At 70.4% G+C, this 57,671-nt stretch carries 49 protein-coding genes (2 of these 49 only partly in view); 32 read left to right on the top strand and 17 right to left on the bottom strand.

All coding sequences use genetic code 11. The annotated features are described in order from the left end of the window. Positions 1-583, top strand: the 3' portion of a protein-coding gene (gene gap, locus PV396_RS28765) for a type I glyceraldehyde-3-phosphate dehydrogenase (RefSeq protein ID WP_319209483.1). It extends 428 nt beyond the left edge of the window; the window shows 583 of its 1,011 coding nt (coding positions 429-1,011); the start codon falls outside the window, past its left edge; its stop codon occupies positions 581-583. Between the two features lie 103 nt (positions 584-686). Here gap and PV396_RS28770 read toward each other — a convergent pair whose 3' ends face one another. Then, positions 687-1,469 (bottom strand): IclR family transcriptional regulator, encoded by a 783-nt coding sequence (locus PV396_RS28770; RefSeq protein ID WP_319209486.1) that lies wholly within the window; start codon positions 1,467-1,469, stop codon positions 687-689. A gap of 354 nt (positions 1,470-1,823) precedes the next feature. Here PV396_RS28770 and PV396_RS28775 point away from each other — a divergent pair, with 354 nt between their 5' ends. Beyond that, the gene (locus PV396_RS28775) at positions 1,824-2,987 is read left to right on the top strand and encodes a cysteine desulfurase family protein (RefSeq protein WP_319209487.1); all 1,164 of its coding nucleotides are present in this window, start codon (positions 1,824-1,826) and stop codon (positions 2,985-2,987) included. A gap of 67 nt (positions 2,988-3,054) precedes the next feature. Here the strand turns inward: PV396_RS28775 and PV396_RS28780 are convergent, their stop codons facing one another. Then, positions 3,055-4,572: a multicopper oxidase family protein gene (locus tag PV396_RS28780; RefSeq protein WP_319209490.1), complete on the bottom strand. Its 1,518-nt coding sequence runs from the start codon at positions 4,570-4,572 to the stop codon at positions 3,055-3,057. 238 nt (positions 4,573-4,810) lie between these two features. Next, positions 4,811-5,548 (bottom strand): N-acetylmuramoyl-L-alanine amidase, encoded by a 738-nt coding sequence (locus tag PV396_RS28785; protein ID WP_319209491.1) that lies wholly within the window; start codon positions 5,546-5,548, stop codon positions 4,811-4,813. A gap of 60 nt (positions 5,549-5,608) precedes the next feature. On the opposite strand from PV396_RS28785, the gene mnmA reads away from it, so the two are divergent. After that, the gene (gene mnmA, locus PV396_RS28790; protein WP_319209494.1) at positions 5,609-6,733 is read left to right on the top strand and encodes a tRNA 2-thiouridine(34) synthase MnmA; all 1,125 of its coding nucleotides are present in this window, start codon (positions 5,609-5,611) and stop codon (positions 6,731-6,733) included. A gap of 31 nt (positions 6,734-6,764) precedes the next feature. Here mnmA and PV396_RS28795 read toward each other — a convergent pair whose 3' ends face one another. The 9 genes from PV396_RS28795 to PV396_RS28835 all read right to left on the bottom strand — a co-directional run bounded on the left by PV396_RS28795 (position 6,765) and on the right by PV396_RS28835 (position 16,521). Continuing rightward, positions 6,765-7,619: an FAH family protein gene (locus PV396_RS28795; protein ID WP_319209497.1), complete on the bottom strand. Its 855-nt coding sequence runs from the start codon at positions 7,617-7,619 to the stop codon at positions 6,765-6,767. Continuing rightward, a complete protein-coding gene (locus PV396_RS28800; protein ID WP_319209500.1) occupies positions 7,616-8,854 on the bottom strand; it encodes a mandelate racemase/muconate lactonizing enzyme family protein in 1,239 nt (412 codons plus the stop codon). The genes PV396_RS28795 and PV396_RS28800 overlap by 4 nt, the downstream gene beginning before the upstream one ends. Then, complete coding sequence (locus tag PV396_RS28805; RefSeq protein ID WP_319209501.1) at positions 8,844-9,728, bottom strand: alpha/beta fold hydrolase; 885 nt, start codon at positions 9,726-9,728, stop codon at positions 8,844-8,846. The genes PV396_RS28800 and PV396_RS28805 overlap by 11 nt, the downstream gene beginning before the upstream one ends. Then, positions 9,725-11,404 carry a GH3 family domain-containing protein gene (locus tag PV396_RS28810; protein WP_319209503.1) on the bottom strand — a complete coding sequence of 560 codons (1,680 nt, stop codon included), beginning with the start codon at positions 11,402-11,404 and terminating at the stop codon, positions 9,725-9,727. Before PV396_RS28810 ends, PV396_RS28805 begins: the two co-directional genes overlap by 4 nt. A 103-nt stretch (positions 11,405-11,507) precedes the next feature. Continuing rightward, positions 11,508-12,617 (bottom strand): LLM class flavin-dependent oxidoreductase, encoded by a 1,110-nt coding sequence (locus PV396_RS28815; protein WP_319209506.1) that lies wholly within the window; start codon positions 12,615-12,617, stop codon positions 11,508-11,510. Positions 12,618-12,703: 86 nt separating this feature from the next. Further along, complete coding sequence (locus PV396_RS28820; protein ID WP_319209509.1) at positions 12,704-13,981, bottom strand: ATP-grasp domain-containing protein; 1,278 nt, start codon at positions 13,979-13,981, stop codon at positions 12,704-12,706. Beyond that, positions 13,981-15,342: a PLP-dependent aminotransferase family protein gene (locus PV396_RS28825; RefSeq protein ID WP_319209511.1), complete on the bottom strand. Its 1,362-nt coding sequence runs from the start codon at positions 15,340-15,342 to the stop codon at positions 13,981-13,983. The genes PV396_RS28820 and PV396_RS28825 overlap by 1 nt, the downstream gene beginning before the upstream one ends. Before the next feature lies 1 nt (position 15,343). Then, positions 15,344-15,682, bottom strand: a complete 339-nt coding sequence (locus PV396_RS28830) for a YciI family protein (RefSeq protein WP_319209514.1) — start codon at positions 15,680-15,682, stop codon at positions 15,344-15,346. 80 nt (positions 15,683-15,762) lie between these two features. Then, a complete protein-coding gene (locus PV396_RS28835; RefSeq protein WP_319209517.1) occupies positions 15,763-16,521 on the bottom strand; it encodes an SDR family NAD(P)-dependent oxidoreductase in 759 nt (252 codons plus the stop codon). A 691-nt stretch (positions 16,522-17,212) separates the two neighbouring features. On the opposite strand from PV396_RS28835, the gene PV396_RS28840 reads away from it, so the two are divergent. From PV396_RS28840 to PV396_RS28865, 6 genes are all read left to right on the top strand, one after another. Continuing rightward, on the top strand, positions 17,213-18,499 hold the full coding sequence (locus tag PV396_RS28840; RefSeq protein ID WP_319209521.1) for an MFS transporter: 1,287 nt from the start codon (positions 17,213-17,215) through the stop codon (positions 18,497-18,499). 436 nt (positions 18,500-18,935) lie between these two features. Beyond that, positions 18,936-19,961 (top strand): fatty acid desaturase, encoded by a 1,026-nt coding sequence (locus tag PV396_RS28845; RefSeq protein WP_319209523.1) that lies wholly within the window; start codon positions 18,936-18,938, stop codon positions 19,959-19,961. Between the two features lie 108 nt (positions 19,962-20,069). Beyond that, a complete protein-coding gene (locus tag PV396_RS28850; protein ID WP_319209526.1) occupies positions 20,070-20,501 on the top strand; it encodes a cobalamin-dependent protein in 432 nt (143 codons plus the stop codon). Further along, positions 20,498-21,946, top strand: coding sequence for a methylaspartate mutase (locus tag PV396_RS28855; protein ID WP_319209529.1), 1,449 nt, complete (start codon positions 20,498-20,500; stop codon positions 21,944-21,946). Before PV396_RS28850 ends, PV396_RS28855 begins: the two co-directional genes overlap by 4 nt. A 49-nt stretch (positions 21,947-21,995) precedes the next feature. Then, positions 21,996-22,958: a quinone oxidoreductase gene (locus PV396_RS28860; protein ID WP_319209532.1), complete on the top strand. Its 963-nt coding sequence runs from the start codon at positions 21,996-21,998 to the stop codon at positions 22,956-22,958. Positions 22,959-23,037: 79 nt separating this feature from the next. Continuing rightward, entirely contained in the window at positions 23,038-24,294 is a 1,257-nt protein-coding gene (locus PV396_RS28865) for an ATP-grasp domain-containing protein (protein ID WP_319209533.1), read from the top strand. A gap of 17 nt (positions 24,295-24,311) precedes the next feature. Here the strand turns inward: PV396_RS28865 and PV396_RS28870 are convergent, their stop codons facing one another. After that, positions 24,312-24,635 carry a DUF427 domain-containing protein gene (locus PV396_RS28870; RefSeq protein WP_319209535.1) on the bottom strand — a complete coding sequence of 108 codons (324 nt, stop codon included), beginning with the start codon at positions 24,633-24,635 and terminating at the stop codon, positions 24,312-24,314. 72 nt (positions 24,636-24,707) lie between these two features. Between PV396_RS28870 and PV396_RS28875 the strand changes: the two genes are divergently transcribed. From PV396_RS28875 to gatB, 9 genes are all read left to right on the top strand, one after another. Next, positions 24,708-25,247, top strand: coding sequence for a TIGR00730 family Rossman fold protein (locus tag PV396_RS28875; protein ID WP_319209538.1), 540 nt, complete (start codon positions 24,708-24,710; stop codon positions 25,245-25,247). Between the two features lie 22 nt (positions 25,248-25,269). Continuing rightward, a complete protein-coding gene (locus PV396_RS28880; RefSeq protein WP_319209540.1) occupies positions 25,270-25,968 on the top strand; it encodes an SDR family oxidoreductase in 699 nt (232 codons plus the stop codon). A gap of 215 nt (positions 25,969-26,183) precedes the next feature. Further along, entirely contained in the window at positions 26,184-27,185 is a 1,002-nt protein-coding gene (locus PV396_RS28885) for a methionine synthase (protein WP_319209542.1), read from the top strand. A 15-nt stretch (positions 27,186-27,200) separates the two neighbouring features. Continuing rightward, the gene (gene ligA / locus PV396_RS28890; protein ID WP_319209544.1) at positions 27,201-29,396 is read left to right on the top strand and encodes an NAD-dependent DNA ligase LigA; all 2,196 of its coding nucleotides are present in this window, start codon (positions 27,201-27,203) and stop codon (positions 29,394-29,396) included. Between the two features lie 219 nt (positions 29,397-29,615). Next, positions 29,616-31,985 (top strand): bifunctional diguanylate cyclase/phosphodiesterase, encoded by a 2,370-nt coding sequence (locus PV396_RS28895; RefSeq protein WP_319209547.1) that lies wholly within the window; start codon positions 29,616-29,618, stop codon positions 31,983-31,985. Positions 31,986-32,169: 184 nt separating this feature from the next. Then, positions 32,170-32,466 (top strand): Asp-tRNA(Asn)/Glu-tRNA(Gln) amidotransferase subunit GatC, encoded by a 297-nt coding sequence (gatC, locus tag PV396_RS28900; RefSeq protein ID WP_037622623.1) that lies wholly within the window; start codon positions 32,170-32,172, stop codon positions 32,464-32,466. 5 nt (positions 32,467-32,471) lie between these two features. Further along, on the top strand, positions 32,472-33,977 hold the full coding sequence (gatA, locus tag PV396_RS28905) for an Asp-tRNA(Asn)/Glu-tRNA(Gln) amidotransferase subunit GatA (RefSeq protein ID WP_319209553.1): 1,506 nt from the start codon (positions 32,472-32,474) through the stop codon (positions 33,975-33,977). After that, entirely contained in the window at positions 33,974-34,216 is a 243-nt protein-coding gene (locus PV396_RS28910; protein ID WP_319209556.1) for a hypothetical protein, read from the top strand. Before gatA ends, PV396_RS28910 begins: the two co-directional genes overlap by 4 nt. Before the next feature lie 16 nt (positions 34,217-34,232). After that, on the top strand, positions 34,233-35,753 hold the full coding sequence (gatB, locus tag PV396_RS28915; protein WP_319209559.1) for an Asp-tRNA(Asn)/Glu-tRNA(Gln) amidotransferase subunit GatB: 1,521 nt from the start codon (positions 34,233-34,235) through the stop codon (positions 35,751-35,753). 99 nt (positions 35,754-35,852) lie between these two features. Here the strand turns inward: gatB and PV396_RS28920 are convergent, their stop codons facing one another. Further along, positions 35,853-36,668 (bottom strand): SAM-dependent methyltransferase, encoded by an 816-nt coding sequence (locus tag PV396_RS28920; protein WP_319209561.1) that lies wholly within the window; start codon positions 36,666-36,668, stop codon positions 35,853-35,855. 193 nt (positions 36,669-36,861) lie between these two features. Here PV396_RS28920 and PV396_RS28925 point away from each other — a divergent pair, with 193 nt between their 5' ends. From PV396_RS28925 to PV396_RS28960, 8 genes are all read left to right on the top strand, one after another. Continuing rightward, positions 36,862-37,146: a hypothetical protein gene (locus PV396_RS28925; RefSeq protein ID WP_319209562.1), complete on the top strand. Its 285-nt coding sequence runs from the start codon at positions 36,862-36,864 to the stop codon at positions 37,144-37,146. Positions 37,147-37,344: 198 nt separating this feature from the next. Continuing rightward, a complete protein-coding gene (locus PV396_RS28930) occupies positions 37,345-39,630 on the top strand; it encodes an MMPL family transporter (protein ID WP_319209564.1) in 2,286 nt (761 codons plus the stop codon). Next, positions 39,608-40,183: a GNAT family protein gene (locus tag PV396_RS28935; RefSeq protein WP_319209565.1), complete on the top strand. Its 576-nt coding sequence runs from the start codon at positions 39,608-39,610 to the stop codon at positions 40,181-40,183. The genes PV396_RS28930 and PV396_RS28935 overlap by 23 nt, the downstream gene beginning before the upstream one ends. 35 nt (positions 40,184-40,218) lie before the next feature. Next, positions 40,219-40,839, top strand: coding sequence for a hypothetical protein (locus PV396_RS28940; RefSeq protein ID WP_319209567.1), 621 nt, complete (start codon positions 40,219-40,221; stop codon positions 40,837-40,839). Between the two features lie 215 nt (positions 40,840-41,054). Next, on the top strand, positions 41,055-41,240 hold the full coding sequence (locus tag PV396_RS28945; RefSeq protein WP_319209569.1) for a hypothetical protein: 186 nt from the start codon (positions 41,055-41,057) through the stop codon (positions 41,238-41,240). A 137-nt stretch (positions 41,241-41,377) separates the two neighbouring features. Further along, entirely contained in the window at positions 41,378-44,419 is a 3,042-nt protein-coding gene (locus PV396_RS28950; protein ID WP_319209935.1) for a helix-turn-helix transcriptional regulator, read from the top strand. A gap of 32 nt (positions 44,420-44,451) precedes the next feature. Beyond that, entirely contained in the window at positions 44,452-44,712 is a 261-nt protein-coding gene (locus PV396_RS28955; protein WP_319209572.1) for a type II toxin-antitoxin system RelE family toxin, read from the top strand. A 15-nt stretch (positions 44,713-44,727) separates the two neighbouring features. Further along, entirely contained in the window at positions 44,728-44,943 is a 216-nt protein-coding gene (locus PV396_RS28960; RefSeq protein WP_319209575.1) for a DUF6191 domain-containing protein, read from the top strand. Between the two features lie 26 nt (positions 44,944-44,969). On the opposite strand, the gene PV396_RS28965 is transcribed toward PV396_RS28960, so the two are convergent. Beyond that, complete coding sequence (locus tag PV396_RS28965; protein WP_319209578.1) at positions 44,970-46,148, bottom strand: PQQ-dependent sugar dehydrogenase; 1,179 nt, start codon at positions 46,146-46,148, stop codon at positions 44,970-44,972. Positions 46,149-46,231: 83 nt separating this feature from the next. Beyond that, the gene (locus PV396_RS28970) at positions 46,232-47,242 is read right to left on the bottom strand and encodes an aldo/keto reductase (protein ID WP_319209581.1); all 1,011 of its coding nucleotides are present in this window, start codon (positions 47,240-47,242) and stop codon (positions 46,232-46,234) included. A 76-nt stretch (positions 47,243-47,318) separates the two neighbouring features. On the opposite strand from PV396_RS28970, the gene PV396_RS28975 reads away from it, so the two are divergent. From PV396_RS28975 to serA, 6 genes are all read left to right on the top strand, one after another. Further along, entirely contained in the window at positions 47,319-48,269 is a 951-nt protein-coding gene (locus tag PV396_RS28975) for a 2-hydroxyacid dehydrogenase (protein WP_319209584.1), read from the top strand. Positions 48,270-48,467: 198 nt separating this feature from the next. After that, positions 48,468-51,638: an EAL domain-containing protein gene (locus PV396_RS28980; RefSeq protein ID WP_416071498.1), complete on the top strand. Its 3,171-nt coding sequence runs from the start codon at positions 48,468-48,470 to the stop codon at positions 51,636-51,638. A gap of 255 nt (positions 51,639-51,893) precedes the next feature. Continuing rightward, entirely contained in the window at positions 51,894-53,741 is a 1,848-nt protein-coding gene (locus PV396_RS28985) for an acetolactate synthase large subunit (RefSeq protein ID WP_319209589.1), read from the top strand. A gap of 21 nt (positions 53,742-53,762) precedes the next feature. Next, a complete protein-coding gene (gene ilvN / locus PV396_RS28990; protein WP_053739835.1) occupies positions 53,763-54,290 on the top strand; it encodes an acetolactate synthase small subunit in 528 nt (175 codons plus the stop codon). Positions 54,291-54,408: 118 nt separating this feature from the next. Next, on the top strand, positions 54,409-55,407 hold the full coding sequence (gene ilvC, locus PV396_RS28995; protein ID WP_319209594.1) for a ketol-acid reductoisomerase: 999 nt from the start codon (positions 54,409-54,411) through the stop codon (positions 55,405-55,407). A gap of 250 nt (positions 55,408-55,657) precedes the next feature. After that, the gene (serA, locus tag PV396_RS29000; protein WP_319209597.1) at positions 55,658-57,247 is read left to right on the top strand and encodes a phosphoglycerate dehydrogenase; all 1,590 of its coding nucleotides are present in this window, start codon (positions 55,658-55,660) and stop codon (positions 57,245-57,247) included. Between the two features lie 176 nt (positions 57,248-57,423). Here serA and PV396_RS29005 read toward each other — a convergent pair whose 3' ends face one another. Then, positions 57,424-57,671 carry the 3' end of an MFS transporter gene (locus PV396_RS29005; RefSeq protein WP_319209600.1) on the bottom strand. 1,294 nt of this gene lie beyond the right edge of the window, so the window shows 248 of its 1,542 coding nt (coding positions 1,295-1,542); the start codon falls outside the window, past its right edge — the gene reads right to left on this strand; it ends in the stop codon at positions 57,424-57,426.

Consider the following 57,671-nt stretch of genomic DNA (forward strand, 5'->3'; position numbering starts at 1 on the left):
CGTCCACCACATCGTCTCCAACGCGTCCTGCACGACGAACTGCCTTGCCCCGCTGGCCCAGGTGCTCCATCAGGGCCTCGGCCTCGAGCACGGCCTGATGACCACCGTGCACGCCTACACCCAGGACCAGAATCTCCAGGACGGCCCACACAAGGACCCGCGGCGCGCCCGCTCGGCCGCGCTCAACATCGTGCCCACGTCCACCGGCGCCGCGAAGGCCATCGGACTCGTCCTGCCCGAGCTGAACGGCCGCCTGGCGGGCCTCTCGCTGCGTGTCCCGGTGCCGGTCGGTTCGATGACCGACCTCTCGGCGTACGTGGGGCGCCCGACCACCGTCGAGGAGATCAACGAGCTGTTCGCCGAGGCCGCCGCCGGACCGCTGGCCGGCGTCCTGCGCTACACGGACGCCCCGCTCGTCTCCACCGACATCGTCGGCGACCCGGCGTCCTGCGTCTTCGACTCCCAGCTGACCACGGTCACGGGCGGGGGACGCCATGTAAAGGTCTTCGGCTGGTACGACAACGAGTCGGGCTTCTCGCACCGGGTCGTGGACGTCGTACGACTGCTGGGCATCCAGGCCTGACGTCAATTCCCGCGGACCGGCTCCGGCCACCGGTGACGGGGCCTGCCTCGCGTGAACGCACTGAACCTCGCGCGGGGCGGGCCTGTCGGTGCGAGCGGTCCGGTCAGTCGGAGACGCGCCAGGCCACGCCCCGGCCGGCGCCGAGTTCGCGGGACAGAAGGGTCGCCACCTCGCGTACGGCGAGGGCGTGCCGCTGCTGGTCCGCCTCGGCGAGGAGCCGTTCCACGGGGCCGACGATGCCGATGGCTCCCGTCGGGCTGCCGTGCCGGTCGAACACCGGCGAGGCGATGCCGGCCTCGCCGAGGGCGCTCTCCTGCTCCTCCAGTGCGTAACCGATGCGCTGGATCTGCGTCAGCTGCTCGGCCAGGGCGGGGGGGTCGACCACGGTCTGTCCGGTCAGCCGGGTCAGCTCCCCCTCCAGCAGTTCCTTCTGCCGACTCTGGGGCAGGAATGCGACGAACGCCTTGCCGAGCGCGCAGGTGTTCCACGGAACGCTCGCGCCGAGTTCAAGGATCTGCACCCCGCTCCCGTGCCGGAAGGCGTGGTGTACGACGAGCATGTGGTCGCAGTGGTCGAGCACGGCGACCCAAACCGCCTCGCCGGTGCGCTCGGCCAGGGTGTCCGCCCAGGCGACCGACCGTGACCGCAGCTCCTGGGTCTCCAGATACGAGTTGCCGAGCCGCAACAGAGCCGAGCCGAGGAGGTACTTGCTGGTCTCCTTCTCCTGGCGCACCAGCCCCTCGGCCTCGAGTGTTCGCAGCAGCGCATGTGCAGTGGGCTTCGAGACACCGATCCGGTCAGCGAGTTCGGTGACGCCCAGACGTGGGCCCGCGATCGCCAGCTCCCGCAGGATACGGGCCGCACGCTGAACGGACTGCACCGTCATTCTTGCTCGCATTCAGTATCCCCGAACGATGTTCGGGAAGTATATGCCAGTCAGTCACCTTTGTATACGTCTCTGCAGGAGGCGCGCACGAGATGCCGCCGCATTGGGGGAGTATCACCACGGAGGTGCCGACGGACCACCTGGCGCGACGAGATCGTCGCCACCGATGACTGTATCCGGCGTGCCCGAGACGCGACGCGATGTGGAGTCCTGTCTCGAACGCCTGATCGTCCGGTGGGTGCCGTGAGGTGAGGGGCCGTACCGCGGCACGGGACGCGGAACAGACCCGCGGTATCGCGCCAAGCCCTACGCGCCCCCGGTCCCGTCACCGGGGCGCCGTAGAATCACGGCACCATGGCATACCTCGACCACGCAGCGACCACCCCGATGCTTCCGGAGGCGGTCGAGGCGATGACCGCGCAGCTGGGCGTCACCGGTAACGCCTCCTCACTCCACGCGGCCGGCCGCAGAGCCAGGCGTACGGTCGAGGAGGCCCGCGAGACGCTCGCCGAGTCGCTCGGTGCCCGGCCCAGCGAGGTCGTGTTCACCTCGGGCGGCACCGAGGCCGACAACCTCGCCGTCAAGGGGCTGTACTGGTCCCGCCGGGACGCCGATCCGGCCCGCGTCCGTGTCCTCGCCAGCCCCGTCGAGCACCACGCGGTACTCGACGCCGTGCACTGGCTCGGCGAACACGAGGGCGCCGTCGTCGAGTACCTCCCGGTCGACCGGTACGGCCGCGTCCACCCCGACGCCCTGCGCGAGGCCGTCGCCCGCGACCCCGAAAGCGTCGCCCTGGCCACCGTGATGTGGGCCAACAACGAGCTCGGCACGATCATGCCGGTGCGTGAACTCGCCGACGTGGCAAGCGAGTTCGGGGTCCCGCTGCACGCCGACGCCGTGCAGGCCTTCGGCCAGGTGCCCGTCTCCTTCGCGGACTCCGGGCTCGCCGCGATGACCGTCTCCGGCCACAAGGTCGGCGGCCCGTACGGCATCGGCGCGCTGCTGCTGGGCCGCGAGTACAGCCCCGTACCCGTGCTGCACGGCGGCGGGCAGGAGCGGCACGTACGGTCCGGCACCCTCGATGTGCCGGCCGTCGCCTCCTTCGCCGTGGCCGGGCGGCTCGCCGCCGAACAACAGGGCTGGTTCGCCCGGGAGATCGGCGCCCTGCGCGACGCCCTGGTCACGGCCGTCCGTACGGCGGTTCCGGACGCCATCCTGGGCGGCGATCCGGTGGACCGGCTTCCGGCCAACGCCCACTTCACCTTCCCGGGCTGTGAGGGCGACTCCCTGCTCCTGCTGCTCGACGCCCAGGGCATCGAGTGCTCCACCGGTTCCGCCTGCACCGCCGGGGTGGCCCAGCCCAGCCATGTCCTCCTCGCCGTCGGCACCGATCCGGACCTGGCCCGCGGCACCCTCCGCTTCTCCCTCGGCCACACCTCCACGGAGGCCGATGTCGAGGCGGTCGCCAAGGTCATCGCCCCGGTGGTGGAGCGGGCGCGCGCGGCGGGACTGGCGTAGCACCGCCCGCGCCCGCGCCCGGGCATCGGGGGCCGGGACCGGGAAGGCGACAGGGGGCTGGGTCGGCCTAGCCGTCCGTGACCATCAGGGACGCCATCATGCCCTCGTCCTCGTGCTGCAGAAGATGGCAGTGGAGCATGTACATGTAGGAGTCGTCGGCGAAGTCGGTGAACTCCATGGCTATCTTGATCGACCCACCGCCGACGACCTCGTACGTGTCGAACCAGCCGAGGTCGACCCCGGTGGGAGCCGCGCCGTTGATCGAGATCAGCTGGTAGGGCACGTCGTGCAGATGGAACGAGTGTTCCAGCTGGGAGGCGTTGGTTATCGTCCAGATCTCCTTGGCGCCCAGCGTAGTGCTGATCATGGCCATGCTGGCCATGGTGAGACCGCTCGAACCGTTGATCTTCATCGACGTGCCCGTGTTGCTGAGCGTGATGGTGCGCGCCGTGAAGTCGCTGGTGTCGTACCGCTTGATGGTGTTGAGGCTGCCCGGCAGGTCGTCCGGGGCGTCGCTGCCGCCCGCCGCGACGCTGAGAAAGTCGTAGGTGCCGGAGCCGCCGCGGATCCAGCCGGTCGTGATGACGACCTGGAGCGTGACGTCGTCGGTGACGTCCATGACGAACTCGGCGCGGGCGCCGGCCACCAGCCGGATGCTGTCCACCCCGGTCGGCGCCGTCAGATAGCCCTGGTCGGTGGCTATCTGGGTCAGCTTGCCGCCGTCGCTGCGCTGGATCGTGATGATGTCGGACGGCGAGGCGTTGAGCGCCCGGAACCGGTTGCGGGTCTTGGTGGCGTTGAAGGTGAGCGTGGTGTCGTCGACGTTGGCGCCGTTCACCAGCACCGGGTACTTGAGGCCGGAGGTCAGGTATCCGGTCTGGTCGTACTTGATGTCGCCCGCGGCCGAGACGGCCAGACACTGGAAGACGAGCGGGATGTCGTCGACGCCGTAGTCACTGGGCAGGGCCGCGGAGGCGGTGGAGTCGTCCTCCACGATGATCATCCCGGCGAGTCCGTGGGTGGCCTGCTTGGCCGTGGTGCCCAGGGCGTGCGGGTGGTACCAGAGGGTCTTGGCCTCGTCCAGGACGGTGAAGGTGGGGGCCCAGGTGCCGCCGGCCGCGAAGGCGTTCTGCGGGCCGCCGTCCATCGAGGGCGGGACATGCGCGCCGTGGAAGTGGACGGTGGTCTCCTCGGTGAGGCTGTTGGTGATGTTCAGCAGGACCTTGTCGCCGGTGGTCCACTTCATGGTCGGGCCGAGGAACGACCCGTTGTAGCCGGCGGTGGTGCTGGTGACACCGCTGAGCACTTCACTGGTGCCGCTCTTCGCCTCCAGGGTGAAGGTGGTGGTGCCGTCGGTGGTGGTGCCCTCAAGGAGGTCCGGGATGGGGAGCGCGCCCGTGTGCGTCGCCGCACTGGCCTTGCGCTCCGCCTCGGTCAGCAGTCCGAAGGTCGCGCCCGCGGCGGCCACGGCGCCCAGGCCGATGCCGGCCATTCCGCCGAGGAACTTCCGTCGGTGCAGGCCCTTGCCGCCCCGGCTCTTCGGCCGTTTGTTCGTGTCGTCGGCGGGATCTGTGTTCTGGGTCATGTTCATGGCTGTGGATCTTTGGGTTAAGCCCTGTGTAAGGACTGAGGCCAAAATGGGAGCGCGCCCAGGACGCTGTGCGATGGCCCTGTATGTCAACTCCCTTGCCGAGATGCCGGGTTGGGGATCCGCAGGTCATCTTCGGCGCATGGGACACATCGGGCGGCCGACACGCCCGAATTGCTCACGGCCACACGCGTGTGTGACTTGCGTCACAGGGGGGAGGGGGGTGTGAGGGGTCTCAGGCGGAAACCCTGCCCGCCTCCTCGACGAGCCGCAGGTACTTCTTCCAGTCCCAGCCCTTCCCGGGGTCGGTGTGGTCCGTGCCCGGCACCTCCACATGCCCGATGATGTGCTCCCGGTCGACGGGTATGCCGTACCGCGCGCAGACCCTGGCCGTCAGCCGCGCCGAGGCCGCGTACATCGCGTCCGTGAAGTCCTCGGGCTTCTCCACGAAGCCCTCGTGCTCGATGCCGACGCTCCGCTCGTTGTACTCCCGGTTGCCCGCGTGGAAGGCCACGTCCAGCTCGCGGATCATCTGCGTGATCCGCCCGTCCTTGCGGACGACGTAGTGCGCCGCCGCGCCGTGCCCCGGGTCCTGGAAGACCTTCACCGCGCTGGCGAAGCTGCCCTGGGTGACATGGATGATCACCCGGTCCACCGTGTAGTCGTCGGGCCGGTCCGCCATCCGCCAGTTCGCCGAGGAGGCCGCCACCCAGCGCGCCCCCGCGTAGTCGACCTCGCCCTCCTTGCGCGGCTTCGACACCCCGGGCGCCCGCCACCACAGGTGCTTCAGCTCGTCGCGCGCGAGCACACCCGTGGCGACGGCGGCCACCGCCCCGCCGATGAGCAGGGCGCGCCGCCCGATCCGCCGGTCGCCGTCCCGCGAAGCCCCACCGTGGCCCTCGCTGCGCGACTGCTGGGGGATGTCCCGCGAAAGGCCGCGGCCGGTGTCCCGCCGAGCCTGTGTTTCCTCCATGTCTGCGTGAACGGATACTCGCGCGCCCCGGTTCCCGGCGCCCCGTACCCTTGAGGGGTTATGACTCACACCTCGCAGCAGCCCCTCCGCGTACTGGCCGCCATGTCCGGCGGCGTGGACTCCGCCGTAGCCGCCGCCCGCGCGGCCGAAGCCGGCCACGACGTCACGGGCGTCCACCTCGCCCTGTCCGCGAACCCGCAGTCGTTCCGCACGGGTGCGCGTGGCTGTTGCACCATCGAGGACTCCCGGGACGCCCGCCGCGCGGCCGACGTCATCGGCATCCCGTTCTACGTGTGGGACCTCGCCGAGCGCTTCCGCGAGGACGTGGTGGACGACTTCGTCGCCGAGTACGAGGCGGGGCGCACCCCCAACCCGTGCCTGCGCTGCAACGAGAAGATCAAGTTCGCTGCGCTCCTCGACAAGGCCCTCGCCCTCGGCTTCGACGCCGTCTGCACCGGCCACTACGCGCAGGTGATCCTCCGCGAGGACGGCACGCGCGAGCTGCACCGCGCCTCCGACATGGCCAAGGACCAGTCGTACGTCCTCGGGGTGCTCGACGACCGCCAGCTCGCCCACGCGATGTTCCCCCTCGGCGACACCCTCACCACCAAGGACGAGATCCGCGCGGAGGCCGAGCGGCGCGGCCTCGCGGTCGCCAAGAAGCCCGACTCGCACGACATCTGCTTCATCGCCGACGGCGACACCCAGGGCTTCCTGGCGAACCGCCTGGGCCGCGCCGAGGGCGACATCGTCGACGAGTCCGGCGCGAAGATCGGCACGCACGAGGGCGCGTACGGCTTCACCATCGGCCAGCGCAAGGGCCTGCGCATCGGCACCCCGGCCGCCGACGGCAAGCCGCGCTACGTCCTCGACATCTCCCCGGTGAACAACACGGTGACGGTCGGCCCGGCCGCATCCCTCGACGTCGACGCCCTCACCGCGATCAAACCCCGCTGGTGCGGCGCGGCCCCCACAGGGCCCGGCACCTACACCGCCCAGCTGCGCGCCCACGGCGGCGAGACCGAGGTGAGCGCCGAGCTGGTCGACGGCACCCTGGAGGTCACCTTCACCGAGCCCGTGCGCGGGGTGGCGCCGGGCCAGGCGATCGTCCTGTACGACGGCACGCGCGTGGTCGGCTCGGCGACGATCGCCACGACGAACCGGGCCACGGCGAACGCCGTCTGAGCCGCCGTACGACCGCCGCCCGCCGTTCGTCTCATCCCCAGTGCAGGGGATGGGACAGCCGCACCCCGTGCGTGGCGAAGTCGATGGTCACCCGGTCGCGGTCGGCCGTCGTGAAACCGTGGTGGAAGCTGCTGCGGTCCGCGCCGAGGTAGACGTAGTGCACCCGGCCCGGGTGCAGCAGCGACGCGTTGGCGAAGAGCCCGGCCGTCATGTCCCGCAGCCCGTAGTGCAGGGCCTTCACCCCGGTGGTGAACGGCCCCTGCCAGGCCCGCTGCCCGTCCCGTTCGACGGTGACCTGCCCGGTGACCTGCTGCGGCGGTGTCCCCAGGAAGAGGTAGGGGGCCACGCCCGCGTCGCACAGCTTCGCGTACGACAGATGCCCGGCGTGCCGCTTGAACCGGCCGATGTCGGTGAGGTCGTTGCCGAAGGTGTATCCGGCGTACTTCGGGGTGCCGTCCGCGTCACCCACGTACACGAGGACGACCTCGGCCTCCTCGGTCACCGCGACGGCGTCCTGCGGCACGCGCAGTGGCTCGCCGGAGACCTTCAGGACCTCGCCCAGGCCCTTGAAGAACCAGTTGGGCTGGGTCGGCGCCCCCGAGTCCGCCTTCACGTTGTGGGTGGCCATGAAGCCGCTGACCAGCGCGTCCCCGACGGAGTCGGGCAGCAGCGGGGGCCGGAAGCGTACGTCCGTCACGGCCGCGGTGACCGGTTCGCGGCCGTCGGTCAGCGCGGAGAGGAGGGCGGGGATGTCGCCGTCGGCCGCCAGGACCGCGGCACGCGGGTCGGTGCCGGCCAGGGGGAAGAGGGTGAGGACGGTGTCCTCGGGGGTGCCGTACCCGATGTACCGCTCACCCTCGTACTCGCATTCGAACAGGACCGTCATCGGGCGCTCTCCTCTAGTTCCGGCAGTTCGGTTTCCGGCTGTGGGGCGGTGGTGTCGGCGGTCGGCTGCCAGCCGTGGTCCGTCCAGGTCAGGGCCGTCCAGCGGTCCGCCCGTTCGGTCAGGCGCAGGCCGAATCCGGGGCCTTCGACGGGGGCGATCGTGTTGGTCCGGCGGTCCACCAGCGGGCGCGGGGACACGATCGCGTCGGTCTCGGCGAAGAAGCGGTCGGACTGGCCGGCCTCGACGGTCAGGGCGTCGGGGCTGCGCAGCGCCAGCGCCCGGCTCGCGTTGATCAGCGGGCCGGTCTCGGCGACCTGGACGCCGATCTGGAAGCCCAGGCCCTCGGCACGGGCGTACTCGGTCAGCCGGGCCGAGGCGAGCAGCCCGCCGTTCTTGGACACCCGGACGTTCACCGCGTCGCACGCCCCGGCGGCCACCGCGGCACGCGCGTCCGTCGCCGTGCACACCGACTCGTCGAGCAGGACGCGGACGCCCGTCGCCCGGCGCAGGGCACGCAGATCGGCCCAGGAGCGGCGGGGGAGCGGTTCCTCGAGGAGGTCCACGCCGGCCTCGAGCAGCCGGCGCGCGTTGGGCGCGGCCGTCTCCGGGGTCCAGCTCATGTTGGCGTCCACCATCACCGGCACGTCCGCGCCGAGGCGGTGCCTGATCGCGCCCACCGTGCGGACGTCCCGCCCGATGTCGTCGGACGCCTTCACCTTGACGAAGTGGAAGGGCCCGCGCGTGTCGAGGAACTCCTCGACGCCGATGCTCAGATCCAGCACCTGGGACACGGGCAGGGAGAGCAGTTCGGAGCCGCCCGGGAACAGCAACTCGCCGACCGGGATGCCCAGCTGACGACAGAGCAGATCCAGTACGGCCGTCTCCAGCAGGCACACCAGGTTGGTGCCGGGCGCTGTCCCCAGGGTGTGGGCGAACAGCTCGGGGAATGTCGACTCGAAGCCGTCGGCGCGGAGTCGGGCGGCGAGGTCCGCCGGTGGCGTCGTACGCAGCCGGCCGAACAGGGCGTGCAGCGGGACGCGTCCGAGAGCCTCCCCCACACTGTCGGTGCTCTCACCGGTGACGTACGAGCGGGGTGCGCACTCCCCGATGCCGGTCGCGCCGTCGACGCTCAGGCGCAGGACCAGGCTGTCGCTGGTGCGACGGCGGGCCGCCGGGTGGTCGAAGCCGATGCGCATCGGCAGCGCCACCCGGTACAGCCGCGCCTCAGACGCCACGGTCCAGCCCCTGGAGCAGGGTGTGCGTGGACGTCCAGTCGACCAGACTGCGGCTGACGTCCGTGTAGAAGAGGTAGTGCCGGTCGGTGGGGAACTGGACGACCAGACCGCGGTCGGAGAACAGCTCCTGGAAGACCCCGCGGGTCGCGTCGAGATCCACGATCGGGTCGGTCAGCCCTGACACGAACGCGGCCGGTACGTCCGGGAGTCGGCGGCGGTCCGGGGAGAGGTAGAGCCGCTCCAGGGCCAGCAGGACCGCCCGTGAACGCCGGGTCAGGGTACGGGCGGCCAGGTCGTCGTTGTCGATGAACTCCCGGTAGCGGGGATCGTCCGTGAAGTCCGCCGACCTCAGGCCCGCGTCCCACGGCTCGGTGCCGGTCTCGGCGGCCAGCGCCGCCCGCTCCTCGTCGCCGAGCACCGCGTGCAGCCGGCCCAGCCAGGTCGAGCAGAAGACGGTGGCGTCGTAGCGGACGGTGAAGTCGGGATGGTGCAGCAGGGCCGCCAGGAAGGAGCCGCCCAGGCAGTGCCCGAACAGGGTCAACGGGACGTCGTCGCCGATCAGTTCACGGACATGGGCGATCGCGGTGGCATAGTCCGCGACGATCGTGGCGACGTCCGGCACGTCCTGGCGTTCGCCGCCGCTGATGCCGCTGCCGCGCCGGTCGAGCACGAAGAAGGCGATGTCGTTGTCGGCGAACTGCGGCCCCACCTCCCACAGCCAGCCCGCGTGCGACTGCAGCCCGTGGAAGTAGAAGACCGCGCCCTTGGTCTCACCGCGCGGACGCCACAGATGCAGCGCGAGGTCGGTGCCGTCCACGGAGAGCGTGATGATCTCCCGGCGTACGTTCTGCGGCGGCCTCTTGGTCTCGATCACCGGGATACTCCCGCCCCGCCGACCAGGTCGGCGACGAAATCGGTGTCCTTCTGGAAGGGGCTGTACTTGTACTGGGTGGTGTTGCCGCGCTGCCGCCGGGACTCGGTGTACGCGGCGATGCTGTCGTGGGCGACGGTGCGGAACTCCAGCGCGCCGAGGCGACCGCTGGTGCGCTTGCCGGCGTACTCGATGTTGATGGCGGCGAGCGCGCGGTCCACCGCGTCGGACAGTCGGTGGTCCAACTCGGCTCCGGGGCGCGGTACTTCGCCGACCACGACATAGTGCGGGGGCTCGGCCCAGCGCGGCCCGCAGAGATAGAGGCCGCCCTCGAGGCCGTACGCGGCCAGCGCCTGCTCTATCGCCTGGGTGACCTGGGCCTCGGTGATCTTCTCGCCGGTGAAGGAGTGGAAGACGCCGTCGCGGTGCACGAAGTGGATCCACGGGACACCGTCGGTGACCCGGTCGACGCGGTAGATGTCGCCGCTCCACAGCCGGTAGAGGCCGTTGGCCTGCGTCATGATCAGGTGGTAGTCGCGGCCCGCCTCGACCTCGTCGAACAGCAGCGTGTCGATCCGCTCGCCCGCGTCCAGGAGCCTGCCCAGCTCGACCTCTGCCGGCACGAACTCGAAGAACGCCTGGTTGACCGCGAGCGGCTGGCTGTCCAGCGAGGGGTCCACCGGGAGCGTCGTGACACCCTCCGTGCCGCAGCTCATGAACGGCATCGCGCGCACCCCGGGCAGTACCGCGTCCAGCTTCGAGCGGTAGAGCCCGGCCGAGGAGGACAGCCAGCAGCTGTAGGCGCCGAGCGAGGGCCACACGTCCTTGAGGGTGAACTCGCCCTGGTCCAGCACCGATTGGAGGTGTGCGGCGGCCTCCGGGTCGGGATCGCCGTACGGCCGGCCCTCCAGGGTGCCCGCGGCCAGGTCGCGCACCAGGTCGGGGCCGTGCTCGGCGATCAGGTCGCGCAGCGAGATGAGTGTGCTGGGGTTGATCGCGGTGATGAACTCCAGCCGCCGGCCCACGAAATGGCGGATGCGGTGGTACATCCGGCCCGTGTGCGACGTGGGCGCCTCCACCCCGAACCAGGGGGCCGCGGACCACGGCGGGTTCCAGTCACGGCTGTTGATCCGCGGATGCCGGTTGCTGATCGCCTGGTACTGGACGCCGTACAGGAAGTCGTCGACGTTCTCGTGGACCGTCTGGGTGTCCAGGGTGGCGTACGGATGGTCGAGGAGCGCCGGGTGGAGGTCCAGATACGTTCCCCACATGGCCTGCATCGCCGGGACCCGGTAGTTCAGCAGCCAGTGCAGTGTGTACGGGACGCGCTTCGGCGCCCCGGTGGTGCCGCTCGTCTTCAGCCAGCGCAGGACCGGGCTGCAGGACAGGACTCCGCCCTTGGTCCGGGTCTCGCGGTCGATCTCGGCCGTGAAGTGGTCGTAGCGCCGGACCGGGAGGGTGTCCCGGAAGCTCTTGTCGTCGGTGCCGACCGTGTCGTAGCCGCGTTCCTTCCAGTGCAGGGAGTCCCGGCACAGATCGACGACGTCCGCGAGGACGCGTCTCTGGGTGGCCGCCGGGTCCCCGAGGTCGGCCAGCAGCGCCGCCCGGGCCCGTCGGCACTCCTCCTGGAAGGGGACGCGACGCGTGTTCCAGTGCTCTTGCCAGTACGAACCGCCCACGACTTCAGCTTCTCCCTCGGCTTGTTGGCTCGATTCGGGCGGCGTCGTCGCCGGGTTCTCCGGGACAACACCGTCGGATGTGTGAACGCTGTTGGGGTGCCGGTCACCGGCCCCGCAGTGCGACCGCCCGTTCGGCGGCCTCCTGCGGCCTGGCGGCGGCACCATTGATCCGCGGGGCAACCTGCCGGGCCAGGAGGCCCAGACTGCGGTCGGTGTTCTCGTACGACGTCCAGTCGGCGACGTACACGAGGAGCGTGCCGAAACCGCCGGTCGCCTCCTCCATACATCGGATCTGGGACACCACGTCGTCGACCGAACCGACCAGCGCGCCGCCCGCCGCCACCCGGTCCTCCAGCGCCCGGTGCCGGTCGGCGCCGGGCGCGAGGACCTCCCGTCCGGAGATCCGGCCGAAGTACTCGAAGACCCACCGGTCGTAGCCCTCGCGGACCTCGGCGAAGGCCTGGGCGCGGGTCTCGGCGACATGCACCGGAAGGGCGATGCGCCAGTCCTCGCGGCGCAGGGTCCGCCCGTACTCGTCGGCCGCCTCCTCGGCGTGCTTCCACTGCTGGGCCAGGCCCAGGTGCTGCGAACCCTCCTTCGCCGGCAGTCCGAAGGGCAGCGCGAAGGAGGTCATGCTCAGCCCGTACCGGCCGATCAGCCGGGGACTGCTCACCGAGGTGCCGGAGGTGGCCAGCGCCACCTCGATCGGGTCGGGGCCGAAGCGCGGCAACTGGAGCTTGGCGTCGACCAGTTGGTACCAGTCGGTCCGCTGCGTGACCCGCTCCTCGCCGTTGACGAGTTCGAGCAGCGTCGGCAGCGCCTCGGCGAGCCGCGCACGCTGCCGCGGGCCGTCCAGACCGAACATCGAGGCGTCGAACGGCACACCCGGTCCCACGCCAAGGAGGTAGCGGCCCCGGGTGAGGTGGTGCAGATGTACGGCCCTGGTGGCCACGTGGAAGGGGTGGTGCCCGGAGAGCGGCACCACCCCGTGGGCCAGCCTGATCTGCCGGGTCCGCTGACTCGCGGCGGCGATCAGGGTCTCCGGGGCGCCCACCAGCCCCCAGCCCAGCGTGTGGTGCTCGCCGAACCAGGCCTCGTCGAAGTTGAGCCGGTCGGCGAGCTCCACCAGCTCGAGGTCGCGGTGGATCGCCAGATGCGGATCCTGGCCCGTCTCGTGAACGGGCGAAAGGAACAGGCCCATGCGGCTGTGCACTGCGAATCCTCCCCCTGGACTGAGTACGTGGAGCTGAGTACGTGGAGCTGAGCGGGCCGAGCCGGACGTGCCGGCCCGCTCCCTGGTCAACTCACCTGATAGACCGCGTCCTTGAGCTCCCTGGCCCGCTCGTAGTCGGCGGCCAGCCGGGCCTCGTCGGGCGAGGTCAGACAGATCCGCAGCGCGGCCGTCATCAGGTCGGCCGTGGGCCGGATACGGGAGCCGGGGCGGTACTTGACGCCGGTGACGACGGTGCTGGACAGCGCCTCGATCGCCGCCACGGCCTCCTGGTCCACGGCCGTCACGACGCCGTCCAGCGCGGTCGGCGCGTTGTACGTGTAGCCGGACTGGAGCTTGCGGTACACCCCGCCGCCGTACCGGCGGACGAACTCCTCCGGGCGGAGGTACGCCAGCGCCGACAGCCCGGCCTGGTTGTGGCCCAGGCACAGGTCGTGGAAGGCCGGGTTCAGGTTGCCGTTGAGGCGGGTGGCGATCTCCACCAGCACCGGGCCCTCGTCCGTGACGATGACCTCCGCGTGCGTCGGCCCCCAGCGCACCTCGAGCGCCGCGAGGACCTCGGTGACGTACGAGATCAGGGCGGGTACGGGGTCGGCGTCCGGGGCCACGAGGATGTCCCGGTTGTAGATGTTGCGGCCGGTCGGCAGCAGCGTCTTCTCGTACTCCCAGACCCCGCACACATACTGGTGGCCGTCCGCGCTGACCGTGTCGACGATGTACTCGGTGCCCTTCAGATACGACTGGACCAGCGCCTCGGTGGTGACCGCGACGTCGAACAGCGTCCCGCCGGACAGGATCGTCTCCGCCGCGCTCCGCACCTCGGCGGCGTCCCGGCACACGAACACCGAGTCCGAGCCGGCCGAGTCCAGCGGCTTCACCACGACCGGCCAACTTCCGTAGTCCTCGGCCCACTTGACGATCAGCGAGGCGTCGTCGCTCTTGAACTGGTCGGCGCAGCGCACCCCCGCGCGGCGCAGCGTCTCGATCATCTCGTACTTGTCCCGGCGGGCCGGGGTGAGCGCGGTGCCGTTGGACTTCACCCCGAGCACCTCGCTGACCCGGTCGGCCGCCTCCACCGCGAACTCCTGCCCCGGCACCACGGCGACCGGGGAGAGCGCGCCCACCATTTCGGCCTGCGCCGCCTCGTCCGGGCTCACGAGGTTGTCCTCGTACGCCGTCAGGTTCGGCGCGAGCATCGTCGGCATCAGCTCCGCCGTGGTCTGCAGATGGACCACCCGGGCGCCGAGCGCGTTGAACGCGGCGGGATAGAAGTTGCCGGCTCCATAGCCGTCGACCACAACGGCCGTGGGTACAGGGCCGGTTGGGCTGTCGTGCGTGGTGCTCATTACTGTCCTCCGGGTATGTCGCGGGGAGTGTCCGCGACAAAGCGTGCCAGCCTGGCGATGCCTTCCCGAATCGCCTCGGGAGCCAGGTTGCTGAAGCCGAGCCGGATCTCGCGGTCGCCGCCGCCCTCGAGATAGAACATGCTCATCGGCGCCCAACTCACCCCGAAATCACGGGCGGAGCGCTCCATGGCCGCCAGATCGGCGGTGAACGGCACCTTCAGGGTCAGGAAGAAACCGCCGCGCGGGGTGTTCCAGGTGACGCCGTGGTCGCCGCCGGCCGGGAACTCCTCGGCCAGCGCGGCCAACACCGCGTCCAGCCGCTCCAGGTAGACGGCCGCCAACTCCCGTGTGGCGGACCGCAGATCGTAGCCCTGCTCGACCAGAAAACCGCCGATCACGGCCTGCGAGAGGGTGGAGGAGCCGACGCTGTACATCGCCTTGGCCTTGGACAGGGTCTGGGCCAGCGTACGAGTGGTGCCGCCGGCGTCGGTGACCTCCTGGTCGGCGACCAGATAACCGAGCCGGGCGCCCGGGAACGCCGACTTGGCGAACGAGCCGAGGTAGAGCACCCTGCCCCGCGCGTCCAGGGACTTCAGGGTGGGCATCGACTCGCCGTCCCGTGCGAACAACCCGTAGGGGTTGTCCTCCAGGATCAGGAAGTCCTCCTCGGCGGCCACCTCCAGCAGGCGTTCCCGCGCGGCGAGCGGCAGCACCGAACCCGTCGGGTTGGAGAAGTCCGGCACCAGATAGAGAGCGGCCGGCCGCCTGCCCTCGGCGCGCACGGCACGGGCCGCCGCACGCACCGTCTCCGGGTCGAGCCCCTCAGGGCCCTCCAGGATGCCCCGTACGGGGATGTCCAGCATCCTGGCGGCCCCCAGGATGCCGACATACGCCGGGGACACCGACAGCAGGACGTCGTCGGGGGAGGCGAACAGGCCGCGCAGGGCGACCAGGGCGGCCTCCTGGAAGCCGTGCGTGATCATGATCGCCTCGGGCGGGACGTCGATGCCCTCGTCCTGCTTCAGCATCAGGGCGACCTCGTCCTGGATCAGGCCGTTGACGGGCCCGTACTGGAACAGCAGCCGCGTGATGCGTTGTTCGGGGACACCCTTGTCGCGCAGATGCTTGATATAGCGCTCGGTGTAGAAGGTGAGATTGGCCAGATCATGGTTTCCGTCGCAGGGCGCTCCCGAGGAGAATGAGAGCGCGTCGGGGAAACGCAGAGCCGTCTCACTGAGGATGCGCATGGAGTCCATGCCCGGATCGACGATTCCGGCGTGCAGGGAGTCGAGAGCGAAGGACACCGGGGTGTGGGTTCCCAGGGCCGCACCGGTGTCGGTGGTCTCGGTGGTGACGGTCATATCAGCGGGCTCCCTCAATGGCCGGAACTTCCTCTGACGCCTTGTGCGAAGAGTTCAATGCGGCTATCCAGCTCCCCTTGCCGGGAGCCCATTCCTGAATTCGCGTCCGGGCCACCAGACCGCCCTTGACATACGGTTCGTCGTCGAGGATCCGTTGCAGTTCCTCGCGTGTTTCCACCTCGTACACGAGGAGTCCCGAGTTCTCGCCGACCAGTGGTCCGCCGAGCAGCAGGACACCGTTGTCGGCCAGCCGGTAGAGGTTCTCGGCATGCGCCGGATGCAGGCCCTGACGGCCGGCCCGGTCGACGTTGTACTCGAATTCGACGACAAACTTCGCCACACCCAGCTCCTTGCAGTGGGATTCAGGCCAACGCGCGTAGCGCGCCGCGCCGGGAGATCACGGATCAGCCCGCGAACAGATCACATGTAGAGGCCGCCGTTGATGTCGATCACGGCTCCCGTGGAGTAGCCGGCGCTCTCGGAGCACAGGTGCAGCACGCTGCCGACAGCCTCCGCCACCGTGCCGTAGCGCCCCATGGGCAGCCGCCCCAGGACGTCCTTCTTCGACTCCTCGGTACGGCGTTCGAAGGCGCCGGCGACCCGGTCGGTGGCGATCGGCCCGTGGGCGACCACGTTCGCGACCACTCCGGTGCCGGCCAGTTCGTACGCCAGCTGCTTGGTCATACCGATCACGGCGGCCTTCGCGCCGACGTACGCGGCGTTGTTGAAGTGGCTGTATGTACGCCCGCCCGCCGAGGCGAAGTTGACGATGCGGCCGTAACCGTCCTCGGCCATCCGGGGTGCGCAGACCTTGACCGCGATCCAGGTGCTGATCACGTTCTCCAGATGGGTCTGTTCGAAATGGCTGCGGTCGAGATCCGCGTAGCCGATGACCCGGGTGTCGCCGCCGACACCGTTCACCAGGACGGACGGAGCGTGCCGCTCGACGATCTCCGTCAACTGTCGCTCGGCGGCCGGGATGTCGGTGATGTCACCGACCACCGCCTCGGTCTTCGTCACCCCGGCGAGTTCATCGGCGAGGCGGGTGACCGTCTCCTCGTTCCTGTCGAAGAGGACGAGTGAGTGGCCTTCCTTCGCGAGACCTCTGGCCACCTCCGAGAGAATTCCCCCGGCGGCACCGATCAAGAGCGCGGTACGAGCAGTCACTTTGCTTTTCACCCAAACTCTACTGAAGTCGGTGACCCTGAACGAGCAGGGCCCTGGTGAGGGCAGCTCGGAAACGTCACGCCAATCGGCCCGAATCGTCATCGGGCTGCGGTCGGCGGTGGTGTGTGCTGTGGCGCAAACGAAGTGTGCTGTGTCGCAAGTACGGTTCGCGGTGTCGCTCCGACGTACGCAACAAACTGGCACAGAAGGGTGGCCGCCCCCTCGGCACCTCCCAGACGATCACATCTCTCTTCGGTCGTTGTCAACGAGTCCCGGAAATTCCTTCGCCCGCTTGCCGTGACACGCGCAAACCGGAGATCCTTGCGCTCGGACCGCACCGACCGGCTAGTGTCCACCGGTCGTCCGAGCACTTCGGAAGTATGCTGCATCGCTCGGGCAACTACTGTGAACAGTCGATGAAATGGCGGCGGGAACCTGGGAAGTGAACGGGTTCCAACGGCATCCTCCAGGGGTGGACTTCGGCCATCCCGAAGAGGAAGAAGCTGAACGGGGGCAAGGATGAACAATCTGCTGGCAGGTGTTTTCCGGCCAAGAGGGCATGGAATTGCGCCTTTCTGTTGCGGCGTACCAGGCCCGCCGGCACACCCGCCGCGCGCGTAGGTTCCGCGGAGCCCCCCACCTGCTCCCGTCCTGCCGCGCGCTTCTCCCTCCGCCTTCACCGACCCCACCGGACGAACGGATCATGCGACCCGACTCCCCATGGCGGACAGCCGACTTCCGCACGCTGTTCACCGCATCCGCGCTCAGTCAACTGGGCAGCAACGTCAGCTACGTCGCCGTACCCCTGGTCGCCGTGGCCGCGCTGGACGCCGGACCCGGCCAGGTCGGCGCCCTCGCCACCCTGAGCACGATCGCCTTCCTGGTCATCGGCCTGCCGGCCGGGGCCTGGGTGGACCGGCTCAGCCATCGCCGGGTGCTGATCGCCGCAGACCTGTGCCGCGCCCTGCTGTACGCCTCCGTGCCGCTGGCCTGGTGGCTGGACGCGCTCACCCTGGCCCAGCTCTACGCGGTCGTCCTGCTCAGCGGGTGTGCGACGGTGTTCTTCGACGTGGGTTCACAGAGCGTGCTGCCCCAACTGGTCGGCAAAGAGGCGCTCGTTCAGGCCAACGCCGACATCAACACGCTGATCGCCGCCGGCAACGTACTGGGCCGCAGCGCGGGCGGCGGGCTGGTCTCGCTGCTCACCGCACCGGCGGCCGTGCTCGTCTCGGCCGGCACCTATCTGGCCTCCGGGCTCGGACTCATCGCGATCCGGCGCACTCCGCCGGCCGGCATGAGGAAAAACGGGGCGGGCGCCCGGTTGCGCAGCCAGATCGCCGAGGGCGTACGGCATGTCTTCGGCAACCGGGAGCTGCGGGCGCTGGTGCTCACCGCGTCCCTCGCCAACCTCGGCTCGTCGGTCATCAACACCATGCTGCCGATCTGGTTCGTCCGCGAACTCGATCTGCCCGGCGCCGCGTTGGGCCTGTTCTGGGGCGCCGGCGGGATCGGCCTGCTGATCGGCGCCCGCAGCGCGCGGCCCATCGCCGCCAAGCTGGGATTCGGCCGTACGCTCGGTCTGGCCGGGGTGTGTCTGGCCCCGGCGGGGCTGCTCGTGCCCTTGGTGGACCGGGGTCCGTGGCTGTTTCTGGCCGGCGCGGGATGGTGTTTGGCCATGTTCAAGGTGGGCATGGACAACGTGCTCGGAGTCAGCCTGCGCCAGCGGATGACCCCCGGCTCACTGCTCGGCCGGATGAACGCGACGTTCAGGTTCCTGCTGACGGGGGCCCTGGCGGTCGGTGCCGCCATCTCCGGCGTACTCGGCGAACTCATCGGCGTCCAGGCCACGTTGTGGGTGGGCGGCGTGTTCGTGTCGACGGCCTTCCTGCCCGTCTTCCTCTCGCCGGTCCGGGTCCGCAGGGTCCTGCCCGACCCCGTCCCGGAGCCGGAACCACCCCGCACTCAGGACGCGCCCGCCACACCCGCGTGAATTCGCGGGCGGCCGTCCCATTTCTCTGTACCGACCCATTTTCCTGTACAACCGCCGGGCAGCGCCCTGCAATTCATTCCCGATCATTTTTCGATCAGTTTCCCGATAAAAGGTTGACCCTGCGGGTGACCGCCTGTCAGGATCAACCGCGCACCCAGTCACAGACCTTTCGTGTGCCGATATGCCCTACCGCCCGACCGGGCGGCCGAATATCAGGCGCCTCAGATCCCTGACCTAGAGGAGTGCGATGGCAGCCATCGACAATGGCTACCGGACCGAAGGCATTGCGGATTACTCGGATCCCCGCGAAACCATGCGCGCCCTGCCCCGGTTCACTCAGTACCCGCTCACGATTTTCACTGGAAAGGCATTACCTGGACAGACTTCCATATCCTGGTGGACGCCCGGATTTCATCTTCTGACGGCGTATCTCTCCATGGCCCTCGGCGTCGTGGCCGGCTGCACCGGACTGGGTCTCGGCGGCGCCTGGCTGCTGCTGGTACCCGCGGGCTGGGCCGTCACCCTGCACGGCATGCGCAACCTGCGGATGATGGTCTACCACCAGTGCTCCCACCGGAACATGTACCGCAGACGGCGCCTGGACACCGCGATAGGCCGGCTCACCTCCAGTCTGCTGGTCATCCAGAACTTCGTCCGCTACAGCCGCGAGCATGTCAGCGATCACCACGCCGCCCACCACATGACGCTGCGCGACCCCACCGTCCAGGCCTTCCTGGTCAGCCTCGACCTGCACCCCGGGATGACCCGCCGGCAGATGTGGCGGCGCGTCCTCGGCAAGCTGGTGTCACCCTGGTTCCATCTGAACTTCCTGGTGGCGCGCGCCCGTTCGTTCTGGCACGGCTCGGCGCGGACCGAGAAGGCGACCTTCCTCGCCCTCTACGCGACCGCAATCGGGGTCACCGTGTCGACCGGCACCTGGCCGGCTCTGCTGATCGTCTGGTTCGTCCCGCTGATCCCGCTCTTCCAGATCAGCAACACGCTGCGGCTGTGCGTCAAGCACACCTTCCCGGGCCGCGATCTCACGGTCAGGCGCGGCAAGGAGTACTTCGGCGGCCTCACCAACGCCATCTTCATCGGCGAGGCGGCACCCGACGCCGAGCTGCCGCCGCTGCGCCGGGCGGCCGCCTGGGGGGTGTGGACCCTGCGCATGCTCTTCGTGCACGCGCCGGCCCGCTATCTCGTCCTCACCGGCGACACGGTCGTCCACGACTTCCATCACCGGTATCCGTCCACCCCGCAGTGGGCGAACTATATTTTCGAACGCCAGGCGGACCTGGAAAAGGGCAGCCCCGGCTGGCCGCCCTACCACCATGCCTGGGGTCTCGTGCCCGCGATCAATCTGGTCTTCGACTCGCTCTCCGCAGCCGATCCGGAGGAATTCAATGTCGCGCGGCTGCGTGAGGTCAGCAAACGGGAACTGTTCGCCGCATTCGACGACTGAACACCCTTCCCACGATTCCGTCCGAGATCCCGGGGGCCCGCCATGCAGCACCACAAAGCACAAGCACAAGCACAAATACAGGAACAAGAACAAGAAAAAGCGCACGCGGTGGAGAAACGCACGGTAATTCTCGGTGTGGCGGCCAGCGACAGCCATGTCGTGGCCAATCACCTCATCGCCCACGCACTGCGCGCCGAAGGATTCCAGGTGGTCAATCTCGGCGCCTGCACCTCGGTGGCCGAATTCGCCGAGGCATACGCCGAACACCCCGAGGCCGAGGCGGTGATCATCGGCAGTCTCAACGGCCACGCCCACGGCGACCTCCAGGACCTGCCCTCCGCCCGCGCCGCCGGCCGGCTGCGCTGCCCGGTGATCCTCGGCGGCAACCTCTCCGTCGGCAGCTACAAGGGCGCCGCCGACCACGAGCGGCTGTACGCGCTCGGCGTCGACGTCGTCCTGTCCGACCTGGACGAACTCCCCGACACGCTGGACGAGTTGAGGACCCGCGTCCCGGCGGCGGCCCCGGTCTCCGCCTCATGAGCGAAACCGGCCCGCCGATCCCCGAACTCGCCGAGTCCGTGGCCTACGTACGGGAGCTGGGGAAACCCACCGTCGCCGACGTGCTGCGGGACGCGCGGGCGGCGGGGCGGCTCGCGCTGCAACCCCGCTGCGGGGTCGGCTCGCACGCCCAGATGACGACGCTGCTCCAGGACCTGGAACGGCACGCCCGGCCCGACATCCTCACGCTCACCATCGACTCGTACACCCGGCTGAAGCAGTTCGACACCGCCCGCCGGGTCCTGGAGCGCAACCCCGCCGACCTGAACGGGTATCCGCTGGTCACCCACGGCTGGGAGCGAGGGCGGCAGCTCAACGAGGCGGTGGCCGCGCCGCTGGAGATACGGCACGGGACCCCCGACGCGCGGCTGCTGTTCGAGGTGACGGTGGCGTCCGGCATCACCTCCTTCGAGGGCGGCGGGATCTCGTACAACCTGCCGTACTGCAAGGACATCCCGCTCGCCGAGTCCCTCGCGGCCTGGCGGGACGTGGACGCCCGGTGCGGCGAACTGGCCCGGCACGGACTGGTCGTGGACCGTGAGACGTTCGGCACCCTGACCGCCGTACTCGTACCGCCGTCCATCTCGCTGGCGATCAGCGTCCTGGAGGCGGTGGCGGCGGCGCGCGAAGGGGTGCGGTGCATCTCGGTGGCGTACCCGCAGGGCGGCCACTTCGAGCAGGACGTCGCCGCCCTGCGGGCCATCCCCGAACTGGCGGCCCGCTATCTGCCCGCCGGCCTCGAAGTCCACGCCGTGCTCCACGAGTTCATGGGTGTCTTCCCCAAGCAACGGCCGCACGCCGAGGACCTCATCCTCTACGGCGCCCTCGTGGCCCGGCTCGGCGGCGCGAGCAAGCTGATCAGCAAGACCTACCAGGAGGCGCACGGCATCCCCGACACCCGCGCCAACATCGACGGGCTGCTGCTCGCCTCGCGTGCCAACTCCCCGCTCCTGGACTTCATCACGCTCGACGAGGACCGCATCGGCACCGAACTGGAGTGGATCCTGCGGGAGGTGGCCGAGATCGTCGAGCCCATTCTCTCAACGGCCGATCTCCACAAGGCGATTCCGATTGCGTTCGAGGAGGGACGGCTCGACATCCCGTTCAGCGCGAGCCGTTCGGCACGCTCGGCGATCATTCCGCGCCGGGCGGGTGACGGTGCCATACGCTACTTCGCCACGGGAGCACTGCCGTTCTCCGCCCGCACCCGCAGACACCACGAACAGAGCCTCGCCGCGGGCGGGGAGTCCCGGCTCGGGGACATGGTGAAGGGGCTGACCTCCGACATCAACTACTTCCTCGGCATCTTCGGCGAGAACACCAACGGCAGCACCAACAACTGTACGAACAGCAGTACCGGCGGCAGCGCAGTGGGGGACATCGTGGCGGAGCACTCCACCGCGGAGACCCCCGTGGCCCCCTCATGAGCTGACCGCACGAAACCGCACGGCACGACCCAGGAGTGGGAAGACAACCATGCAGTCCATCCGCGTCACCCGGCCCGGCGGCCCGTCCGAACTCCGTTCGGAGCAGACCGAGTTGCCGGTCCCCGGCCCCGGTCAGGCACTGGTCCGCAACACCGCCGCCGGCGTCAACTACATCGACGTCTACTACCGCGACGGCACCTATCCCGCCGAGCCGCCCTTCACCCCGGGCCAGGAGGCGGCCGGCGTGGTGGAGGCGGTCGGGGAGGGCGCGAGCACGTTCGCGCCGGGCGCGCGGGTCGCGTACGCCTCCCAGCTGGGCGCCTACGCCGAGTACACGGTGGTCCCCGAGGACAAGCTGATCCCGGTCCCCGACGGCGTCGACCTGGCCGAGGCGGCCGCCGTGACCCTCCAGGGCCTCGCCGCGTACTACCTCACCCACGAGACGCACGCCGTCGCCGAGGGCGAGACGGTGGTCGTCCTGGCGGCGGCGGGCGGTCTCGGCCGGCTCCTGGTGCAGCTGGCCGCCGCCCGCGGGGCCACCGTCGTGGCCATCGCCTCCACTCCCGAGAAGGAGGAGGTCGCCCGTCTGGCGGGCGCCCACCACACCTTCGGCTACGACAAGTTCGACGACGCGGTAAGGGAAGTGACGGACGGTCAGGGCGCGCGGGTCGTCTACGACTCGGTCGGCGCCACGACCCACCTCACCAGCCTGCGCAGCCTCGGCCGCCGGGGCACGCTCGCGCTGTGCGGGCTGTCCAGCGGACCCGTACCGCCGCTGGACATCGAACTCCTGCGTGGCGGCGGCTCGTTGTTCCTGACCCGCCCCACGATGAGGGACTACGTGTACGACGCCCACACGCTCCGTGGGGCGGGCGGTGCCGTCTTCGGCCACCTGGCCTCCGGTGTGCTGAAGCCGCTCGTGCACGCGGCCCTCCCGCTCGCGGACGCGGCCGAGGCGCATCGACTGCTGGAGAGCCGCGCCACCACCGGCAAGCTCCTGCTGACGCCCTGACCCGCACCTTCCGCCCCACCCCGGCACGACCCGAACGCCCCACCACCGAACGCAACTTCACCACTCTCCGGGAGCACACATGGCCGAGGCGAGCAGCCCTCACCTCCTCTTCGTCGGCGGCGCGGGAAACGCCACCCTTGGGGTGGACGTCGTAGAGGCGGCCCTCCGTGAGGCCCAGGCCCGCGGTCTGCGCATCCATGTCACCAACCAGGAAGACACGTTGGCGGCCACCCCCACCGTCAGCGCCCTCGCCGACACCGTCTCGGCCGTCGACTTCTCCGTACGCGGCGAGAGCGCCGCCTGGGTACGCGAGCGGATCGAGGCCGGGGACACGTACGAAGTGGTGTTCGGCGTACGGGAGATGGCCCAGGAGGCCGTCGCCGAGGTCGCCGACGCGCTGGGCCTGCCCGGCAACGCGCCGGACGCCGTCCACCGCGTCCGCACCAAGGACGAGGCCCGCGCCCACCTCACCGCCGCGGGCTTCCTCCAGCCGGCCTTCCGGGTCTGCGCGGACGAGCGGGAGGCCCGCGACTTCCTGACCACCTCGACAGGACCCTGGGTGGTGAAACCGCGCGACGCGATGGGCAGCGAGGGCGTCACCCGAATCGAGTCCGCGACGGAACTGGCGGCAGCCCTGGAGTTCCTGCCGGGCAAGGATGTCGAGGGCACCTCCTTCATCGTCGAGGAGTTCGTCGAGGGCCCGGAGTACAGCGCGGAGGGCGTGTTCATCGACGGCGCCCCCCACGTCCTGGCCCTGACCTCGAAGGAACTGCTTCCGCCGCCCAACTTCTTCGAGATCGAGTACGTCATCCCGGCGATCCTGCCGGACGAGACGGCCGCCGAGATCGAGAAGCAGGTCGTCGCCGCCCTGACGGCCCTGGAGCTGCGTTTCGGCCAGTTCCACGTCGAACTGTGGTGGACCGAGCGGGGCGTGGTCCTCGGCGAGGTCCACGTACGCAACGCGGGCGGCTGGATCCACCGCATGCTGCCGTACGTCATCCCCGGCCTGGAGTGGTTCGGCCTGGTCTACGACGACGTCCTGGGCAGGCCGGTCGACAAGTCCGCGCTGAAGCCCGTACGAGGCTCCGCGATCCGCTTCCTCACCCCGCCCCCCGGCCGCCTGACGGCGATCGAGGGCTGGGACGACGTACTGGCCCACCCCGCCCTGATCCACGCCGAGCTGGCGATCTCCCCCGGCGCGGTCGTCGCCGAGCACCGCTCGGTGTGGAACCGCGTCGGCCACATCGCGGTCGGCGCGGACACCCCGGAGGAGGCCCAGGCACTGGCCCGGAAACTGGAGGCGGGGGTGCGGTTCGTGACGGAACCGGTGGAGTAGGACCCAGTAGGCGGGGGCTACGCGGTCTCGACCTCGTAGAAGCAGAGGTGGTCCTTTATCCGGGCCACCTCGGGCTTCGGCTCGGGGTAGCCCCAGACGAGGTCCGCGGCGTCCGGGAGGGACCAGTAGGACGCCGTGCCCTTGAAGGGGCAGTACGTGTGGGTCTCGGAGGGCGTCAACAGGTCGAGGCGGACGTCCGTCGCGGGGAGGTAGTACCGCGGGGGACAGCCCGTCTCGCGCAGGACGAGGGCCCGCTCGCTCTCGGCGAGCACCTGGCCGCCGTGGACGACCCGTACGCGCTCGGTGTGCTGCTCGATGGTGATCGTGTGTCCTGACGTCATATCGAAAGAGCGTTCGGCGAGCCCGGGTTGTTCCCCGAGACGACCGCGATCCGGCCCGCGTACGGTGACGCCATGAACATCTGCGTCTTCCTCTCCGCCGCCGACCTGGACGACCGCTACACACGCCCCGCGCGGGAGTTCGCGGAACTGCTCGGCAAGGGCGGGCACACCCTGGTCTGGGGCGGCTCGGACGTCGGGCTGATGAAGGTGGTCGCGGACGGGGTCCAGGAGGCGGGCGGCCGGCTTCTGGGCGTCTCGGTGGACTTCCTCGCCGCCAAGGCGCGGCAGGGCGCCGACGAGATGGTGATCGCTCGGGACCTCGGGGAACGCAAGCGGCTGATGCTGGAGAAGGCGGACGCCGTCGTGATCATGGTCGGCGGCACCGGAACGCTCGACGAGGCCACGGACATCCTGGAACTGAAGAAGCACGGCAGGACGGACGTGCCGGTGGTGCTGCTGAACACCGAGGGCTTCTACGACGGCCTGAAGGAACAGTTCCGCCGTATGGAGACCGAGGGATTCCTGCCCCGCCCGCTCACCGACCTGGTGTTCTTCGCTCAGGAGCCGGTGGGGGCCCTGGCGTACCTGGAGGAGAGCCGGGGAACGGCGTGACGGACGGTCCTGTGATGCGAGCATGGCAGGCATGGCTACACATGTGATCACCGGGGCGGGGTCGGGCATCGGTGCGGCGGTCGCGCGGCGGCTGCACGCGCGCGGGGACGAACTCGTGCTGCACGCGCGTGACGCGGGGCGCGCGAAGGAACTGGCGGCGGAGTTTCCGGGGGCGCGGACCCTGGTGGGCGACCTGGCCGACCCGGACCGCCTCTCCTGGGCGTTCTCCCACCAGACGCTGCCGGAACGGGTGGACTCCCTGCTGCACATCGCGGGGGTGGTGGATCTCGGCCCGGTCGGCGAGCTGACCCCCAAGACGTGGCGCCACCAACTGAACGTCAACCTGATCGCCCCCGCCGAACTCACCCGTCACCTTCTGCCCCAACTCCGCGTCTCCCAGGGGCAGGTGATCTTCGTCAACTCCGGTGCGGGTCTGAACGCGAGTGCCGGGTGGTCCGCGTACGCCGCCTCCAAGCACGGACTCAAGGCCCTCGCGGACTCGTTGCGCCATGAGGAGCGGGGGGCGGGGGTGCGGGTGACCACGGTGTACCCGGGGCGGACGGCGAGTCCGATGCAGGAGAAGGTTCACCAGCAGGAGGGCAAGGAGTACGACCCGTCGAAGTGGATCGACCCGGAGTCGGTGGCGACGACGATCCTGCTGGCCCTGGACCTCCCCCGAGACGCAGAAATCAACGACGTGACGGTACGCCCCGGCAGCTGAACATTCCCTCGCCCCCGCCGCCCCTACCCGTCCCATCCTTCTCGGGGGCGCTGCCCCCGAACCCCCGCTCCTCAAACGCCGGAGGGGCTGACTACCAGCCCGTCCGGCGTTTGAGGACGAGCGCGTTCAGCGCGAAAGCGGGGGTCTGGGGGCGGCAGCCCCCAGGGATGGGACGGGTAGGGGCGGCGGGGGCGAGGAAACATAGGCTTCGCCACGTGAACGCGAACCCCACCTTCGGCCCAGCCACCGGCATCGGTTCCCTCCCCGGCGGCGACGCCCGCGAAGCCGCCAAGGCAGCCACCGGCACCTTCGAAAACCTCCCCTTCCTGCCCGAACTCCCCGCCCGAGGGCCCGGCGCCGACATGATCGGCCGCACCACCGGCCTCCTCGTGGAGATGTACGCCCGCGTGGAACCCAGCGGCTGGCGCCTCGGCGACCGCCCGGGCAGGGACACCAAGCGGGCCCGTTCCTGGCTCGGCGAGGACATCGACGCGCTGGAGGAGTTCACCCAGGGATACGAGGGGCAGGTGAAGGTACAGGCCGTGGGCCCCTGGACGCTGGCCGCCAGCCTGGAACTCAGGAACGGCGAGCGCGCCCTCGCCGACCCCGGCGCCTGCCGCGACCTCGCCGGTTCCCTCGCCGAAGGCATCCGCCTCCACCTCGGCGACCTGCGCCGCCGCATCCCCGGTGCCCAACTCGTCCTGCAGCTCGACGAACCGTCCCTCATCGCCGTACTGCGCGGCCAGGTGAAGTCCGCGAGCGGCTACCGCACCCACCGCGCCCCCGACCGCCAGGTCGTCGAGGCGACCCTCAGGGAGGTCGTCGCGGCGGCCGGGGAAGGGCCGGTCGTGGTCCACTCCTGCGCGCCGGACGTCCCGTTCGCCCTGCTCCGCAGGGCCGGTGCGGCCGCCGTCTCCTTCGACTTCTCCCTGCTCACCGAGCGTGACGACGACGCGATCGGTGAGGCGGTGGAGGGCGGTACGCGGCTGTTCGCCGGTGTCGTCCCGGGCACGGACGGCCCATTGTCAGACCCTGCCGGTAGCGTCAGTGGTGTCAGGTCGTTGTGGCGCAGGTTGGGGCTGCATCCGGGGCTTCTCGCGGAGGCGGTCACCATCACGCCGTCGTGCGGACTCGCGGGCGCTTCCCCGCAGTACGCATGGAAGGCGCTCGCCCACTGCGTCCAGGCGGCGAGATCACTCGCGGACAACCCAGAGTAACGGGAGGACAACACGGTGGCCGGCGAACAGCACGCACAGTCCACATCGGTGCCCGCCGAGGCGCGCGACAGGCACGCCCAGCTCGCCGAGCGCATCGAGGAACACCGCTTCCGGTACTACGTGAACGACGCTCCGGTGATCAGCGACGCGGAGTTCGACAAGATGCTGCGCACCCTGGAGGCGCTGGAGGAGGAGCATCCGGAGCTGCGCACCCCCGACTCCCCGACCCAGAAGGTCTCGGGGGCGTACGAGACGGAGTTCACCTCGGTCGAGCACCGCTCGCGGATGCTCTCCCTCGACAACGCCTTCGACGATCTGGAGCTGGCGGCGTGGGCGGAGCGCGTCCACAAGGACGTCGGAGCGTCCGAGCACCACTTCCTGTGCGAGCTGAAGGTCGATGGCCTCGCCGTCAACCTGACGTACGAGAAGGGGCGGCTCACGCGCGCGGCGACCCGTGGGGACGGCCGCACCGGCGAGGACATCACCCCCAACGTGCGGACGATCGCCGAGATCCCGGACCGGCTGAAGGGCGACGGCGTCCCGGACCTGGTGGAGATCCGCGGCGAGGTCTACTTCCCGATGGAGAAGTTCGAGGAGCTCAACGCCCGCCTGGTGGAGGGCGGCGACAAGCCGTTCGCCAACCCGCGCAACGCGGCGGCCGGTTCGCTCCGCCAGAAGGACCCGCGCGTCACCGCGACACGCCCGCTGCACATGGTGGTCCACGGCATCGGCGCCCTGGAGGGCTCCGCCCCGCTGACCCGCCTCTCCGAGGCGTACAAGCTGCTGCACGGCTGGGGTCTGCCGACCACGCGGTACGCGAAGGTGGTCGACGACCTCGACGGCGTACGGGAGTTCATCGCGAACTACGGCGAGAACCGGCACTCCGTGGAGCACGAGATCGACGGGGTCGTCGTCAAGCTCGACGAGATCCCGCTCCAGGGGCGGCTCGGTTCCACCTCGCGCGCTCCGCGCTGGGCCATCGCCTGGAAGTACGCGCCCGAGGAGGTCAACACCAAGCTCGTCAACATCCGTGTGGGCGTGGGCCGTACGGGCCGCGTCACGCCCTACGCCCAGGTCGAGCCGGTCACCGTCGCCGGCTCCGAGGTCGAGTTCGCCACGCTGCACAACCAGGACGTCGTCAAGGCCAAGGGCGTGCTCATCGGGGACACTGTGGTGCTGCGCAAGGCGGGCGACGTCATCCCGGAGATCCTCGGCCCGGTCGCCGATCTGCGCGACGGCACGGAGAAGCCCTTCGTGATGCCGGAGAAGTGCCCCGAGTGCCAGACGCCGCTGAAGCCCATGAAGGAGGCCGACGTCGACCTGCGTTGCCCCAACGGGCAGAGCTGTCCGGCCCAGTTGAGGGAGCGGCTGTTCTATCTCGCCGGGCGCAAGTGCCTGGACATCGAGAACTTCGGCTATGTGGCCGCCGCCGCGCTGACCAAGCCGCTGGAGCCGGCCGAGCCGCCGCTGATCGACGAGGGCGACCTCTTCGACCTCACCATCGAGCGGTTGCTGCCCATCAAGGCGTACGTCCTGGACCAGGACAGCGGGCTGCCCAAGCGCGACCCGAAGACCGGCGAGGAGAAGGTCGCCACGGTCTTCGCCAACCAGGAGGGCGAGCCGAGGAAGAACGCGGTCTCGATGCTCGCCAACATCGCCGCCGCCAAGGACCGTCCGCTCGCCCGGATCATCACCGGTCTGTCGATCCGGCACGTCGGTCCGGTCGCCGCCGAGGCGCTGGCCCGCGAATTCCGCTCGATCGAGCGGATCGAGCAGGCCTCCCAGGAGGAGCTGGCCACCACGGACGGGGTCGGTCCGATCATCGCGGCCTCGCTCAAGGAGTGGTTCGCGGTGGACTGGCACCAGGAGATCCTGCGCAAGTGGCGGGCCGCCGGAGTCCGGATGGAGGAGGAGAGCTCCGGGGAGGACGAGGGCCCGCGCCCGCTCGAGGGGCTCACCGTCGTCGTCACCGGCACGCTCGAGTCCCACACCCGGGACGGCGCGAAGGAGGCGCTGCAGAGCCGTGGAGCAAAGGTGACGGGGTCTGTTTCGAAGAAGACGTCCTTCGTGGTTGTGGGTGACAATCCTGGTTCGAAGTACGACAAGGCCATGCAGTTGAAGGTGCCTGTGCTCAACGAGGAGGGCTTCGCCGTCCTGCTCGAACAGGGGCCCGAGGCAGCGGCCGAGGCGGCGCTTCCGAACGAGGAGTAGGGGTTGAACACCACCCGATCGGCGCATACCAGATGCATACGGTTGGCCGGGACGCATTCGGGCAACCGTCGACGACCGCTGCCCGTGGAAGCCTTCCGCGGCCTACTGTTGACGTATGCGCCAGCCGTGCCCGGACGCGGTATCGGACGCGATGCCGTTGACGGTTGACGGAGAGCGGACCGCGTGGCGTGGGCACCGCCGGCTGTGAGAGGGACGGGAATGGAACCGACCGATAGCGCCGCCCCTCCCTCACGGCTGCGCACAAGCCGCATATCCGGCTTCTGGCGCCGGGGTTCCGGCATCCTCGCGGGCCGCCCCCAGCCAGGCCGGGAAGAGGGCGCGGCCCGCCGGACGGCACGCTTCCTGGAACGGGCGGGCATCGGCGTGGGAACACCGGTTCCCGCGAGCGGCGCAGACGGGGCTGGTGGGACGAGCGGGACCGGTGGGGGACGTGGCAACGGGCAGCGCATCGTCGCCGACAGCAGGGTGTCGATCCCGTCGGCGGCCCACCTCACCGCCGAGGAACGCGTCGCCCAGCTGCACGCCCACGACCCCGCCCGGCAGCTGACCTGGCCCGCGCTGCCCGCGGCGGTCGTCGCGGCGGCCGGGTTCGTCCTCGGCGCCGGCTTCTACCGCGGCTTCACCGGCCACAGCGCGCTCTTCCCCTCCGGCACCGTCGGCTGGGCCTTCGCCGTCCTCACCGGCGTCATCGTCGGCCACCTCGTCGCCCTCGGCCGCGCCCGCTGGTGGGGCGGTACCGGCTCCGGCTCCGCCCTCACCCTCGCCGTACTCCTGTTGTACGGGTGGGTGGCGGCCGGCATGGTCAGCCTCACCGTCGTCGTCCTGGTCGGCATAGCCCGGCGCCACCGCTGGCGGCAGGGTCTCCTGCACGGCTCGGTGGACATCCTCGGCATAGGCGCCGGCGCGCTGGTGCTCGCCGCCTTCGGCCGGGTCCCCTCGGTCGAGGCACCGTGGGACCCGCAGACCTGGAGCGTCTACACGGCGCCCGAGGTGATGCTGATCGCGGTCACCTACCTCGCGCTCACCCGCACCCTGGTCTGGTATCTGCACACCCCGCGCGGCGGACTGCCCACGGTCGCCCGCTCCGCCCTGGTCAGACAGGGCCTGGTCGCGGTCGCGCTGCTCGCCATCGCGCCGCTGATCTGCGTCGTCGCCGTCGCCCTGCCCATCCTGCTGCCGCTGTTCGCCATCCCCCTCATCGCCCTCGACTCCACCCTGTGGATAGCCAGGGCACGGGCCGAGGAACAGCTGCGCGACCCGCTGACCGGACTGCCCAACAGACAGTGGCTTCTGGAACGGACCTGGACGGCCCTCGACGATGCCGAACGCATCGACGCGCGGGCCGCGTTGATGCTCATAGACCTCGACCGCTTCCGGTCCGTCAACGACACGCTGGGCCACCTCGCCGGTGACCGGCTCCTCCTCCAGATAGCGGAACGGCTGCGCCTGGCCCTGCCGCGCGGCGCGGAGGCCGCACGGCTCGGCGGTGACGAGTTCGCCGTGTTACTGCCGGTCGTCGACTCCACGACGTCCGCGACCCGCGTCGCCCGCAACCTGGTCACCGTGCTCGGCTCCCCGCTCGACCTCGACGGGCTCACCCTCGTCCTGGAGGCCAGCGCCGGCCTCGCCGTCTTCCCCGACCACGCGCTCGACGCGGAGGGGCTGCTGCGGCGCGCGGACGTCGCGATGTACCAGGCGAAGCGGGACCGCACGGGCGTCGAGGTGTACGAGATCAAGCGGGACTCCAACACCCCGGACCGGCTCGGACTGCTGGGCGACCTGCGGCGCGCACTCGACGCCCACGAGGTCGAGCTGCACTACCAGCCCAAGGTGCGCTTCGACGGGCAGGTCGCCGGACTGGAGGCGCTGGTGCGGTGGGTGCACCCGGAGCGCGGGAAGGTGCCGCCGGACGAGTTCATAGCGATCGCCGAGTCGTCCGGGCTGATGCCCCATCTCACGGAGTACGTGCTCGAGACGGCGCTCGAACAGGTCGCCAAGTGGCGCTCCCAGAAGCTGTTCGTGCCGGTTGCCGTCAACGTCTCCCCACGTGACGTGCACACCCCCGGCTTCGCCGGTTCCGTCGCCGCGCGGCTGGCCCGGCACGGGGTGCCGGCGGGGGCGCTCCAGCTCGAGATCACGGAACACGTCCTGCTCGAGGACCCGCAGAAGGCCGCGGACACCCTGGCCGCGCTGACCGCGCACGGCGTGAAGATGTCGCTGGACGACTTCGGCACGGGCTACTCGTCGCTGGTGCATCTGCGGCGGCTGCCGGTGAGCGAGCTGAAGATCGACCGCTCGTTCGTCGCGCGGCTGGCGGTGGACACGGAGGACGCGGAGATCGTGCGGTGCACGGTGGATCTCGCGCATTCGCTGGGGCTGCTGGTGGTCGCCGAGGGGGTGGAGGACGACGAGACGTGGGAGCGGTTGCGGGATCTCGGGTGTGACGCTGTGCAGGGGTGGCTTGTCGCGGCTGCCATGCCTCCTGAGGAGGCGACGGCGTGGTTGTTGGCGCGGGGGACTCGTGGCTGGCAGCGGCCTCGGGCGGCTTTGCCCGCCGCGGAGTCCTGAGGGGAGATCTCCCACCCACGCACCGCCCGTTTGCCCCCGGATTCAAAGGTGAGCTCTCCTGTGGGGGCATCGCGCCGTCGGCGGCTGCCGGTCGTCTGAGGCAAACCCGTGCGCGGGTTGGTTCCCCTGCCCCCTAGGATTGGGGCCAAAACCCACACCGCAACTCACCCCAGAGGATCGCTGCATGCCTGGCATCACGCGCGAGGAGGTCGCCCACCTCGCACGGCTGGCGCGTCTGGAGCTGAAGGGCGAAGAGCTCGACCACTTCGCAGGCCAGCTCGACGACATCATCGGCGCGGTCGCCCGCGTCAGCGAGGTCGCCGACCAAGACGTACCGCCGACCTCGCACCCGCTGCCGCTGACGAACGTCATGCGCGTGGACGAGGTCCGTCCGTCGCTCACCCCCGAGCAGGCGCTCTCCGGCGCCCCCGCCCAGGAGCAGCAGCGTTTCAAGGTGCCGCAGATCCTGGGGGAGGACTAATCACCATGACGGACATCAACGTCAACATCATCCGGCTGACCGCCGCCGAGACCGCCGCGAAGATCGCCTCCGGCGAGCTCACCGCGGTCCAGGTCACCGAGGCCCACCTCGCCCGTATCGAGGCCGTCGACGAGAAGGTGCACGCCTTCCTGCACGTCGACCGCGAGGGCGCCCTCGCCCAGGCCCGAGCCGTGGACGCCAAGCGCGAGCGCGGGGAGACGCTGGGCCCGCTGGCCGGCGTCCCCCTGGCGCTCAAGGACATCTTCACCACCGAGGGGATGCCGACCACCGTCGGCTCCAAGATCCTCGAGGGGTGGATCCCGCCGTACGACGCGACCCTCACCAAGAAGCTGAAGGCCGCCGACGTCGTCATCCTCGGCAAGACCAACATGGACGAGTTCGCCATGGGGTCGAGCACCGAGAACAGCGCGTACGGGCCGACCGGCAACCCGTGGGACCTGAGCCGCATTCCCGGTGGTTCCGGTGGCGGTTCCTCCGCCGCGCTCGCCTCGTTCCAGGCGCCGCTGGCCATCGGCACGGACACCGGCGGTTCCATCCGCCAGCCCGCCGCCGTCACCGGCACGGTCGGCGTCAAGCCGACGTACGGGGCCGTGTCGCGGTACGGCATGGTCGCCTTCTCGTCCTCCCTCGACCAGGGCGGGCCCTGCGCCCGTACGGTCCTGGACGCCGCGCTCCTGCACGAGGTCATCGCCGGGCACGACCCGCTCGACTCGACCTCGATCGACGCCCCGGTCCCGCCGGTCGTCGAAGCCGCCCGCAACGGCAGCGTCGAGGGCATGCGCGTCGGCGTCGTCAAGCAGTTCCGCGGCGAGGGCTACCAGGCCGGCGTCATCCAGCGCTTCGACGAGTCCGTGGCCCTGCTCAAGGAGCTGGGCGCCGAGATCGTCGAGCTGGACTGCCCGTCCTTCGACCTGGCGCTGTCGGCGTACTACCTGATCGCGCCGAGCGAGTGCTCGTCCAACCTCGCCCGCTTCGACGGGCTCCGCTACGGCCTGCGCAGCGGCGACGACGGCACGCACTCCGCCGAGGAGGTCACCTCGCTCACCCGCGCGGAGGGCTTCGGCCCCGAGGTCAAGCGCCGCATCATCCTCGGCACGTACGCGCTCAGCTCCGGCTACTACGACGCGTACTACGGCAGCGCCCAGAAGGTCCGTACGCTCATCACCCGGGACTTCGAGAAGGCGTTCGAGTCGGTGGACGTGATCGTCTCCCCGACGACGCCCACCACCGCCTTCCCGATCGGTGAGCGCGCCGACGACCCGATGGCGATGTACCTCGCGGACCTCTGCACCATCCCGACCAACCTGGCCGGCAACTCGGCCATGTCCCTGCCCTGCGGTCTCGCACCGGAGGACGGACTGCCCGTCGGTCTCCAGATCATCGCCCCGGCGCTGAAGGACGACCGTCTTTACAAGGTCGGCGCCGCTGTGGAGGCCGCCTTCGTGGAAAAGTGGGGGCACCCGCTGCTCGAGGAGGCACCGTCGCTGTGAGCAAAGCTCTTTCGAAGGCCAAGGGCTTCAAGAAGTCCAAGTCCGGCACGTACCTGTCCATCGCGACCACCGCGTTCGGTGCAATCAGCGTCGCCAAGCAGGCCAAGAAGGCCCGCTCCGAGAGCGACACGCTGCGCCTCATCGACGCGGCCGTGTCCGCCGCCGCCATCGTCACCGGCCTCGCCATCCTCTACCGCGAGCTGAAGCGGCTGGGCGACGACGACGTCCTGCTGGGCTGAGAGGGAAGTTTTCACCGTGACCACCACGACCGACACCGAACTGGTGTCGTACGAGGACGCGTTGGCGTCGTACGACCCCGTCATGGGCCTCGAGGTCCATGTCGAACTCGGCACCCGCACCAAGATGTTCTGCGGCTGTTCGACCGAGCTGGGCGCCGAGCCCAACTCGCAGACCTGCCCGACCTGCCTCGGCATGCCGGGCGCGCTTCCGGTCGTCAACGCGACCGGCGTCGAGTCCGCCATCAGGATCGGTCTCGCGCTGCACTGCGAGATCGCCGAGTGGTGCCGCTTCGCCCGGAAGAACTACTTCTATCCGGACATGCCGAAGAACTTCCAGACCTCCCAGTACGACGAGCCGATCGCCTTCAACGGCTACCTCGACGTGCAGCTGGAGGACGGCGAGACCTTCCGCGTGGAGATCGAGCGCGCCCACATGGAGGAGGACACCGGCAAGTCGCTGCACGTCGGTGGCGCGACGGGCCGTATCCACGGCGCCTCGCACTCGCTCCTCGACTACAACCGCGCCGGCATCCCCCTCATCGAGATCGTCACCAAGCCGATCGAGGGCGCCGGCGAGCGCGCTCCCGAGGTCGCCAGGGCGTACGTCGCCGAGCTGCGCGAGCTCATCAAGGCACTCGGCGTCTCGGAAGCCCGGATGGACCAGGGCCAGATGCGCTGCGACGTGAACCTGTCGCTGCGCCCGCACGGCCGTGAGAAGTTCGGCACCCGCAGCGAGACGAAGAACGTCAACTCGCTGCGTTCCGTGGAGCGTGCCGCCCGTTTCGAGATCCAGCGGCACGCCGCCGTACTGAACTCGGGCGGGACGATCATCCAGGAGACCCGGCACTTCCACGAGGACACCGGGTCGACGACCTCGGGCCGCGTGAAGGAGGAGGCCGAGGACTACCGGTACTTCCCCGAGCCGGACCTCGTGCCGGTGGCCCCCTCCCGTGAGTGGGTCGAGGAGATCCGCGCGCAGCTGCCCGAACTGCCGCTGGCCCGCCGCAACCGGCTCCTCGCGGAGTGGGGCGTCTCGGCGACCGACATGCAGTCGATGCTCAACGCCGGTGCCATCGACCTCATCGTCGCCACCATCGACGCCGGCGCGGACGCGGCCTCCGCCCGCAAGTGGTGGATGGGCGAACTCGCGCGCAGCGCCAACGAGTCGGGCACCCCGCTCGACGCGCTGGCCATCACGCCCGAGCAGGTCGCCCGGGTCGCCGCGCTGGTCACCTCCGGCGACCTGAACGACAAGCTGGCCCGCCAGGTCCTCGAGGGCGTCCTCGCGGGCGAGGGCGGCCCGGACGAGGTCGTCGAGAAGCGCGGCCTCAAGGTCGTCTCCGACGAGGGCGCGCTCACCACGGCCGTCCAGGAGGCCATCGCCGGCAACCCGGGCATCGCCGAAAAGATCCGCGGCGGCAAGGTGGCCGCGGCCGGCGCCCTGGTCGGCGCGGTCATGAAGGCGACCAGGGGCCAGGCCGACGCGGCCCGCGTCAAGGAACTGATCCTTGAGCAGCTGGGTGTCAGCGAGGGCTGAGTCGAGCAGCGAAGCAGTGAGCGAGGGGCGCATCGGGTCTCCGATGCGCCCCTCGGTTTTACTACGTCACGTCGTCACGTCGTCACGACGTTCACGTGATCACGTACGGCGTCCTACGACCCGTACGAAGCCCAGGGACCGGCCCTGGTCGGCGCGCAGCAGTTCGACCTGGTCGCGGGCCATGCCCGCCATGAACTCCTCGGTGCTCGCCTCGGCGCACACCTCGCTCCACAGCAGCCAGTCCCGCCAGCCGTCCGGCTGCCAGTCCGCGGCCTCCACCGTCACGGCCCCGGTGCGCGTCCACTGGCGCCGCCACCAGTCGGGGGAGTGGAACGCCCAGAACTCCGGGTCCCAGAACGGCTTCAGATGCTCCGGCGGCTCCACGCCGTCCGGCTCCTCGCGCAGCGCCGGCATGACGACACCGATCCGGCCGCCCGGCTTCAGGAGCCGGGTCAGGCTCGGCAGATAGAGGTCGTTCGTGCCGAAGTACTGGTACGCGTCGATGCTCACGATCGCGTCGAACGACTCGTCGCCGAACGGCAGTTGGTGCGCCTCGGCGTACACGGGCAGCACCCGGTCGGCGACGCCCGCCTCGGCGATGCGGCGCGCGTTCTTGCCGGGCTGGATCCACAGGTCGGCGGCGGTGACCTGGACGTCGTACTCCTTGGCGAGGAAGACCGACGTCATGGCCTTGCCGCAGCCCAGGTCGAGCACCCGGGCGCCCGGCGGGAGGGTGTCGAGGCCGAGCGCGGGCGCCAGCCACTCCAGCAGCCACAGGGCGTTCGGGCCCATCTGGTTGTCGATGGTCCAGCGGGCGTCGTACCGGTTGCTGCGAGGGCGGCGGGGGTCTGTCAGACGGTCAGCGAGCTGGTCGTCCGATGATTTGTTCGAGGTCCTGGAGGTGATGTCGGACATCGGTGAACGGGCTCCTTGGGTTCTGCGGTGAAGAAGAACGGAATGCGTCGGAGCTCGGTCGGACCTTCAAACAATGCACCTGCTCGGGGAGGCGGCGAAAAGCCGGATACGGACGGTCGACGGCCGGACGCTAGCAGTGGGCATCGGTCCTCCGCATCCGAATTCCCGGCCGGGCGCGCTACGCTGCCGCGCCATGGACGAGAACGAGGAGGAATACGACGAGGACGCGGCGCTGGACGCGCGGCGCGCCCGCTGGACGGCGACCGGAACCGGGGTGCTGCTGGCCCTCGCGGGTCTCGCGGCCTCGACGCTCCGCCTCACGGGCTCCGCGCCCGTCCTCGTGCCGGGCGCGTACGCCTTCGGCGCCGCCGTCTGCGCGCTCGCGGCGGTGCTGGGCGCGCGGGGGCGCACCCGGCGGGCCCTGTGGCTGCTGATCGTCGGCGTGATGGTGATGGCGCTCGGGGACCAGTTCGATTGAGGTGACAGAGTTCATGTGATTGTCCTGTGATGTGACTCGCAGTCTTGTGAGTAAGGGCACTAACGGCTCAAACGATCATCGGTGCCTGTAACAGTGGTTCGGTATCGCTCTTGCGTTCTTTCGTTTCTTTGCGGGCCTTTCTGTTCACGCACGACTGTTCCCGGCCAAAGATCCACTCATTGTCCAGGGAGCACGTCTGTGGCAGTCCTCGCACGCTGGTGTGTCAGGCACCGCCTCGTCGTCCTTCTGATCTGGCTCGCCGCCTTCGCCGGTGTGAGCGCTGCCGCCGCCGTCATGGGCTCGGCGTACTCGAACGACTACGAGGCCCCCGGCACCGAGTCGGGCCGCGCCACGCAGCTCCTGGAGAAAGGTTTCCCCGGGCTCGGTGGAGACACCGACACCGTCGTCTGGCACACCACCGCCGGCACGGTCCGGGCCGCCGACGTCGAACAGGCGATGACCGGCACCCTGGATCGCATCGCCGACCTGCCCGGAGTCGCCTCGGTCGACAGCCCGTACGAGGGCCGCGGTGCGAGCCGGATCAGCGCCGACGGCCGTACGGCGTACGCCACCGTCACCTTCGACCGGTCCGCCGAGGACATCGGCAAGGGCGAGGCGCAGGCCGTGGTCGACGCGGCCGAGGCGGTACGCGCCGACGGGCTCCAGGTGGAGCTGGGCGGCAGCGCCATCGCGCTCACCGAGTCGTCCGGCGGGCATCTCGCCGAGGCCGTCGGTGTGGTCGTCGCGGCCGTCGTGCTGTTCCTCGCCTTCGGCTCGCTCGCCGCCTCCCTGCTGCCCATCGCCACCGCGCTGGTCAGCGTCGGCACGGCCTACGCCGGGATCGTGCTGCTCGGGCACGCGATGACCGTCGCCGACTTCGCGCCCATGCTCGGCATGCTGATCGGGCTCGGCGTCGGCATCGACTACGCGCTGTTCATCGTCACCAGGCACCGACGCGGCCTCAAACGCGGGCTGCCGGTCACCGAGGCCGCCGTCAACGCCGTCACGACCGCCGGACGGGCCGTCGTCTTCGCTGGTGCGACCGTTTGCATCGCCCTGCTCGGGATGCTGATCCTGCGCCTCGGCTTCCTCAACGGGGTCGCGATAGCCGCCTCACTGACCGTGATCCTGACCGTCGCGGCCTCCGTGACCCTTTTGCCCGCCCTGCTGTCGTTCATCGGGTCGCGCGCCCTGAGCCGGCGCGAGCGGCGCAGGCTGGCCGAGCGGGGGCCCGAGCCGGAGCTGCCCACCGGGTTCGCCGCCCGCTGGTCCGCGTTCGTCGAACGCCACCCCAAGGTGCTCGGCGCCGCCGCCCTGGTCGTCATCGCGCTGCTCGCCCTGCCCACCCTCGCGCTCCACCTCGGCACCTCCGACCAGGGCAACAACCCGAAGTCGACGACCACCCGGCAGGCCTACGACCTCCTCGCCCACGGCTTCGGACCCGGCGTCAACGGCCCGCTCACCCTCGTCACCCCCGTCTCGGACGCCGAGGACAAGCTCATCCTCGACAACCTGGCCGCCACCCTCCGGACCACCGAGGGCGTCGCGTCGGCCTCCCCGGTGACCTACAGCCCGAGCGGCGCCACCGGGTACCTCACCGTCGTACCCGAGTCCTCCCCGCAGTCTGCGCGGACCAGTGACCTGGTGGAGCGGCTGCGCGAGCAGGTGCTCCCGCGCGCGGAGACCGGCACCTCGCTCGACCTGCACGTCGGAGGGGTCACGGCGAGCTATGACGACTTCGCGGATGTGATCATCGGCAAGCTGCCGCTGTTCGTCGGCGTCGTGATCGGCCTGGGCTGTCTGCTGCTTCTGCTCGCCTTCCGGTCGATCGGCATCCCGCTCAAGGCCGCCGCGATGAACGTCGCCGCCGTCGCCTCCGCGTTCGGTGTCGTCGTCGCGATCTTCCAGTGGGGCTGGGGGAGCGAACTGCTGGGCCTCGGCAGCGCGGGCCCGATCGAGCCCTTCCTCCCCGTGATCATGGTCTCGGTCCTCTTCGGGCTCTCCATGGACTACCAGGTCTTCCTGGTCAGCCGGATGTACGAGGAGTGGCTGGAGACCGGCGACAACCGGCGGGCCGTCCGGGTCGGCCTCGCCGAGACCAGCCGCGTGATCAACTCCGCGGCGGTCATCATGATCTCCGTCTTCCTCGCCTTCGTCCTCAGCGGTGACCGGGTGATCGCCATGTTCGGCATCGCCCTGGCCGCCGCCGTCGCCCTCGACGCCTTCGTCCTGCGTACGCTCCTGGTGCCCGCCCTGATGCATCTGCTCGGCGGCGCCAACTGGTGGCTGCCCCGCTGGCTGGACAGGCGGTTGCCGCGCATCAGCATCGAACCGCCCGAGCGCCACGTCCCCGCCGCCAGAACCCCCGGCGTCGAGGAGGTCGACCGTGCGAGCATTCCGGACGTGACCGACGTGAAGGTCACGGACGTACGGGATGTACTGGTGAAGGAGCGACCGCAGGATGTACGCGATATCCCTGGGTGACGACGGCGCCGAACTGCGCCCCCTGGAGCCCTGGCACGCCGAGGAGTTCCTCGCACACCTCGACCGGGGGCGGGACTTCATCAACCGGCACGTCCCGTTCGGCACGAAGTCCACGGACCTCGACTCCGCCCGGGCGCAGCTCCAGCGCTTCGCCGACCAGCGCGCCGCCGACACCGGGTCGCTGCACGGGATCTGGCTGGACGGAAAACTCGTCGGCGGGGTGCTGTTCCTCAACTTCAGCGCGGAGCAGGGCAACTGCGAGGTCGGCTGCTGGCTGGAACCGCCCGCCACCGGACGCGGACTCATCACGCGCGCGATGCGAGTCCTCATCGACTGGGCGATTGACGTACGCGGCATGCACCGTGTGGAGTGGCACGCGTCGTCCGTCAACGAAGCGAGCATCAACGTGGCGCGGCGGCTGGGCATGAGCCGTGAGGGTCTGCTGCGGGAGAACTATCCGCACCGGGGCGTCCGCGCGGACACCGAGATCTGGTCGGTACTCGCGCCCGAGTGGCGCGCCGCACGCGCGCGTGCCGCTCACAAGGATCATTAAGGAACTTCTCAGACGACATCCGTACGGTGCGAGGCATGGGAACCAGGACAGCAGACGAGACCGGCGCCGAGACCGGTACCGAGGCACAGAGCGACGACGCGAAGAGCGGCGGGGAGACAGTGGACATCACCAAGGACGAGCGGCCCACGCAGGACGCGGCCGAGACCGGGGTCGAGGTCGAGGTCCTGGGCGACGCGGACGAGTACGAGGGCGACGACCTGACGGACGGGTCCGACCCGGAGTCCGCCCCGGAGACCGACAGCCCCGGAGTGGGCCAGGGTGCCGCCGCCGTGGTGTCCGCGGTGCTCGGCTTCGTCTCCCTCACCGGCAGCTGGCTGGGCACGGTGGCCGGCGCCCGCGAGACGCTCGTGGGCCAGCTGGAGACCGCGTCCTCGGCGAGCGTCGCCACCCAGATCAAGGAGGTCTACGGCGACGCCTGGCAGACCACCGCGCTCTGGGGCGGCATCTTCGCGCTGGCCGCGCTGCTCGTCGGTGTCGTCGCCCTCGCCCGGCCCGCGTTCGGCGCTCCGGGCAGGCCGCAGCCCGCCTGGATCAAGTCGGTCTCCTGGGCGGGCGTCGCGCTCGGCGTCCTCGGACTGCTCCTCGCGGTCCTCAAGTACACCGACGTACTGCTGAGCCTGCCGCCCGAGAGCTGACACGGCGGCGGTGTCACCGCAGCTCATGAGGGGCCTTAGGCCGACCGTAAGCACCTTACGGCCGGCCCGGGGCCCCTCACCCGTTCCTAAGGCCCCCGCCCCCCGCGGAAGATGCGGAACTCTCCCGATGTGACGGACCCCCCTGGGAGACGAAGGTTGAGACATCGCAGAGAGCGATGAACGACCGAGCTCACCAGAGACCCGAGGGGCCCCACATGTTCGAGTACGAGATCCAGCAGACCCGTTCCGCCCAGCTGCGCCGCGAGGCCGCGGACGAGCGCCTGGCCCGGGAGACGGTCCGACGTGCCCGCGCCGCCCGCCGCGAGGCGACCGGCCGCGCCGCCGAGGGCGAGGTGCATCCCGACCGCACGCGCCGGCACTGGTTCACCCGGGTCGCGTGAGCGCCGGGACAAGGGCGGACGCCGTGGCGGTCCGCTCCACGACCCGCACCGGGCCGGTCGCCGTGTCGGCGACCGGCCCGTCCGGCGTGCCGTCGATCGGCGCGATAACCAGTCCCGCGATGTCAGAGCCCTGTGCGATGCTCTGGCCCGTGGAGACCAGGTCCGTCTGTCCGGAGTTCGTCGGTCGTGGCGACGAGTTGGGGGTGTTGCACGAGGCGCTGGCACGCGCCGCCGCCGGTGAGCCGCAGGCGTTGCTGCTCGGCGGCGAGGCCGGGGTCGGCAAGACCCGGCTCGTCGAGGAGTTCGCCGACGCGGCCGGCGGCCGGGGCGCGGTCGTCGTGCTCGGCGGCTGTGTCGAGATCGGCGCCGACGGGCTGCCCTTCGCGCCCTTCTCCACCGCCCTGCGCGCCCTGCGGCGGGCGCTGCCCGACGAGTTGGCCGCTGCCGCTGCCGGACAGGAGGAGGAACTGGCCCGGCTGCTCCCGGAGTTGGGGGAGACCGGTGCCGGGCGGCACGACGAGGAGGGCATGGCCCGCCTCTTCGAACTCACCGCACGCCTCCTGGAACGCGTCGCGGCGGACCGTACGGTCGTCGTCGCCCTCGAAGACCTCCACTGGGCCGACGCCTCCACCCGCCATCTTCTGGCCTACCTCTTCCGCACCCTGCGCACCGGCCGTCTCGTCGTCCTCGCCACCTACCGCGCCGACGACATCCACCGCCGCCATCCGCTGCGCCCCCTCCTCGCCGAACTGGACCGGCTGCGCACGGTCCGCCGCATCGAGCTGAGCCGCTTCAACCGTGCCGAGGTGAGCCGCCAGATCGCCGGCATCCTCGCCGCCGAACCCGAACCGGCCCAGGTCGACGAGATCTTCGAGCGCTCGGACGGCAACGCGTTCTTCGTCGAGGAACTCGCCGTCGCCGCTCACGAGGGCTGCCGCACCCGGCTCACGGACACCCTCCGCGACCTCCTCCTCGTCCGTGTCGAAAGCCTGCCCGAGAGCGCCCAGCGGGTCGCCCGGATCGTCGCCGAGGGCGGCTCCACCGTCGAGTACCGGCTGCTCGCCGCCGCCGCCGGACTCGCCGAGGACGACCTCATCGAGGCACTGCGCGCCGCCGTCGGCGCCAACATCCTGCTCGCGACCCCAGCCGGCGACGGCTACCGCTTCCGCCACTCCCTGGTCCGCGAGGCCGTCGGCGACGACCTGCTCCCCGGCGAACGCTCCCGCCTGAACCGCCGCTACGCCGAGGCCCTGGAGACCGACCCGACCCTCGTCCCCGCCGACGAGCGCACCACGCGCCTGGCCAGCTACTGGTACCACGCCCACGACCCGGCCAAGGCCCTCCCCGCCGTCCTGGACGCCTCGGTCACCGCCCGCCGCCGGTACGCCTACTCCGAGCAACTGCGGCTCCTGGAACGGGCGATGGAGCTCTGGGACACCGTCCCCGACGCCGTACGGACCACGCTCCGGCCCGTCGACTACACCGAGGTCTATCCGCCCTGCGGCTGCGACCCCGCCACCACCCCCCTCCACTACCTCGACCTCATGGCCGAGGCCGCCGTCGCGGGCCGGCTGTGCGGGGAGCGCGAACGCGCCCTGAAGATCATCAAGCGGGCGCTGCACCTTCTGGAGGACGACGGCGACCCCTTGCGCGCCGCCTGGTTCTGGTGCCAGCGCTCCCGCCTGGTCCAGGCCCAGTCCCGGGGTGACGGCTGGAAGGAACTGGGCACCGCCCAGGAACTCGTACGCGGTCTGCCGCCCTCGGAGGTGCACGCCGAGGTGCTCGCCAATGTCGCCGCCTGGTCGATGCTGCACTGTCCCGGCCCCGAAGCCCTCGCCGCCGCCGAACAGGCGGTCGAGTACGCGCGCATGGTGGGCGCCCACGAGACCGAGCTGCACGCCCGCCTCACCCACGGCGGCCTCCTGGTCGACTCCGGCGCCACGGAGACCGGCTTCGCACAGATGCGCGAGGTCAAGGAACGGTCGGTCGAGGAGAACATCTTCTTCGTCGCCGGACGCGCCTACGTCAACCTCCCCAACGGCCTCGAATCGGTCGGCCGCTCCCGCGACTCCGTCCCCCTCCTGGAGGAGGGCATCGCCTACACCCGTAAGTTCGGGCTGCTGGACTCCGAGGCCTGGGTGTGGGGCAACCTCTCGGACTCGCTGTACTCGCTCGGCCGTTGGCAGGACGCCGCCGAGGCCGCGGCCAACGCGCTGCGACGCGGCCAGAGCACCAAGCCGCAGGGCGCCGGCGCGATCTGCCTGGCCCGACTCGCCCTGGGCCGGGGCGACCTGACCGAGGCCGGCCGCCAACTGGGCACCGCCCACCAGCACTTCGGCACCCACGACCCCATGCCCCAGCACGACCTGCTGCTCGCCCTCGTCACCGTCGGCGTCGCCGCCGCCGAGGGCCGCCTCCTCGACGCCCGCACCGAACTGGCCCACGCACTGGACGCCGGCTTCCCGCCCGGCACCCACCGCTACGGCTGGCCACTGCTCCTGGCCGCGGCCACCGCGGAGGGCGGCGCCCGCGCCCTGCCCACCGCCGCGCCGGGCCGCCCCGAGATCCTCGCCCGCATCCTCGACACCGCCAAGAAGCTCGCCACGGGCGCCCCCGTCTGGCTCGCCCACGAGCAGTGGGTCCGCGCCGAACTCCAGCGCGCCGACGGCACCGCCACCCCCGACACCTGGTCCGGGCTCGTCACCGCCTTCGAGACCCTGGACCGCCCCTACGACCTCGCCCGGGTCCGCCTCCGCCTCGCCGAGGCCCTGCTCACGGACGGCGCCGAGCCCGACGACCGCGACCGGGCGAGCGAACTCCTGCGGCTGTCCGCCACCGTCGCCGGCCACCTGGGCGCCCGCCCCCTCGCCGACGCCGTCACCCTCCTCGCCCAGCGCGCCCGCCTCACCCCGACCGGCATCCCGTCCCGACCCGCGGCGGACCCGGCCGAGTCCCTGGGCCTCACCAGCCGCGAACGGGACGTCCTGCGCCTGGTCTCGGCGGGCCGCACCAACCGCCAGATAGCCGAGGAACTCTTCATCTCGCCGAAGACAGCGAGCGTCCACGTCTCCAACATCCTGGCCAAACTGGGCGTCTCGGGGCGGGGCGAGGCGGCTGCGGTGGCGCACCGGCTGGCCTTGTTCCCGCCAGGGACCGAGGATCGCCTGGTCGCGGGATAATGGCAGCAGACCCACCTACGGGCGGAGGAGCGGTGCTGTACCAGATCGAGTTCACCGAACGCGCTGCCGCGCAGCGTGACGCACTTCCCGAGGACCGGCGCAAGCTTCTGGAGCGGGGCCTGAACAAGCTCGCCGAGGACCCCTTCACGCCGGTGTCGCAGGCAGTGAGCGGTGAGGACATCCGCGTGGTGTCCGTGGCCACGGGCCTGACCGTCGACTACATGGTTCACCGGGCCTTCCTGATCCTGGTCTCTGTGGCGGTCCTCGATCAGTCGCTCATAGAAGACGAGTAGCCGGGAGCCAGGCCCGTGTTCAACATGTTCGAGGAGCTCTTCGCACCGGGACGCAAGCACACGCGTGACGAGCAGAACCGTCTGGAGCTGACCCGCGTGGACGTCGGCGACGGCGACCCCGGACGCGGGCCGATAGACCTCGCGTCCGGAAAAGTCGTCGTACGGCGGGGTGAGCACCCGGAGGAAGCGGAACCGGCGGAGGAAGCGCCGCAGCCGGACCCGTCGGAGTAGCCGGGCGCCAGGCCCGACCGGCCCCCTCACGTCACCTGAAGCTCCAGGATCCGGTCGTCGCCGCCCTCCGGGGACCCCCTGCCGTCCGTCTCGCTCGTCACCAGCCACAGCTTGTCGCCGCCCGCCGACACCACCGTCCGCAGCCTGCCGTACTCGCCCTCGAGGAACGCCTGCGGATCGGCCGCGGCCTCCGTGCCCTTCAGGGGGATCCGCCACAGGCGCTGGCCCTTCAGCCCCGCCATCCATATCGAGCCCTCGGCGAAGGCGATCCCGCTGGGCGACGCGTCGTCCGTGTGCCACTTCGCGACCGGGTTGTGGAACGAGGCGTCGTCACTGTCGCCCTCCGCCTCGGGCCAGCCGTAGTTGTCGCCCGGCTTGATCTGGTTGAGCTCGTCCCAGGTGTCCTGGCCGAACTCGGCGGCGAACAGACGCTGCTCGGAGTCCCAGGCGAGGCCCTGCACATTGCGGTGGCCGTACGAGTACACCGGGGAGTTCGGGAAGGGGTTGCCCGGGGCCGGCTCGCCCTCCGGGGTCAGGCGCAGGATCTTGCCGCCCAGCGAGGACCTGTCCTGGGACAGCCCGGTGTCGCCACTCTCGCCGGTGCCCGCGTACAGCATCTTGTCCGGGCCGAAGGCGATCCGGCCGCCGTTGTGGATAAAGCCCTTGGGGATGCCGCGGAAGACCGTGTTGGGGGCGCCCAGCTGCTCGCCCGCCGGTTTCTCCTCCTCGTACAGCATGCGCGCGATGCGGTTGTCCGACTCCGTTGTGAAGTACGCGTAGACCATGTGGTCCGACGCGAACGACGGCGACAGCGCGAGGCCCAGCAGACCGCCCTCGCCGGCCGCCGAGACGCCCGGCACCTCGCCCAGCTCGGTCTTCCTGCCCGTCGTGCTGTCGACCCGGGCGATCGTGCCCTCGTCACGGGAGGAGACCAGCAGGTCGCCGTCCGGCAGCGGGGCCAGACCCCAGGGGCTCTTCAGGCCCTCGGTGACCGTGCGCAGCACCTTCACCGAACCCTTGGCCGGTGCGACCTCGTCGGTGGCCCGCGCGGAGGGCGGGGCCTGCGTACCCGCACGGCTGGGCGACGCCGTGTCGCCGCCGCCCGAGCCACCGCCGCCTCCGCTCTCGTCGGAGGAGCAGCCGGCCGTGAGCAGAAGCGTGGCCGCGGCCAGTACGGCCGTCACAGCTCTACGTTGCACGATCATGGTCCCTTCGACGCGACGGGTTCTCCCTGTCATACCTCGCTCGCGGCCCACGAGTTCCCGATCCGCGAAGTCCGATTCGGGCCTCAGTCCCACGACCCCTGTGCCCTGGGCAGTCCCGCCACCTCGGCCAGGTCCGCCGCCGACAGCCGCAGCCGCGCCGCCCGCGCGTTCTGCGCCACCCACCGCTCGTGCTTCGCCCCCGGTACGGGCACCACGTGCGGGCCCTGCGCGAGCACCCACGCCAGCGCCACCTGGCCCGGCGTGACATCCGGCCCGATCCGCGCCGCCACCCGGCGCAGGCCCGCCACGATCGGCTGGTTCGCGGCCATCATCTCGGCCGTGAAACGGGGGTGGCGGGCGCGCAGGTCCTCCCGTTCGAAGCCCTCGCCCGGGGTCAGCGTCCCGGTCAGGAAGCCGTTGCCCAGGGGCATCGCCGCCAGAAGGCCGATCCCGCGCGCCGCACACCACGGCAGCAGCGTCTGAAGCGCCTCCCTCGACCACACCGACAGCTCGGCCTGCACCGCGCTGACCGGGAACACCTGCTGCACCCGCTCCAGTTGACGGACCGTCGCGTCGTGCATCCCCGCGCTCACACCCGCCCCCGACCGGCGCCCGGCCCGCGCGCCCATCGCGGACAGCCCCAACGCCCGTACCTTTCCCGCCTGTACGAGTTCCGCCAGCGCGCCCCACGTCTCCTCGACGGGCACCTCCGGGTCCGCGCGGTGCAGATGGTAGAGGTCGATGACATCCGTCTGGAGGCGGCGGAGCGAGGCGTCGCACGCTCGTTTCACATAGCCGGGGCGGCCGTTGGCCACGATGTGCTGATCGCCCACCAGCAGACCGACCTTCGTCGACACGAAGGCGTCGCCCCGCCGCTGCCTCAACACCCGCCCCACCAGCAGCTCGTTGGTGAACGGGCCGTACATGTCGGCCGTGTCCAGCAGCGACGAGCCCTCGTCCAGGGCCCGGTGCACGGCCCGTACCGACTCCTCGCCACGCTGCCGAGACGCGCTGTACGCCCAGCTCATCGGCATGCACCCGAAGCCAACGGCCCCCACCTCGAGCGCTGCCGCGCCGATCGTCCTGCGCTCCACCTGGTCGTGAACCTCTCTCTCCTTGCCCCCCAAACCTAACCTCTGTACGCACAGGGGTTCGCCTACGCTCGTGACCATGACTGCTGACGTGTGGCTCCCCATCCCGCCGGAGGAGATTCAGGGCCTGCCCGAAGGGCCCGACTACCTCTTCTGGAACGGCGATCACGACTACCCCGGGGACCCGGCCGACTGCGCGTTCTACGTCGTCCCGTACATGAAGCCCGTCGAGGTGTGCGTACGACCCCTGCCGGACATGACCCATGTCCAGGTGCTCCAGACGCTGTCCGCCGGCGTCGACAACGTCCAGCCCGGGCTCGGACACCTGCGCCCTGGCGTGCGGCTGTGCAACGCGCGCGGGGTGCACGAGGCGAGCACCGGTGAGCTGGCCCTCGCCCTGATCCTGGCCTCGCTGCGCGGCATCCCCGACTTCGTACGGGCGCAGGACCAGGGGAAGTGGCGGGGCGGGTTCCGGCCCGCGCTCGCCGACAAAGCCGCACTCATCGTCGGCTACGGCTCCATCGGCGCCGCCATCGAGGACCGGCTCGCGCCCTTCGAGCTCGCGCGGGTGGCACGCGTCGCGCGCTCTGAGCGCACCACGGCGCGCGGACCGGTGCATCCGCTCACCGAACTGCCCGCCCTTCTGCCCGAGGCGGACATCGTGATCCTCGCCACGCCCCTCACCGATCAGACAAGAGGGCTGGTGGACGCCGAGTTCCTCGCACGGATGAAGGACGGCGCGCTGCTCGTGAACGTGGCCCGGGGGCCCGTCGTCGACACCAAGGCGCTGCTCGCCGAGCTGGAATCGGGCCGCCTCACGGCCGCCCTCGACGTCACCGATCCGGAGCCGCTGCCTCCGGGGCACCCCTTGTGGCAGGCGCCCGGGGTACTCATCAGCCCCCATGTCGGCGGCCCGACGTCCGCGTTCCGGCCGCGCGCCGAGTGGCTGCTGGTGGACCAGCTGAACCGGTTCCTGAACCAGGAGCCGCTGCGGAACGTGATCCTTACGACGGGGGCAGGCGACGCCTAGTCCGCTTCGGGCACCCTCCGCATTCCCTCGGATGCGGGGTGTGTCACTGTCGCCACTTGTCGTTACGGAGAGTAGAGGAACTATGTCCCTGAGTGACGAGACTGGTGTATCGTCCCGACAGGGGCTGCGCCGCGCACCGATCGGCGCCGGGGATGGACATTGCAGACTGTGAGGGGGGCGACGGGCGATGTACGGCCAATGGACGAACGATCCGACGCGGCGGGACCGCCGACGGCAACCCTGGCGCACGGCCGCGGGCAGACGCGGCCACAGCGGCCATCACCAGCACCGCCGGCCCAGCGGTCGTCACCACCACGAACACCCCGCGCATCCGACCCACGCCGCGCACCGGAGGGTCCGGTGAGTTCCCCCGGGGCACTGTTGGCCCGCCGGCCGGTCTCCGGCGGAGGCACGAGCCTGGTCCCGCAGCTCGTCCTCGCCCTGGTGTGCGCGGCATACGCCGTCGGTTCCGCGTTCGGCTGGGGCTCGCCCCGACTCGCCCTCATCATGGGCGACTTCGGGCTGAGCGCCGCGGCGGGCACCGCGGCCGTGTCCTGCTTCCTCTACGGGCGGCGCCCGAGCCGCTTTCGACCCGCCTGGCTGCTGTTCGCGCTGTCCTCCGCCATGGCCTCACTGGGCAACCTCGTCTGGGGCTGGTACGAGGTCGTGCTCGAACGGGACGTGCCGAGCCCCAGCTTCGCCGACCTGTTCTTCCTGTGCTTCGCGCCGCCCGCCATCGTGGGACTCCTGGTCCTCGCCAAGCGACCGGCGACCAAGGCCGGCTGGGTCTGCATGGTCCTCGACGCCTGGCTGATCGGCGGTTCGCTGCTCACCCTGTCCTGGAGCCTCGCCCTGGCCCAGACGGCGAGATTCGACGGGCCGAGCGTCGCGCACACCGCGCTGTCGCTGGCCTACCCCCTGCTCGACATCGCGCTCGTCAGCATGGTCCTGGCGCTGCACTTCCGGCGCTCCAGCGTGAACCGCTCCGCCGCGAACACCGCGATCGCCGCGCTCGCCCTGACCGTGGGCTGCGACGCCCTGTTCACCTCGCCCCTGATGCACAACAACTACCACTCGGGCCAGTTGCTCGACGCGGGCTGGTTCGCCGGCTCGCTGCTGCTGGCGTACGCCCCGTGGGTGGGCTCCGGTCACGGCGGCCCGGGCGAACCCGAGGGGCACACACGCGTGGTGCACGAACACCGCCCCGCACGGCAGCACCCCGGCAGGCCCGGCGCCCCCCGGCCAGTGCCCCGCCAGGGCCAGGGTCAGGGCCAGGTCCAGGTCCAGGCGCCGGCCCCCGGGCAGGGGCCCGCGCCCGCCCCCGGAGGCGATCACGGCCGGTATCCGGTCAACCGGCCCATCACCGGCTCGCTGGCCGCGCTCACGCCGTATCTGGCCGCCGCCGTGTGCACGCTCGGGATCCTCTACAACCTCCTCAACGGCCGCAGCCCGGACCGCGTGGTGCTCATCACCGCGGGTGGCGTCGTCCTCGCGCTCGTCGTGCGCCAGGGCATCATGCTGCTCGACAACATCACCCTCACCCAGGAACTGGCGCAGAAGGAGAACCATTTCCGCTCCCTGGTGCAGGGCTCGAGCGACGTCATCATGATCGCCGCCCCGAGCGGGATGCTGCGGTACGTCAGCCCGGCCGCCGCCGGGGTCTACGGCCGGTCCGCGGAGGACCTCGTCGGCACCGAACTGGCCCACCTCATCCACCCGGAGGATCTGGGCTGCGTGGTGCACGAGCTGCGCCGCTTCCTCGCCGCCAGCCCTGGCGACGAACCCACCAGCAGGATCGAGTGCCGCTTCAAGTCAGGGGACGGCGGCTGGCTGAACGTCGAGTCCACGGTCAACCGGCACCACGGCGGCCTCATCTTCAACAGCCGGGACGTCACCGAACGGGTGCGGCTGCAGGCACAGTTGCAGCACAACGCCGAGCACGACCCGCTCACCGACCTGCCCAACCGCGCGCTGTTCACCCAGCGCGTGCAGCAGGCCCTGTCGGGCCGCCGCTCCACCGACCGCGGCACGGCCGTCCTCTTCATCGACCTCGATGGCTTCAAGGCCGTCAACGACACCATCGGGCACCAGGCCGGGGACGAACTGCTCGTTCAGGCCGCCCGCAGGCTCCAGGACTCCGTCCGGTACGGCGACACCGCCTCCCGTCTCGGCGGTGACGAGTTCGCCGCCCTGATCGTCGGCGACGGCACCCGGGACCGGGGCGCGCGTGAACGCCACATAGTGGAACTGGCCGACAGACTCCGGCTGACCCTCTCCCAGCCGTACGACATCGGCGGCAACGATGTCCGGGTCAACGCCTCCATCGGCGTCGCCTTCGCGGAGCCCGGCCTCGGCGCGGGCGAGCTGCTGCGCAACGCCGACCTGGCGATGTACCGCGCCAAGGCCTCCGGCAAGGGCCGCGTCGAGCTCTACGCGCCCCAGATGCAGCAGGACGTCGTACGGAAGGCGGAACTGGCCACGCGCCTGCGTGCCGCCCTGCACGACGGCGAGTTCGCGCTGCTGCACCAGCCCGTGGTGGCGCTGGACACCGGCCGGATCACCTCGGTCTCCGCCCAGGCCCGCTGGCGCTCCTCCCAGGGTGTCCTCTTCACGCCCGCCGAGTTCCTGCGCGTCACCGAGGACGGCGACAAGACCGCCGAGCTGGACCGCTGGATGCTGGAGGAGGCCGTCGAACAGGCCGCCGAACGCGCCGCGACCGGGCTCGCCGCACCCGTGGCCGTCCGCATGAGCGCCCACCGGCTCCTCGACCGCTCCCTGCCCCTCGGCTCGATCGAGACCTTGCTCACCCGCCACGGGCTGCCCACCGGCGCCCTGGAGATCGAACTCGCGGACACCGACCCCAGGCTCTCCCTGGACGAGCTGGAGCGCCGTCTGAACGCCTTCAGGCTCCTCGGCGTACGGATCGCGCTGGACGGCTTCGGCAGCGGCTACGCGGCGATCACGGCGCTTCGGCGGCTCCCCGTGGACGTGCTGAAACTCGACCGCGGTCTGGTCGAGGGTGTCGTCGAGTCCCCGCGGCTGCACAAGATCACCGGCGGGCTGCTCAGAATCGCCGCCGACCTCGGGCTCCAGTCCGTCGCCGACGGGGTGGACCTGCCGGAGCAGGTGGTCGCCCTGCGCGCGATGGGCTGCACGCACGGCCAGGGCATGGCCTTCTCCGGGCCGCTGGACGAGTACCGGCTGCGCCGGGCCCTGTCCACCGGCCGCTATCCGGTGCCCAACGGCCCGGCCGAGCCCGCGTTCGCGGGAGGCGGCCCGGGGGTGTACACAAGTACAGGTGTGCCCGCCGTTTTCGGGGGCGGAACCGCCCTCCGCTCACATAATGAGACTCCCGTCCCACCCACTTGACAGTCGGTGCGTGCCGGGGGGAGGGTCGACTCCATGCGCACCCGAATTCTCGTACTTGGAAAGCGCGTCGGCTGACGCTGGTGAACGTTCCGGACAGACCCGGAACTCCCAGCGACCGCACCCGACGCGCTCCCCTCGCTTGCCTCACGGCACGAGGGGTTTTTTGTTGCACCGGCACCAGTCGGACCGCGGCAAAGACGCACGGCACACCGCACAAAACTCGCAAAAACCCTCAGCATCGAGAAGAGAATGCCGATGACCGAGCAGGCCACCGGGGCCCATCACCCGCAGCCGCGGCCCCGTTCCGGAGGACAGCAGTCCGCCCCCGAGCACGTCACGGGTGCGAAGTCCCTCATCCGCTCGCTTGAGGAGGTCGGGGCCGAGACGGTATTCGGCATTCCCGGCGGCACGATCCTTCCCGCGTACGACCCGCTGATGGACTCCACCCGGGTGCGGCACGTGCTCGTCCGGCACGAGCAGGGCGCCGGCCACGCGGCCACCGGCTACGCGCAGGCCACCGGCAAGGTGGGCGTGTGCATGGCCACCTCGGGCCCCGGTGCCACCAACCTGGTCACGCCGATCGCGGACGCGATGATGGACTCCGTGCCGCTGGTCGCGATCACCGGCCAGGTCAACTCCAAGGCGATCGGCACGGACGCCTTCCAGGAGGCGGACATCGTCGGCATCACCATGCCGATCACCAAGCACAGCTTCCTGGTCACCAAGGCCGAGGACATCCCGAAGGCGATCGCCGAGGCCTTCTACATCGCCTCCACCGGCCGCCCGGGACCGGTCCTCGTGGACATCCCGAAGGACGTGCTGCAGGCGCAGACGACGTTCTCCTGGCCGCCGCAGCAGGATCTGGCCGGCTACCGCCCGGTGACCAAGCCGCACGCCAAGCAGATCCGCGAGGCCGCCAAGCTCATCACCGGCGCGAAGCGGCCCGTCCTGTACGTGGGTGGCGGCGTCATGAAGGCGCACGCCACCGCCGAGCTCAAGGTGCTCGCCGAGCTCACCGGAGCGCCCGTCACCACCACCCTGATGGCGCTCGGCGCGTTCCCCGACAGCCACCCGCTGCACGTGGGAATGCCGGGCATGCACGGTGCGGTCACCGCCGTCGCCGCGCTGCAGAAGGCCGACCTGATCGTCGCCCTCGGAGCCCGCTTCGACGACCGCGTCACCGGCAAGCTCTCCAGCTTCGCCCCGTACGCCAAGATCGTCCACGCCGACATCGACCCGGCGGAGATCGGCAAGAACCGCGCCGTCGACGTCCCGATCGTCGGAGACGCCCGCGAGGTCATCGCCGACCTGGTCCAGGCCGTGCAGAAGGAGCACAGCGAGGGCCAGACGGGTGACTACACCGGGTGGTGGAAGGACCTCAACCGCTGGCGCGAGACCTACCCGCTGGGCTACGAGCACCCCGACAATGGCTCGCTCTCGCCCCAGCACGTCATCGAGCGCATCGGACAGCTCGCCCCCGAGGGCACGATCTTCACGGCGGGCGTCGGCCAGCACCAGATGTGGGCCGCGCACTACATCCAGTACGAGAAGCCCGCGACCTGGCTGAACTCCGGCGGCGCCGGAACGATGGGATACGCGGTCCCGGCCGCGATGGGAGCCAAGGCCGGCGCCCCGGACCGTACGGTCTGGGCGATCGACGGCGACGGCTGCTTCCAGATGACCAACCAGGAACTCACCACCTGCGCGCTCAACAACATCCCGATCAAGGTCGCCGTCATCAACAACGGCGCCCTCGGGATGGTCCGCCAGTGGCAGACCCTGTTCTACAACCAGCGGTACTCCAACACGGTGCTGCACTCCGGCCCGGACGACGTCAATCCGGACGCCAAGGGCACCCGGGTCCCCGACTTCGTGAAGCTGTCCGAGGCGATGGGCTGCTACGCGATCCGCTGCGAGTCCCCGGACGACCTCGACAAGGTCATCGAGGAGGCGAACTCGATCAACGATCGCCCCGTCGTGATCGACTTCATCGTCCACGAGGACGCCATGGTGTGGCCGATGGTCGCCGCCGGCACCTCCAACGACGAGATCATGGCCGCTCGGGACGTCCGCCCCGACTTCGGCGACAACGAAGACGACTGAGCGAGAGAGACGTAACGAGACATGTCCAAGCACACCCTCTCCGTCCTCGTCGAGAACAAGCCCGGTGTCCTCGCCCGGATCACCGCCCTGTTCTCCCGGCGCGGCTTCAACATCGACTCCCTCGCGGTCGGCGTCACCGAGCACCCCGAGATCTCCCGCATCACCATCGTGGTCAACGTGATCGAGGCACTTCCCCTCGAACAGGTGACCAAGCAGCTCAACAAGCTCGTCAACGTGCTGAAGATCGTCGAACTGGAATCCGGCTCGGCCGTTCAGCGTGAACTCGTTCTGGTGAAGGTGCGCGCGGACAACGAGACGCGCTCCCAGATCGTCGAGATCGTCCAGCTCTTCCGCGCCAAGACGGTCGACGTCTCCCCGGAGGCCGTCACCATCGAGGCCACCGGCAGCAGCGACAAGCTGTCCGCCATGCTCAAGATGCTGGAGCCGTACGGCATCAAGGAACTGGTGCAGTCCGGCACGATCGCGATCGGGCGCGGCGCGCGCTCGATCACGGACCGGTCGCTGCGGGCCCTCGACCGGTCGGCGTAACCGCGGATTCGGGCGGTCGGGTGACACTGGCCGCCCGTATACCGAGACCCCGAGACTTCACTTCCGCCCGCCGTCATACGGTGGGACGCAACACCTGCACTCAAGGAGAGAACCCAAAGTGGCCGAGCTGTTCTACGACGCCGACGCCGACCTGTCCATCATCCAGGGCCGCAAGGTCGCGGTCATCGGTTACGGCAGCCAGGGCCACGCCCACGCGCTGTCGCTCCGTGACTCTGGTGTCGACGTCCGTGTCGGTCTGCACGAGGGCTCCAAGTCGAAGGCGAAGGCCGAGGAGCAGGGCCTGCGCGTGGTGACCCCCGCCGAGGCCGCCGCCGAGGCCGACGTCATCATGATCCTCGTCCCGGACCCGATCCAGGCCCAGGTCTACGAGGAGTCCATCAAGGACAACCTCAACGAGGGCGACGCGCTGTTCTTCGGCCACGGCCTGAACATCCGCTTCGACTTCATCAAGCCGCCGGCCGGCATCGACGTCTGCATGGTCGCCCCCAAGGGCCCGGGCCACCTCGTGCGCCGCCAGTACGAGGAGGGCCGCGGCGTTCCGTGTATCGCGGCCGTCGAGCAGGACGCGACCGGCAACGCCTTCGCGCTCGCGCTGTCGTACGCCAAGGGCATCGGCGGCACCCGCGCCGGCGTCATCAAGACGACCTTCACCGAGGAGACCGAGACCGACCTGTTCGGTGAGCAGGCCGTTCTCTGCGGTGGTACGGCCGCGCTGGTCAAGGCCGGTTTCGAGACGCTGACCGAGGCCGGCTACCAGCCGGAGATCGCGTACTTCGAGTGCCTGCACGAGCTCAAGCTGATCGTCGACCTCATGTACGAGGGCGGCCTCGAGAAGATGCGCTGGTCGGTCTCCGAGACCGCCGAGTGGGGCGACTACGTCACCGGCCCGCGGATCATCACGGACGCCACCAAGGCCGAGATGAAGAAGGTCCTCGCCGAGATCCAGGACGGCACCTTCGCGCGTGAGTGGATGGCCGAGTACCACGGCGGTCTGAAGAAGTACAACGAGTACAAGTCGCAGGACGAGCAGAGCCTCCTGGAGACCACGGGCAAGGAGCTGCGCAAGCTCATGTCCTGGGTCGACGACGAGGCGTAAGCTTTGGGGAATGGGGCCGTGGCGCACGCTGCGGCCCCATTTCCGAACCCCGGATCGGGCCTTGTCCGCGGTGACCGGCCACGGATGAGTGATCCTTGCGCGGGGGCGGGAGCCGCCCTTCGCCGCGCCACTACACTGCCGTACTACATACGCGTCAGGCCCACAGCGTCGTGCGTCTCCACGCGGTAGCACCTCCACCGCCTGCGGCCGTCGGGACGGCCGTCCGCATAGGACTGAGTGAGGACCTCACGTGAGCTCGAAACCTGTCGTACTCATCGCTGAAGAGCTGTCGCCCGCGACCGTCGACGCGCTCGGCCCGGACTTCGAGATCCGGCACTGCAACGGAGCGGACCGAGCCGAACTGCTCCCGGCCATCGCCGACGTCGACGCGATCCTGATCCGCTCGGCCACCAAGGTCGACGCCGAGGCGGTCGCCGCCGCCCGCAAGCTGAAGGTCGTCGCACGAGCCGGCGTCGGCCTGGACAACGTGGACGTCTCCGCCGCCACCAAGGCCGGCGTGATGGTCGTCAACGCCCCCACCTCGAACATCGTCACCGCCGCCGAGCTCGCCTGCGGTCTGCTGCTGGCCACCGCGCGCCACATCCCGCAGGCCAACACCGCGCTCAAGAACGGCGAGTGGAAGCGCAACAAGTACACCGGCGTCGAGCTGGCCGAGAAGACGCTCGGTGTCGTGGGCCTCGGGCGCATCGGCGCGCTCGTCGCCCAGCGCATGTCCGCGTTCGGCATGAAGGTCGTCGCGTACGACCCGTACGTCCAGCCCGCGCGGGCCGCGCAGATGGGCGTCAAGGTGCTGTCCCTGGACGAGCTCCTCGAGGTCTCCGACTTCATCACCGTGCACCTGCCGAAGACCCCCGAGACCCTCGGTCTCATCGGCGACGAGGCGCTGCACAAGGTCAAGCCGAGCGTCCGCATCGTGAACGCCGCGCGCGGCGGGATCGTCGACGAGGAGGCGCTGTACTCGGCGCTCAAGGAGGGCCGCGTCGCCGGCGCCGGCCTCGACGTGTACGCGAAGGAGCCCTGCACGGACTCCCCGCTGTTCGAGCTCGACCAGGTCGTCTGCACCCCGCACCTCGGCGCGTCCACGGACGAGGCGCAGGAGAAGGCCGGTATCGCCGTCGCCCGCTCGGTGCGCCTCGCGCTCGCCGGTGAGCTGGTCCCGGACGCGGTGAACGTCCAGGGCGGCGTCATCGCCGAGGACGTCAAGCCGGGTCTGCCGCTCGCCGAGAAGCTCGGCCGTATCTTCACCGCGCTCGCGGGCGAGGTCGCGGTCCGCCTCGACGTCGAGGTGTACGGCGAGATCACCCAGCACGACGTGAAGGTGCTCGAGCTCTCCGCGCTGAAGGGCGTGTTCGAGGACGTCGTCGACGAGACCGTGTCGTATGTCAACGCCCCGCTGTTCGCCCAGGAGCGCGGCGTCGAGGTGCGGCTGACGACCAGCTCGGAGTCCTCGGACCACCGCAACGTCGTGACCGTGCGTGGCACGCTCGGCAGCGGCGAGGAGGTGTCGGTCTCCGGCACGCTGGCCGGTCCCAAGCACCACCAGAAGATCGTCGCGGTCGGTGAGTACGACGTCGACCTCGCGCTCGCCGACCACATGGTGGTGTACCGGTACGCGGACCGGCCCGGTGTCGTCGGTACGGTCGGCCGGATCTTCGGCGAGGCCGGGATCAACATCGCCGGGATGCAGGTCTCGCGGTCGGTGGCCGGGGGCGAGGCCCTCGCGGTACTGACGGTGGACGACACGGTTGCGCCCAGCGTCTTGGCGGAGGTCGCCGAGGAGATCGGGGCGAGGTCTGCTCGATCGGTCAACCTGGTCTGAGGTGACCGTCGTCCGGGGGCTGCCGCCCCCGGGCCCCCGCTTCGGCCTGAACGGCCTCGTCCTCAAACTCCCCCAGAGGGGGGACCCCCAGACGGGCTGAGATTGCCTGCGCGGCGCTCGCATGTGAACGCGGGCCGACTGAGGAACTCCAGTCGGCCCGCGTTTTCTGTTTCCCGTTACTCGCACACCTCCCGCACCCGCACCCCGCGAAGCGCCCGCACCGACAGCGCCGCCGCCCCCAGCAGCAGCACCACCACCCCCGCGATCGCCGCCGTCTGCATCCCGTGGGCGTAGGCCTCCCTGGCCGTCGTGACCAGCGCGTCTCCCGTGCGCGCCGGGAGCTGCCGGGCCACTGCGAGGGCGCCGCCCAGGGTTTCCCTGGCCGGTCCGGGCGCCGAAGTCGGCATCTCGTGGCGGTAGACCG

The organism is Streptomyces sp. ME02-8801-2C (genome assembly GCF_033793965.1).
In the GTDB taxonomy this organism is placed as follows: Bacteria; Actinomycetota; Actinomycetes; order Streptomycetales; family Streptomycetaceae; genus Streptomyces.

Excerpts from the sequence above, each read along its gene's own strand:
- PV396_RS28770 (WP_319209486.1), bottom strand. The coding sequence starts at position 1,469 with ATGACGGTGCAGTCCGTTCAGCGTGCGGCCCGTATCCTGCGGGAGCTG.
- PV396_RS28775 (WP_319209487.1), top strand. The coding sequence starts at position 1,824 with ATGGCATACCTCGACCACGCAGCGACCACCCCGATGCTTCCGGAGGCG.
- PV396_RS28780 (WP_319209490.1), bottom strand. The coding sequence starts at position 4,572 with ATGACCCAGAACACAGATCCCGCCGACGACACGAACAAACGGCCGAAG.
- PV396_RS28785 (WP_319209491.1), bottom strand. The coding sequence starts at position 5,548 with ATGGAGGAAACACAGGCTCGGCGGGACACCGGCCGCGGCCTTTCGCGG.
- mnmA (WP_319209494.1), top strand. The coding sequence starts at position 5,609 with ATGACTCACACCTCGCAGCAGCCCCTCCGCGTACTGGCCGCCATGTCC.
- PV396_RS28795 (WP_319209497.1), bottom strand. The coding sequence starts at position 7,619 with ATGACGGTCCTGTTCGAATGCGAGTACGAGGGTGAGCGGTACATCGGG.
- PV396_RS28820 (WP_319209509.1), bottom strand. The coding sequence starts at position 13,981 with ATGAGCACCACGCACGACAGCCCAACCGGCCCTGTACCCACGGCCGTT.
- PV396_RS28825 (WP_319209511.1), bottom strand. The coding sequence starts at position 15,342 with ATGACCGTCACCACCGAGACCACCGACACCGGTGCGGCCCTGGGAACC.
- PV396_RS28840 (WP_319209521.1), top strand. The coding sequence starts at position 17,213 with ATGCGACCCGACTCCCCATGGCGGACAGCCGACTTCCGCACGCTGTTC.
- PV396_RS28845 (WP_319209523.1), top strand. The coding sequence starts at position 18,936 with ATGGCCCTCGGCGTCGTGGCCGGCTGCACCGGACTGGGTCTCGGCGGC.
- PV396_RS28855 (WP_319209529.1), top strand. The coding sequence starts at position 20,498 with ATGAGCGAAACCGGCCCGCCGATCCCCGAACTCGCCGAGTCCGTGGCC.
- PV396_RS28860 (WP_319209532.1), top strand. The coding sequence starts at position 21,996 with ATGCAGTCCATCCGCGTCACCCGGCCCGGCGGCCCGTCCGAACTCCGT.
- PV396_RS28865 (WP_319209533.1), top strand. The coding sequence starts at position 23,038 with ATGGCCGAGGCGAGCAGCCCTCACCTCCTCTTCGTCGGCGGCGCGGGA.
- PV396_RS28870 (WP_319209535.1), bottom strand. The coding sequence starts at position 24,635 with ATGACGTCAGGACACACGATCACCATCGAGCAGCACACCGAGCGCGTA.
- PV396_RS28875 (WP_319209538.1), top strand. The coding sequence starts at position 24,708 with ATGAACATCTGCGTCTTCCTCTCCGCCGCCGACCTGGACGACCGCTAC.
- PV396_RS28880 (WP_319209540.1), top strand. The coding sequence starts at position 25,270 with ATGGCAGGCATGGCTACACATGTGATCACCGGGGCGGGGTCGGGCATC.
- PV396_RS28895 (WP_319209547.1), top strand. The coding sequence starts at position 29,616 with ATGGAACCGACCGATAGCGCCGCCCCTCCCTCACGGCTGCGCACAAGC.
- gatC (WP_037622623.1), top strand. The coding sequence starts at position 32,170 with ATGCCTGGCATCACGCGCGAGGAGGTCGCCCACCTCGCACGGCTGGCG.
- gatA (WP_319209553.1), top strand. The coding sequence starts at position 32,472 with ATGACGGACATCAACGTCAACATCATCCGGCTGACCGCCGCCGAGACC.
- PV396_RS28920 (WP_319209561.1), bottom strand. The coding sequence starts at position 36,668 with ATGTCCGACATCACCTCCAGGACCTCGAACAAATCATCGGACGACCAG.
- PV396_RS28925 (WP_319209562.1), top strand. The coding sequence starts at position 36,862 with ATGGACGAGAACGAGGAGGAATACGACGAGGACGCGGCGCTGGACGCG.
- PV396_RS28935 (WP_319209565.1), top strand. The coding sequence starts at position 39,608 with ATGTACGCGATATCCCTGGGTGACGACGGCGCCGAACTGCGCCCCCTG.
- PV396_RS28940 (WP_319209567.1), top strand. The coding sequence starts at position 40,219 with ATGGGAACCAGGACAGCAGACGAGACCGGCGCCGAGACCGGTACCGAG.
- PV396_RS28945 (WP_319209569.1), top strand. The coding sequence starts at position 41,055 with ATGTTCGAGTACGAGATCCAGCAGACCCGTTCCGCCCAGCTGCGCCGC.
- PV396_RS28950 (WP_319209935.1), top strand. The coding sequence starts at position 41,378 with ATGCTCTGGCCCGTGGAGACCAGGTCCGTCTGTCCGGAGTTCGTCGGT.
- PV396_RS28965 (WP_319209578.1), bottom strand. The coding sequence starts at position 46,148 with ATGATCGTGCAACGTAGAGCTGTGACGGCCGTACTGGCCGCGGCCACG.
- PV396_RS28975 (WP_319209584.1), top strand. The coding sequence starts at position 47,319 with ATGACTGCTGACGTGTGGCTCCCCATCCCGCCGGAGGAGATTCAGGGC.
- PV396_RS28980 (WP_416071498.1), top strand. The coding sequence starts at position 48,468 with ATGGACGAACGATCCGACGCGGCGGGACCGCCGACGGCAACCCTGGCG.
- PV396_RS28985 (WP_319209589.1), top strand. The coding sequence starts at position 51,894 with ATGACCGAGCAGGCCACCGGGGCCCATCACCCGCAGCCGCGGCCCCGT.
- ilvN (WP_053739835.1), top strand. The coding sequence starts at position 53,763 with ATGTCCAAGCACACCCTCTCCGTCCTCGTCGAGAACAAGCCCGGTGTC.